This window comes from Intestinimonas sp. RTP31139st1_F5_RTP31139_211217, from assembly GCF_040226735.1.
Lineage (GTDB): Bacteria > Bacillota > Clostridia > Oscillospirales > Oscillospiraceae > Intestinimonas > Intestinimonas butyriciproducens.
The window spans coordinates 103473-159400 of record NZ_JBCOAQ010000004.1 but is presented as its reverse complement, the minus strand read 5'-3'; the positions used below and the strand labels follow the sequence as shown (position 1 = coordinate 159400).

The window sequence follows — 55928 nt, the reverse complement described above, 5'->3', positions numbered from 1 at the left end:
ACGGCTACGCTGCTCTGATGGACGCCATGGGGCTGGCGGCGGCGCCGCTGGACAGCTATCAGAGGACGACGGTGTCCACGGATTTCAACGGCACGACCTTTTCGACCTCCGGTGTGCGCTGGATGAAGCCCGATTCCATCGACATCTATGTGCCGGAGGAGGGAATCACAGCCACGACTTGGTCCGGGACACAGCCCGAGGAGGGCGTGCTTTATGACTGGCCCAAGCTGGAGGAGAAGGACAAATACGCCTTTTTCCTGGGGGGCAACAAGCCCCTGACGGTACTGGAGACCGCCCATACGGACGCGCCGAAGCTGCTGGTGGTCCGGGACTCCTACAGTGACAGTCTGGCCCCCTTCCTCACAGCGGATTTTTCGGAGGTCCATCTCTTTGACCCCAGATACAATAAGACCCCTCTCACCCAGTATATCGCGGAAAACGACATCGACCAGGTGCTGGTCCTGTACAGCGTGGCAAATTTCGTCACCGACAGCAATCTGTTCGTACTGAGCAAGTGAGTAAAAGCGCGGCAGACGCCTTTCAGGGGGCATCCGCCGCGCTTTTTTAAACCGAGTTGAGCCGCTTTTTCACGACCGCAGGGACCCCGGCGGCCAGGCTGTCGGCGGGGATATCCCGGGTGACCACGGAACCGGAGGCGATCACCGCCCGGTCTCCGATGGTGACGCCGGGATTGACGATGACCCCGGCACCCAGCCAGACCTGGTCGCCGATGGTGATGGGGCGCGCGTATTCCCCCTCATAGGGGATGTCATCCCGCCAGCAGCGGCGCTCTGCCTCCACCGGATGGGTGGCGGTGATCAGGCTGACCCGGGGACCGAACATGCACCCGTCGCCGATGGTGATGGGCGCGGAGTCCAGCATGATGCAGTCGTAATTGGCATAAAAGCCCTCGCCCACATGGATGTTGTAGCCGTAGTCGCAGCGGAAATTCGGCTCCACATAGACGTCTGTCCCCGTGGAGCCGAAAAGCTCCTTCAGCAGCGCCGTCCGCGCCGCCGCCTCTCCGAAGGGGTCCAGGCAGATGCGGCGGCACAGGGTCTGTGCCCGGCAACGGTCGGCCGCCAGGGTATGGTCTGCGGGGTCGTAGGGCAGACCGGCCAGCATTTTTTCCTTTTCCGTCATGACCATACCTCCCGGGAACAGGCGGGGAGCGGACACCGGTCCCCGCGGACGTCAACGCCTGCTTTCAAACAGGACCTACGGCTTCTCTCTCTCCTCCCGGCGTTTTTCCCGTCGCTTGTCGATCAGCGAACCCACGGCGATGCCCATGATGCCGCCGAACACGGGGCCCAGGACCGGTTCCTGGACCTTCATGCCGATGAACACACCCAAAACGGCGCCGGGCACGATCAGGATCCAGGTGAAAAAGGGGCGCTTGGCCATCTGGGACTCATCTTCGAATTTCCCAAAATAGGGGTTGTAAGGGCCGGAATGGCTCTCCCGGTCTTTTTTCTTCCGCGCCATACAGAGGACCTCCCGATGTGATTTCAGGAGTAGTGTATCATAGAGCGGGGGAAATTACAACTTGCACAGCTCGGCGGCGGTCTGCGCGGCCAGGCGGGCGTTGTTGAAGACGAGCTGGATGTTGGAGTCGAGACTGTCGCCGCCGGTGATGTCTTTGATGGTGGCCAGAAGGAAGGGGGTGGTCTCCTTGCCGTGGACACCCTGCTCCTTGGCCATGGCCACGGCCTTTTCAATGGCGGAGTTGATGACGTCGGCATCCATGGAGTACGCCTCGGGGATGGGGTTGGTAACCAGCATACCGCTGCGCATGCCCATCTCCTCACCGGCGTGGAAAGCGGCGGCCAATTCGGCGGGGGTATCGATCTCATAGTCCACGGAGAAGCCGCTCTTCCGGGTGTAGAAAGCGGGGAGCTCCTTGGTGCCGTAGCCGATCACGGGTACCCCATGGGTCTCCAGATACTCCAGGGTGAGGCCCAGGTCCAGGATGGATTTGGCGCCGGCGCACACCACCATGACGGGGGTGTTGGCCAGCTCTTCCAGATCGGCAGAGATATCCATGGTGGTCTCGGCGCCGCGGTGTACGCCGCCGATGCCCCCGGTGGCAAAGACCTTGATGCCGGCCATGTGGGCGATGATCATGGTAGTGGTGACGGTGGTGGCGCCGTCCTCGCCGCGGGCCACCAGCACGGCCAGATCCCGGCGGCTGGCCTTATTGACGGCGTGGCCCTTCTTGCCCAGATACTCGATCTCCTCGGGGGACAGACCGGCCTTCAGACGACCGCCCAGAATGGCGATGGTGGCGGGCACGGCGCCGTTCTCGCGGATGATGGCTTCGACCTTGAGAGCGGTCTCCACATTCTGCGGGTAGGGCATGCCGTGGGAGATGATGGTGGATTCCAGGGCGACGACAGGCTTGCCGGCGGCGACGGCGGCGGCCACCTCGGGGGAGACGTCGAGATACTTGTTCATAGACATTTGAATGACCTCCATAAGAAAATGAAAATTAAAATAGAAAAAGCGGAGAGAAGGGGGCGGCTCATAGTCCGGCGCGGGCTCTGACCGCTGCGGCGGTCAGTTCGGGATTGATGGTCTCGGTGCCCTCCATGGCGATAGCGGAGGCGGCAAGGCCCGCGCGGGCGGCCTCTTCCAGGCCCAGGCCCTCCAGCCAGCCCCAGGCCAAGGCGGCCATAAAGGCGTCCCCGCAGCCGGTGGTGTTCACCATCCTGGCCGGGACACAGGGGACCTTTTGGTGCCCGCCCAGGTGGTCGGCGGCATAGACGCCGTCTCCCCCCAGGCTGATGAAGACCCGGTGCAGCCCTGTGGCGAGCAGAGCGTCGGCGCAGGCGGCCAGACTCCTGTCGTCGACGATGGGGACGCCGGAGAGAAGCTCCGCCTCGATGCGGTTGGGCTTGAGCGTGTGGAGCGCGCCCAGGACCGGCGCCACCTTCACCGCCTTGGCGGTGGAGACCGGGTCCACGAAGAGGGGGGCCTTGCAGTTTGCGGCCAGCCATTGAAGGCTCTCGGCGGGGATGTTAGTGTCCGCCACCACCAGCCGGGCGTTGTTGAGGAGCTGCTCCTTGGTGGCGAGGAACCGGGGTGTCAAATGGTCGTAGATCTCCATATCGGATACGGCCAGCTCCATATCCCCCTTGTCGTTGGTGATAAAGAGATAAGTGGAGGTGGTCCCGCCGGGCACCTGCAGAGAGGGGCCCAGGTCAATGCCCAGTTCAATGCAGGAGGTGGTGATCTTCTGGGCGTTCATATCGTCGCCCAGAGCGGTAATCATGCGCACGTCCAGGCCCAGAAGGGCCATGTTATGGGCGATGTTTCGTCCCACACCGCCCAGGGACATGCGCACTCTGCCGGGATTGGAGTCCTGGCCCACCAGCGGAGCGTAGGGCGTGCCGCCGATGTCCATGTTCACCCCGCCCACCACCACGGCGTATGGGGCGGTGCGGATGATGTAGCCTTTGCCGTCGATATAGCCCTTTTTCATCAGGTTGGAGATGTGGACCGCTACCGACGAGCGGGTGATCCCCGCCCGGTCCGCCAGCTCCTGCTGGGAGATGAGGGGATTTTCCTGGATCCATTGCAGGATCTGGGCCTCCCGCTGGGTCATGGTCTCGCCTCCTAAGCAATAATTTATTTTGTAATCATATGCTTAGTTTACTCGCTTCGGACGAAATGTCAAGAGGGAATTTTCCCAGGGCGGAACAAGAGCGGCGATGGCGCCGTCTAAAAGAAAAAAGGAGGTCGATTCTATATGGGGAAAAGAACCTGGATGGCGCTGGCGCTGAGCCTGGCGCTGCTCGCCGGCTGCGGATACCGGACCATGCCGGCGCAGGGGGAGGAGCCCGCGCCGGGGGGCGCCTCTTCCGCTGTGGAGACCGCTCCGGGCGGGGAGACCGCCATGCCCGCCCAGACCCCGGAGGAAGGCGTGCGCGCCGTCTGCCGGGTGGTGGACGGCGGCGCGGAGGGCGCCCTGATCCTGGCGGGGGAAGAGGCCGGTGAGGTGTATACCCTGGACGTCTCCGCTCTGGGACTGGAAGAGCCCCTGGCCGACGGCATGATGGTGGAGATTCTGTATGACGGGATGATCCTGGAGACTTGGCCCGCCCAGTTCGCCAATGTCCTTGCCGTGCGCCCGGCGGAGGGAGCTGCCGCCGACGACCGCTGTGGGCTCTGCCTCCAGGTGCTGGCGGACCTGTGGGAGGTGGACGCGGGCCTCAACGAGGATATCACCCAGCTGGGCGTGGACCTCTCGGGCTTTACCGGCCTGACTGAAGGGGAGAAGGCGGCCGTGGCTTACGCCTTCGGCATGGAGCACGACATCCTGCCGGTCATGGGCACCTGGGAGGAGTTGGCCGAACAGGGCTATATCGACAGGGAAAACCTCTATTGGGAGGACGGGTGCCTCTTCTCCATCACCGGAGAGACCGGAAAGTTCGACGCGCAAAAGTGGCGTTCGGGCCTGGGGGCCTATTTCTTCCTGGACTGCACCGCCTCCATGGAACAGGACGGGACCTGGACCTACACGGTCGGAGGCGAGGCCATCGCCTGAGCCGAATATCACGGCAGAGAGGCCGTCTGTCCCCAAACAGTGGACAGACGGCCTCTTTTTACTTTATACTGGGAAATAGAAAGGGGGAGGGGGCGTTGCGGGTAGAGGTCCATATCGATCCTGATTGCCGGGAGCCGCGGGTGACCATCACGGCCCCCGTCCTCACCGACGAGATCCGTGATCTGGCCGCTCGGCTGGAGGGCGGCGGAGGGCTCACGGGCTGGCGGGGCGAGACCGCCGTGCCTCTGCGGGAGGAGGCGATCCTCCGATGCTTTGCCCAGGATAAGGGGGTGAAGGCCCAGACGGCGGAGGGCGTGTACGATCTGCGGGAACGGCTCTATGAGCTGGAGGCCAGGCTGGACCGCCACACCTTTGTTCGGATCTCCCATTCGGAGATTGTCAATCTGCGGAAGGTCACGGCTCTGGATCTGTCCCTCACGGGCACGATCAAAATGACCCTGGCGGAAGGAGTCGTGTGCTATGTCTCCCGGCGGTATGTCAAGAAGATCAAAGAAGCGTTGGAGCTCTGAAAGGGGGAGGTCTCATGTCTGCCGGACAAAAAAGTTGGATCGTCCGCATTCTGGCGGGCGGTTTGGCAGGGGCGGGCCTGGCAGGGGCCGGCTATCGGCCTCTGTTTATCGGCGGGTTCTCCGCGCCGCCCCTTTGCGGGGCACTGATACAGAGTTGCGGCATCCTGGGGGCTGTCGCCGTCACCCTGGCCCTTTTCTTCGCCTTTGGGGCGGCGGTGGGGGTGGCCACCCTGCCCTTTGAGGGCGAGGGGCGGAGCGTGCTCCTCCGCTCCGGACTCCACTTTTTAGTCACCGCCGGGCTCCTCGGGGCCATACTGCGGGTGTGCCTTGGTGTGGCGTGGAGATACCTCCCCGGGTGGCTGGCTCTGCTGGGGGCCATCTACCTGGTGGTCTGGCTGGGCAGGTGGGTGGGGTGGTACGCCGATGTGCGGCAGCTCCGCTCCGCCCTGGGGCTGGAGGCCGGCCCATCCCCCCTGCGGTGGAGGGAGAGCCTGCCCTATCTGCCTGTCCTGCTGCTGGTCAACGCCGTCCTGCCTGCGGTGCTGGCCCTGCTGGACGCCCCCGACGTGCCAGTGCTGCGGGCACTGCTGATCCCCTGTCTGCTGCTCCCCCTGGGGGGCTTTTTCCCCGCGCTCTCACTGGGCAAGCGGCAGGGTGTGTGCCTGCTCTATCCGGCGGCGAGCCTGCTGATCTTCCTGCCCGCGTCCCTGTGGGTCTACGGGGGACAGCGGATTCCCCTCTTTTGGGGGATCGCGCTGGCGTGCCCCCTGGCGGGAAATTTGGTTGGGGCCGCCTGGCGGCGGCGAAAAGAGAGGAGGCGACCCTAATGGAATGGCTGCTGTTGATTGCGTTTGCACCGCTGCTTCTGATGCTGTCGCTCCAGCTCTTGCTCCTGCGCTTCACCAGAAGACGGGCGAGGTGTCTGCGCTGGGTCCCTCTTCTCCTGCTGTCCGTGCCTCTTTGGGGTGCGGTGGCGTGCTGGCTGGATGGGGGCTGGTTCTGGCAGCTTGGGGTCGCCCTTTTTCTGGGGATCGGCGCCTCGGCACTGACCGGCTGGGGCCTTGCATGGGGGGTGTGCGCACTGCGCCGGAGGAAGGGGGCACCATGAATACGGCCGCAGGAGTGTGCCTCTGGCTGTGCGGCGCGGCGGCCGTCACGGGGCTGACCGTCCTCTGCAACGCGGGAGGTGCCTGGATGGGGGGGCCGGCGGGGCATGGGAGCGCATTGGCCACGGGAGGTTATCTCATTTTCTGGGCGGTTTTTACCTTCCTGAGCGGAACTGAGGGCGGACGGCCCCTCCTGCAGAGGATTCTCTTGATCGCGGGAGTGGTCCATCTGGTTTCCGCCGCCGCAGGGTTGCTGATGAGATGGGGGATACTCAGTATTTTGGCGCTGCCGCTGGCGCTTCCCGCCGCCGTCGTATTTTATGGCCTGCGGGCCTGGATGGGATGGACGGAACTCTACGGGACGGCGGCGCTGCTCTCCCTGCTGTGGGTATGCTGGGGAAGGGCCAGAAGATAGCTGCCCGCGCTGAAAGGCGCTGACGATGTTCAAACAAACCCTAGAAATCCCTTGTAAAATTCCGTTGGAGTCCGTATAATAGAGGGTACTGTGGAAGCCTACAACGACGTAGAGAGAGGAAGTACCCAATGGAACGCACAAAGATCGCGCAGATTTTCGCGGATCAGGAGGCATTCGGCGGCAAGGAAGTCGCCGTGTCCGGCTGGGCCCGCACGATCCGGGACATGAAGACCTTCGGCTTTATTGAGCTCAACGACGGCTCCTGCTTCAAAAATTTGCAGGTCGTTATGGATGCCGCCGCCCTGGAGAATTATAAAGAGATCGCCGGACAAAACGTGGGCGCCGCCCTGTCCGTCACCGGCACCGTGGTTCTGACCCCCGAGGCGAAACAGCCCCTGGAGATCAAGGCCGCCGCCATCTCGGTGGAAGGTGCCTCCACACCGGACTATCCCCTCCAGAAGAAGCGGCACAGCGTGGAGTATCTGAGGACCATACAGCATCTTCGGCCCCGGACCAACCTCTTTTCCGCCGCCTTCCGGGTGCGCTCCATGGCCGCCCACGCCATCCATACCTTCTTCCAGGACCGGGGCTTTGTCTATGTGCACACGCCCATCATCACCGCCTCTGACTGTGAGGGCGCGGGGGAGATGTTCCGGGTCACCACGCTGGACATGGATCACCTCCCCAGAACAGAGGACGGGGCCGTGGATTACAGCCAGGACTTTTTCGGCAAGCCCGCCAATCTCACTGTGTCCGGACAGTTGAACGCGGAAAATTTCGCCATGGCTTTCGGAGACGTATACACCTTCGGCCCCACCTTCCGCGCCGAGAAGTCCAACACCACCCGTCACGCCGCCGAGTTCTGGATGATCGAGCCGGAGATGGCGTTCTGCGACCTGGCGGGAGATATGGATGTGGCGGAGGCCATGATCAAATTTGTCATCCGCACGGTGATGGAGAAATGCCCCGATGAGATGAATTTCTTCCAATCCTTTGTGGATAAGGGCCTGAAGGAGCGGCTGGAGCATGTGGCTTCCTCCGACTTCGGACGGGTGACCTACACCGAGGCGGTGGAGCTCCTGAAGCGGTCCGGCCACAAGTTTGACTACCCTGTGGACTGGGGCTGCGATCTTCAGACCGAGCACGAGCGGTATCTCACCGAGCAGGTGTTCCAAAAGCCGGTCTTTGTAACGGACTACCCCAAGGAGATCAAGGCTTTCTATATGCGCCTCAACGACGACGGGAAGACGGTGGCGGCTGCCGACTGCCTTGTGCCCGGCATCGGCGAGATCATCGGCGGCTCCCAGCGTGAGGAGCGGCTGGATGTGCTGGAGAACCGGATCCGGGAGCTGGGCATGGACCCCAAGGACTACTGGTGGTATCTGGACCTGCGCCGTTATGGCGGCTGCAAGCACGCGGGGTTCGGCCTGGGCTTTGAGCGGATGGTCATGTATCTCACCGGTGTGGGCAATATCCGCGACGTCCTGCCCCATCCCCGCACCGTGGGCAGCGCGGACTTTTAAAGAACGTGAAAATAATCATCCACCGGCAAAGCCGGTGGATGATTATTTTCACCTTTCTCTCGAGCCGTGCCCCGGGAGGGGGTGGCGTTCCCTGTACCCAATATTTTGGGATTCATCGTGTTCTGTCGCGTGATTATGGGTGACAAACGCAGGCATAAAAAACCCTCGCATCCTTTGGGATGCAAGGGTTTTCCTTACTGGTGGAGGAGGATGGATTCGAACCATCGAAGTCGACGACAACAGATTTACAGTCTGCCCCCTTTGGCCACTCGGGAACTCCTCCATATGCAGTTGACGCCTTTCAAACAGACGATGGAGCTGGTGGACGGATTCGAACCCCCGACCTGCTGATTACAAATCAGCTGCTCTACCAGCTGAGCTACACCAGCGTATCGGACACTATAGCTCGTCCGCAGCGACGTTTATTCTATCAGATGGAAGGGAGATTGTCAACAGGGAATCCGGGAAAAGCACCAACTTTTTTATGCGTGCTCAAAAAATTCTACAAGCAAAGATCATGCCAAATTGGAGATAGACGATTGTAATTCTGCATCGAATTGTGTTATACTTTTGAACGGAAGAGAGTGAAGTATAATTGGTAAGGGGGACGGACGATGGAACTGAATATGTCGATGAAACAGACCCAGACCCTGTCGCCTCAAATGATGCAATCGATGGAGATACTCCAGATGGGCTCCCAGGAGCTTCTGGAGTACATCGAAAATCAGGTGCAGGAAAACCCGGTCCTGGAGATGGAGGAAAAATACGCAGGCAAGGATGAGGGCGTAGACTTGCAGCGAAAACTGGAGTGGCTGGAGTCCACGGATGCGCAAAACCGGGTCTATCACCAACAGGACAGTGAGGATGACGGGACGGACCCCGTCTCCAATTACGGGAACGCGGATGAGACGGAGGAAAACCTCTATCTCTACGTGCTCTCTCAACTGGAGCTGCTGGACCTGGAGCCGGAGCTCCTGGAGGCGGGGCGTTTTTTAGTGGAGTCCCTGAACCAGAACGGCTGGCTGGACGAGCCGCTGGAGGACCTGGCAGTACAGATGGAGAAGCCCCTGGATTTGGCGGCACGGGCGCTGGAGATCGTTCAGAGCCTGGAACCGGCGGGGGTGGGGGCGAGGACCCTCTCGGAATGTCTGGTGCTCCAGCTCAACCGCCGCGAGGACAGCGGACTGGCAATCCGGATCGCCCAGGACTATCTGGACCCCCTCAGCAAGAATCGATACGGCTTCATCGCCAAGGCCCTCGGGGCCACGCAGGAACAGGTCTATGCGGCCTGTGAGCTGATCCGGTCGCTGAATCCCAGGCCGGGCGGCGGGTTTGCCGCCCGAGAAAACCTCATTTACATCAATCCGGATATTTTTGTCGTCAACTTTCCGGATCACTTCGAGTTGCTGACCAACGACTACTTTTTCCCCACCCTCAATGTGAGCTCCTATTATTGCAGGATGCTCAGGGACAGCAAAGACGACGAGGTGAAGGATTACCTGGTGAACAAGGTCCGGCAGGCCAAATGGGTGGTGCGGAGCATTGAGCAGCGGCGTTCCACTCTGATGCAGTGCGCGGAGGTTATGCTGGACCTGCAGGAGGACTTTTTCCGCCACGGCCCCGGCCACCTCAAACCTATGTCGCTGGCCGATATCGCGCAGCGGGTGGGGGTGCACGAGTCTACGGTGAGCCGCACGGTAAAGGACAAATACCTCCAGTGCTCCAGCGGCGTCTATCCTCTGAGCTACTTTTTCTCCCGCAGCCTGGGCGGCGGTGTGGTCGGCGGCCCGGGCGACGCCTCTTCTCCCGATACCGCCAAGGCGATGCTCAAAAAGCTTATCACGGAGGAGGACAAACACAAACCTCTCTCCGATCAGAAGCTGTGTGAACTCATGGCGAAGGACGGGTGCGAGATCTCCCGCCGCACGGTGGCCAAATATCGGGATGAGCTGGGGATTCCTAGCACTACGGGCAGAAAGCAATACGAATGAAAAGGACGCCGGGCGGCCCAGCCGAGCCGCCCGCGATTTATGCACCGGAGGAACAGGCATGGATTATAAGGCCGTCATTTTTGACTTTGACTATACACTGGGCGACGCCACCGACGCTATTTTTGCGGGGTTCCGGCACGGATTTTCGGTGATGGGGTACCCGGAGCCGGACCGGGAGACGGTGCGGCACACCGTGGGTATGCTGCTGGAGGACGCCTATACGCAGCTCACAGGGGATGCCACGGAGCAGGGAAGAGCGGCGTTTCGGGCGCAGTTTTCCTCCGTGGCGCGGCCCATGCAGGCGGCGGGCACGCCCCTGTGTGAGGGTGCGGAAGCGCTTTTGCACGCGCTGCGGGCAGCGGGGGTCGCCACCGCCGTGGTGAGCACCAAGCATACGGAGACCCTGGAGAGTATTTTTGCCCAGCACGGGCTGTTGGACGTATTCTCCTTTGTGATCGGCGGGGACAAGGTCCGCCGCCCCAAGCCGGACCCGGAGGGGCTCAACACTGCTGTGGAGCGGCTGGGCCTGGTCCCGGAGCAGGTGCTCTACTGCGGGGATACCGTCATCGACGCCGGGACCGCGGACAACGCCGGGACGGATTTCTGCGCGGTCCTCAACGGGACGACGCCGGCCGCCGCCTTTGCGGCGTTTCCCCACGTCCATATCGCGCCGGACCTGCCCGACCTGAGACGGTTTCTGGGCCTGTAAGAGGACTTTACACAGAATGTAAAATTGTAAAACGCCGCCTCTGTTTCTTACGGAGACGGCGTTTTTTGCTGATTTTCGGGCAAAATAGGCTTTACGAAGAGTTTACACAGAGAAGAAAGCGGACTTTACAAAGGGCCGGTATACTGAAAGCAGTTCCGAGAAACCTATATGGATTGGAGAATGAAAAACAATGAAGAAATCGCTTGCAATGCTGCTCTCCCTGACCCTGTGCGCGGGCCTCTTCGCGGGCTGCTCCAACAGCGACAGCGGCACCCCCTCTGCTGAGCCCACTCAGACCTCTTCCGAGCCGGCCAAGCTCTCCGGCAATGTGGCCACCGACGGCTCGACTTCCATGGAGAAGATCATCGGCTCCCTGGGCGAGGCCTTTACGGAGATGAACCCCGACGTGAACTTTACCTACAACCCCACCGGCTCCGGCACCGGCATCCAGGCCGCCATCGACGGCACCTGTGACATCGGCCTCTCCAGCCGCGCCCTGAAGGACGAGGAGAAGGCCACCCTCACCGAGACCATTGTGGCCCTGGACGGCATCGCCATCATCGTCAATCCCGCCAATCCTGTGAGCGACCTCAGCGTGGAGCAGATCGCCCAGATCTACACCGGCGAGATTACCAACTGGAAGGACGTGGGCGGTGACGACCTGGAGATCTCCCGCATTGGCCGTGAGGCCGGGTCCGGCACCCGGGACGGCTTCGAGACGATCACCGACACCAAGGAAGCCTGCAAGTACAACCAGGAGCTGACCTCCACCGGCGATGTGATCACCACTGTGGCCGGCAACCCCAACGCCATCGGCTACGCCTCCCTCTCCGCTGTGAAGGACAGTGTCAAGGCTCTGACTGTGGGCGGCGTGGCCCCCTCTGAAGAGACCGTGTTGGACGGCACCTACACCATTCAGCGCCCCTTCGTCCTGGCCACCCGCACCGGCGAGGCCCTCAGCGAAGCCGCTCAGGCCTTCTTCGATTTCGCCACCAGCGCCGATGCCAATGAGATCATTGCTGCCGCCGGTGCGGTGCCTGTTGCAAAGTAAGAAAGCCCCCCTCCTCCCCCTCTTCGACAGCACCCAGGAAAAACTCCCGTGCCGATCCGCGGAACACCCGGCCGGGGGTTTTTTCTAAGGGACAATGTAAAGTTTGTAAATGACAGATAAAAACTTCGGGAAAGGTCTGGACGCGATATGAAACACAGCGGCGCCCATAATGCCTTGGAACAGACGATGCACCTGGTCTTCCTGCTCTTCGGCGTCGTCACCATCGGCTTTGTCCTGCTTATCAGTATTTATCTCATCGCCGCGGGCCTGCCCGCCATCCGGGAGATCGGCCTGGTGGACTTCCTCTTCGGCAAAACTTGGGCTTCCACGGCGGCGGAGCCCAAGTTTGGGATTCTCCCCTTCATTCTCACATCGATTTACGGCACTGCGGGAGCCATCCTCATCGGTGTTCCCGTGGGCTTTATGACGGCGGTATTTCTCGCCAAGGTGGCCCCCAGATCGCTGGCAGGGCTGGTCCGCCCCGCCGTGGACCTGCTGGCGGGCATTCCCTCGGTGGTCTACGGCCTGGTGGGCATGATCATTTTGGTGCCTGCCATTCGTACGGCCTTCGGCCTGGCCGACGGCGCCTGTCTCCTGGCGGCCATTGTGGTGCTAGCCATTATGATCCTGCCCTCCATCATCTCTGTCTCCGAGACCGCGCTCAACGCTGTGCCCAAGGAATACGAGGAGGCGTCTCTGGCGCTGGGCGCCGCGGAGATCGAGACCTATTTCCGGGTCTCCGTCCCGGCGGCCAAGAGCGGCATCGCCGCCTCCATCGTCCTGGGCATCGGCCGGGCCATCGGCGAAGCCATGGCCGTCATGATGGTGGCCGGCAACGTGGCCAATATGCCCTCCCTCTTCCAGAGCGTCCGGTTCCTTACCACCGCCGTGGCCAGCGAGATGTCCTACTCCTCGGGGCTTCAGCGGCAGGCGCTCTTTTCCATCGCCCTGGTGCTCTTCCTATTCATTATGCTCATCAATGTCACCCTCAACGCGCTCCTGAAGCGGAACAAGGAGAAGTAAGAACATGGATATGGAAAAGCTCTCCGGCGCACGAAAGCTCTATGACAAGACCCTGCGCTGCCTGCTCTATCTCTGCGCCTTTCTCACCTGTGCCCTGCTGGTGTTCATGATCGGCTATATCTTCTACCGGGGCCTTCCCCATGTGACATGGAACCTCATCTCTACCAAGCCCAGCTACCTGTCGGACAACATCGGCATTCTGCCCGATATCCTCAATACGCTCTATATTGTCATCGCCACGCTGGTGATCGTGCTGCCTCTGGGCGTGGGCGCCGCCATTTACCTCACCGAGTACGCCCGGAACCGAAAGCTGGTGACCGTCATTGAATTTGCCACCGAGACCCTCACCGGCATCCCCTCCATCATCTACGGACTGGTGGGCATGCTCATCTTCACCCCCCTGCTGGGCAAAAGTCTGCTGGCGGGCGCGCTTACGCTGGTCATCATGACCCTGCCCACCATCGTGCGTACCACCCAGGAATCCCTGAAAACCGTGCCCGCCTCCTATCGGGAGGGGGCGCTGGGCCTGGGGAGCGGAAAGTGGCATATGATCCGTACCATCGTGCTGCCCTGCTCCATTGACGGCATCGTTACCGGCTGTATCCTGGCCATCGGACGTATCGTGGGCGAATCCGCCGCCCTTCTCTTTACCGCCGGCTTCGCCCATGCCCTCAACGGCTTCTTCACCGGGCTCACCAGCTCCGGCGCCACACTGACCGTGGCCCTTTACGTCTATGCCAAGGAACAGGGGGAATTTGAGGTGGCTTTTGCCATCGCCGCCATCCTTATGATTCTCACCCTCATCATCAATCTCTCCGCCAATTTTGTGGGCAAAAAGCTCAAGCGGCGGCAGGGATAGGAGGTTACGTTATGGAAGCAATCTTATCGGCCAGGAATCTGGACCTCTATTATGGGCAGACCCAGGCGCTGAAGGGCGTCAGCATCGACATTCCGGCGCGGGAGGTCACTGCCCTCATCGGGCCATCCGGCTGTGGCAAGTCCACCTTCCTCAAGACGCTGGACCGGATGAACGACCTGGTGCCGGGCGTCACGATTACCGGCAGCGTGCAGTACCGGGGCAAGGAGATCTACGCCCCCGACGTGGACGTGACCTGGCTGCGCAAGCAGATCGGCATGGTGTTTCAGAAGCCCAATCCCTTCCCTATGTCCATCTATGACAACATTGCCTACGGGCCCCGGACCCACGGCATCCGGAACAAGGCCAAGCTGGATGAGATCGTGGAGCGCTCCCTGCGGGGCGCGGCCATCTGGGATGAGGTCAAGGACAGGCTCAAAAAGTCCGCGCTGGGCCTCTCCGGCGGCCAGCAGCAGCGCATCTGCATCGCACGCGCGCTGGCCGTGGAGCCGGATATCCTCCTGATGGACGAGGCGACCTCCGCGCTGGACCCAATTTCTACCTCAAAAATCGAAGATTTGATTGCAGATTTGAAAAATTCCTATACAATAGTAATTGTGACCCACAACATGCAGCAGGCCACCCGTATCTCCGACAAGTGCGCCTTCTTCCTGCTGGGCGAGCTTATCGAATATGGAGATACCAGCCAGCTCTTCTCCGTCCCGAAGGACAAGAGGACAGAGGACTACATTACGGGCCGTTTCGGCTAAGGAGGGCATGAGCACATGAGAAAAACATTTGACGCGGAACTGCTGGAGCTCAATGAGGCGCTGACGGCCATGGCGCGTACCGCTCAGGACGCCATCGATGTAGTGACGGAAAGCCTCTCCACGGACGACGAGGCCCATGCCAAGGCGGCCATCGACATGACGGCCTCCATGGACCAGATGGAGCGGGATATTGAGAACCGCTGCCTCCAGCTCCTGCTGCGGCAGCAGCCGGTGGCCCGGGACCTGCGGGCCATTTCAGCGGCCATGAAGATGGTCACTGACCTCCAGCGCATCGGCGACCAGGCGGCGAATATCGCAGAGATTTCCCTGCTGTTCTCCAGGCAGGGGGAGGTCAAGGTGCCTCAGGACATCGGTGTGATGGCCTGCAAGGCAGGGCTCATGGTGCGGCAGGCCATTTCGTCCTATACCGGGCGGGATGTGGAGACCGCCCACGCCGTGGTCAACCTGGACGACGAGGTGGATGAGCTCTTCCGGAAAATCAAGGGGGACCTGATCAACCAGGTGGCGGACAACCTGGACGAGGCGGATCTTTCCATCGACTTTATCATCATTGCAAAGTACTTGGAGAGGATCGCCGATCACGCGGTCAATATTGCCCAGTGGGCGATATTCTGCGTCACCGGAGAGCTCTGAGAAGCGCGAAGGCGAGCGGAGCAGCCAAACAGTGAAGTTTACAGACGGCGCCGGGACAGGTCCGCACCGCGGACCTGTTTTTCCTTTTAGACCGTCAAAATGACGGCGCTCCGGAGGCCGTGGAGCGGCGCAAGAGAAAAGGGAAGCATGAGGAGGACAAGACAATGCCAGAGACCATTGTGATCATTGAGGATGATGAGAGCATCCGGGAGATGCTGCGCTACTATTTTCGTTCCGTGGGGTATGAGGTGGGCTGCTTTGAGTCGGGCGAGGCCTACTTTGAGACGGGCGGGGAGCTGAAGCCATCCCTCTTCATTCTGGATATCATGCTGCCTGGTATGGACGGTCTGGAGATCCTCCGCCGCCTCCAGGCCGACGCGGACCTGGGGGATGTGCCGGTCCTGATGCTCACCGCAAGGACCTCCGAGATGGATAAGGTCAAGGGCCTGGAGGGCGGGGCAGACGACTATGTGGTCAAGCCCTTCGGCATTATGGAGCTTCAGGCCAGGGTCAAGGCGCTGCTCCGCCGCACCGGCCGGCCCAGGAGCGAGGCGGTCATCACCTGCGGCGACCTGGAGATCGATCCGGCCGCCAGAGAGGTGCGGAAAAACGGCGCCCTGGTGGAACTTACGTATAAGGAGTTTGAACTGCTGCGCCTCCTGGCCTCGCGGCGCGGCATGGTACTCACGCGGGACGATATCCTCCAGGCGGTGTGGGACTACGACTTTGCCGGCGAGACCCGCACAGTGGATATGCATGTGAAAACCCTCCGCCAGAAGCTGGGAGACGGTTATATCCAGACTGTTCGTGGCGTGGGTTATAAAATGCCGTGATGAACGGCTATCTCTGATTTGGGATGGGGGCCTTTTCTGTGAAAAGACGTTTGACTACTTATTTCTTACTCATTGCCACCTTGGGGATCGCGCTTTCCAGCGCCTTTGGGGTCTGGGTCTACCGGGACCGGGAGATCTCTTCCGCCCGGCAGACTCTGGTAGAGCTGCTGAACCTGATGGACGCCCAGAACTATTATACGGACGCTGAGGCTTGGTCGCAGCAGCTCCACACCGCCGCGCCGGACAAACGGCTGACCATCATCTCCCCGGAGGGCAAGGTGCTCTCCGACACCTATGGGCAGGTTACGGAGAACCATGCGGACCGGCCCGAGTTCAAGTCCGCACTCGAGACCGGCTGGGGCGAGGCGGAGCGCAAGTCGGACACCACCGGCGAGATGCTCCTCTATGAGGCGAAACAGTTCACCGATGGGAATGTGGGCCGTCTCTCCATGCCCATCTCCTCGGTGAATGCCCTGGTTCTTCAGGGCCTGGTCGGATTCCTGGTGGCTGCGGTCGTGGCGCTGGTCCTCATGCTCGTGCTGGCCCGAAAGCTGGCGGACCGCACGGCCCAGCCTCTGGAGCAGAAGGAGGAAGAGCTGGAGCAGGAGGGCGAGAAGCTCCAGACCGTGCGGAGCGAATTTGCTGCCAATGTGTCCCACGAGCTCAAGACCCCCCTGACCAGCATCAAGGGCTTTACCGATATGATGTCCTCGGGCATGGTGAAGGACCCGGAAGATCAGAAACGCTTCATCACCATGATTGGCGTGGAGGTAGACCGGCTTATTGAACTCATCAACGATGTGCTGAAGATATCCGAGCTGGAATCCGTGGTCATGCCCCAGTCCGACGACCGGGCAAACGTGCTCTCGGTGGCGGAGGAGTGCCGCGCCGCGCTGGGACAGATGGCCGAGGCGGCGAAGATCAGTGTCAACCTCTCCGGTGACAATGCCGAGGTGGCGGTGGCGCCCGGACGCCTGCGCGAACTGCTCACTAACCTGATGGAGAACGGCATCAAATATAACGAGCCCGGCGGACGGGTGGACGTGCAGGCGGCGCAGCGGGACGGAAAGGTGGCCATTACCGTCTCCGATACCGGCATTGGGATCCCCAAGGAGAGCCGGGAGCGGGTCTTTGAGCGGTTTTACCGGGTGGACAAGGGGAGAGCGCGCAAGACCGGCGGCACCGGATTGGGGCTTTCCATCGTCAAGCATATTGTGCTCCTCTACGGGGGAAGCATTTCCCTGAAGAGCGAGCCGGGCAAGGGGACAGAGATCACGGTCCTGTTTCCCGCCGTCCGGTAGAGAAAACGCATGAGAAAGCGGCACAGCTTAAGCTGTGCCGCTTTTGCTCTGCACGGAGAGAGGACAGGCCGCGCATAAAAAACTATGATTTCCGCCAGCGGGCGCCGAGAAAGGTCGCGGCGAGCATCAAAAGAAACGCGGTGCAATAGGCGGGAAATACGGAGTGGCTCCAGGGTGTCAGGGTAAATCCCAGGTTCATCAGCGGCAAATAGTAAAGCTGCGCCCAAAGACCGGCCGGATTACTCCAGTAGGCGCCCAAGACGAGCTCCTGCACGCCGACCAGAATCAGGTCGATCCCTGCCGCGAGGTTGAGACAGACGGCCAGGGTACGGACGCCTGCTACACAGGGCCTGGCAAAGAAAGCGATTGCCCCCCAGATCAGCAGAAACAGGATCGCAATCAAAGAAAAGGGCGGCAAAACGTCCGGGTAAGCCAACATAGCCCAGTTCATCAGTCCGCCGACCGCAAAGGGAAGGAGCCCCAAGAGAAACAATAAGAGCGGCATACCATGCCCACCTTTCCCGATTTCCGGTATCCGTTGTGCCGCCGGCCTCTTGAACGAAAGAAGTGCGGCAGGCGCTGGGAACTGTCCCAAGGTGAGGACATGATATCAAATGCGGGGGAGCCCTGTCAACGGCGCAGGGGGGAAATTCATGCGGTGAATGGAAACCTGCGTAATATTTGCAGCTCCGGCGGAAAATTTTCCGCCGGAGCTATATTTTTTCATCCACCTGCCATACTAACCGCATCAAGGAAAAGGCAGGCAGAAACCATGGAAACCTTTTGGATCAAGCCCAAACTCTATTTTGGACCGGAGCCCATGGCCGCGCTGGACCAGCTGGCCGGGAAGAGGGTCCTCATCGTTACAGACGCGTTCCTGGCCTCTTCCGGTCTCCTGGACCGGGTAAAAAACCGTCTCACCGGGGCAGTGGAGATATTTGACCAGGTAGAGCCGGACCCTTCCCTCCGCCTGGTGGCCCAGGGGGTGCGGATGCTGCGGGACTTCGGGCCCGACGCGGTGGTGGCCTTCGGCGGTGGTTCCCCGATGGACTGCGCCAAGGGAATGTGCTGGTTTTCAGACCGCCACCCGCCCCTGTGGTGTATTCCCACCACGGCGGGGACCGGCAGCGAGGTCACCTCCTTCGCCGTCCTCACAGACACGGACCAGGGCGTCAAATATCCGCTGGTGGAGGAGGACCTTCTGCCGGAGGCGGCCATACTGGACGCCTCTCTGCTGGAGGGGGTGCCGCCCCATGTCACCGCCGACACGGGCATGGACGTGCTCACACACGCGGCGGAGGCTGTCGCGGCCAAAGGCGCCAGTCCCTTCTCCGACGCTCTGGCGGAGAAGGCATTCGCGCTGGCCTACCGCCGCCTGCCGGAAGCCCACGCCGGAAGCCGGGAGGCCAAGCAAGACATGCTGTTGGCCTCCTGTATGGCAGGTATGGCCTTCAATGCCGCCGGGCTGGGGGTCTGTCATTCGATGGCACACGCCTTGGGCGGGCGGTTCCACGTGCCCCATGGGAGGCTCAACGCGCTGTTGCTGCCCGGCGTGATCCAATTCAACGCCGTGGAACAGAGGACGGCGGAGAAATATGCCCGCTTGGCCAAGCTCTGCGGCCTGGCGGCAAACCCCAGGGCCCTGTCGTCGGCGGTGACTCGTCTTCGGTCCGGGCTGAAGATCCCTCTTAAGCTCCCGGTACCGGCACAGGAGTTCAGGGCCGCGCTGCCCGGTCTGGCTGCGGCCGCTCTGCAGGATGTCTGCCTGCCGGGAAACCCGAGACCCGTGACGGCAGGGGAGATAGAGGCAATGCTGAGGGAGATCGGGGGATGACGGAGACACTCAAATCGGTGGGGATCGATATCGGAACCTCCACCACACAACTGGTAGTCTCCAAGCTGACGCTGGAAAACCGGGCCAATCCCTTCTCCGTTCCGCGCATCGCCATTACGGATCGGGAGATCATCTATCGCAGCCGCATCCACTTTACGCCCCTCCTCTCTGAAACGGTCATCGATGCCCCCGGCGTGCGGGAAATCGTGGCGGAGGAGTATCGGCGCGCGGGGTTGCGGCGGGAAGAAGTCCAGACCGGCGCGGTCATCATCACCGGGGAGACGGCCCGAAAAGAAAATGCCAGGGAGGTCTTGAACGCCCTCTCGGAATTCGCGGGAGACTTTGTGGTGGCCACCGCCGGCCCCGATCTGGAATCCATTCTGGCCGCCCGAGGGGCGGGGGCGGACGAATACTCCAAGGAAAAACATTGCCGGGTATTACACTTTGATATCGGAGGCGGGACCTCCAACCTGGCGCTCTACGAAAATGGAGCGCTACGGGATACCGACTGCCTCAATATCGGCGGGCGTTTGGTGAAGCTCACCAGCGATGGGAGCGTCACCTACCTCTCCCCGGCCCTGGCCGAATGGACGGCGGACCCGGGAGTCCGGCTGGGGGAGCGGGCCGAACGAAGGGCGCTGAGGCCCCTCATCTCGGCCATGGTGGACGGCCTGGAGCGGGCGGTGCCGGGAGACGTCAAGGTGCTGTCCTTTTCCGGCGGGGTGGCCGACTGCATGTGGGCTCCGCCGGAGGACTGGCTGGCCTACGGCGACATCGGGCCCCTGCTGGGTCCGGCCATCCGGGAGCGGTTTGAGGAGCAGGGCTATACGCTGGTCCGGGGGGCGGAGACCATCCGGGCCACCGTGGTTGGGGCGGGCGCCCACTCCATGGAGGTGTCCGGCTCCACTATCTTCTACCGGGAGGTGGCGTTTCCGCTCAAGAATTTGCCCGTCCTCCGTCTGAACCGGGAGGAGGAGCAGGGGAATGCAGCCGCCCTGGCGGAGGCCGTCCGCAGGAAGCTGAACTGGTATGCCGATGAGGGAGGACTCACCCAGGTGGCCCTGGCCTTTGCGGGAGAGCTCTCGCCCGCCTACCGGAGGGTGGAGGAGATCGCCCAGGGCATTCGGGAGGGGCTGGCTCCGCTGCTGGAGCGGGGGTATTTCCCTGTGGTGGTGCTGGAACGGGATATGGCCAAGGTCCTGGGACAGGCCATGGGGGGGAGCGGTCCCCTTCTGTGCCTGGACGGCGTGGCGGTGCACAACGGAGACTACATCGACATCGGCGCCCCAGTGGGCGGGGGGAATGTGCTGCCGGTGGTGGTGAAGACCTTGGCATTCCAGAAATTGTAATGCAGCGGACAGGGAGCGCCCTGACCGCGACAGGAGGAACAGGAATGATTTTAAAAACCAAGCTGCTGGGCCATGTCTATGATTTTCCTTCGGTACGGGAGGTCATGGCCAAGGCCAATGAAGAAAAGTCCGGGGACCGGCTGGCGGGCATTGCCGCCGAGAATGCCGAAGAACGGGTGGCCGCCAAGGTGGTGCTGGCAAACCTGACCCTGGGAGACCTGCGGAACAGTCCTGCGGTCCCCTATGAGACCGACGAGGTCACACGCATCATCCAGGATGATGTGAATGAAAAGATCTACGCGCAGATCAGGAACTGGACGGTCTCTGAGCTGCGGGAGTGGATCCTGGACGAGAAGAACGACGGCGCGGCCATCCGGCGCATCTCCCGGGGCCTCACCAGCGAGATGGTGGCCGCCGTGGCAAAGCTCATGAGTAATATGGATCTCATCTACGCCGCCCGGAAGCTGCGGGTCACGGCCACCTGCAACACCACCATCGGCGAACCGGGGACCCTCTCCGCCCGCCTCCAGCCCAACCACCCAACCGACGACCCCGACGGCATCATGGCCTCCCTGCTGGAGGGGCTCACCTTCGGCATCGGAGACGCGGTGCTGGGGCTCAACCCGGTAGACGACTCGGTGGAGAGCGTCACACGGGTGCTGGAACGGTTCCATGAGATCCGCAACCGCTGGGAGATCCCCACCCAGATCTGCGTGCTGGCCCATGTGACCACCCAGATGGAGTGCGTCCGCAGGGGAGCTCCGGCCGATCTGATCTTCCAGTCCATCGCGGGCTCGGAGAAGGGAAACGAGGCTTTCGGCTTTACAGGAGAGACCATCGAGGAGGCCCGACAACTGGCCCTGCGCGAGGGGAACGCCATGGGGCCCAACGTCCTATATTTTGAGACGGGCCAAGGCTCCGAGCTCTCCTCCGAGGCCCACAATGGCTGGGACCAGGTGACCATGGAGGCCAGGTGCTACGGCTTTGCCAAGCGCTATCAGCCTTTCCTGGTGAACACAGTGGTGGGCTTTATCGGCCCGGAATACCTCTACAATTCCAAGCAGGTCATCCGAGCCGGCCTGGAGGACCACTTCATGGGCAAGCTCACCGGCATACCCATGGGCTGCGACGCCTGCTACACCAACCACATGAAGGCCGATCAGAGCGATATCGAGGATCTGGCCGTCCTGCTGACCACCGCCGGATGCAACTATTTCATGGGGATCCCCCACGGGGACGACGTAATGCTCAACTACCAGACCACCGGCTATCATGAGACGGCGGCCCTCCGGGAGATGTTCGGCCTGACGGCCATCAAGCCCTTCCAGCAGTGGCTGGAAAAGATGGGCTTTGTGGAGAACGGCCGGCTCACCGCCCTGGCGGGAGACGGCTCCATTCTGCTGGCATAAGGAGGATTTCAGATTTGAACGAGCTGGAATTGCGCGCCTTGGTGGAGCGCATGGTGGCCGACCTGATGGGTCAGGCGCCTACGCCCCAAGTCAAGGCGGCGGACTATAAGCCCCTGGAACGGGGGCAGGAGAGCGGGAGCGGGGGCGAAATGCTTCCGGACATCACGGAGGTGGACCTGAGAAGGCAGTACCTGATGCCCAATCCGCAGAATGGCCCCGCCTTTCTGGACCTGAAGCTGAAGACGCCCGCACGACTGGGACTGAGCCGGGCGGGTGCCCGGTATAAGACGGAGACCATGCTCCGCATGAGGGCCGACCACGCGGCGGCCCAGGACTCGGTGTTCTCCCATGTGGACGAGGCGTTTGTAAAGCGGAATGACCTTGTTTTTGTGCAGACGCTCTGTCAGGACAAGGACGAGTACCTGACCCGCCCGGACCGCGGACGCCGGTTCGACGAGGAAAACCAGGCCGTGATCCGAAAGACCCTTGGCGCCGAACCCAAGGTGGCCCTGGTGGTGGGGGACGGCCTCTCCTCCGCGGCCATCGAGGCCAATGCCGAGGACTGTATGCAGGCCATCCGCGCGGGCCTGAAGGGCTACGGCATTGATCCCGGTCCAACACTTTTCGTAAAATACTGCCGCGTGGGCGCCTCCGATCACATTGGGGAGCTGACGGGAGCCCAGGTGGTGTGCATGCTGGTGGGAGAGCGCCCGGGCCTGGTGACCGCCGAGTCCATGTCGGCTTATCTCACATACCGGCCTCACATCGGCATTCCCGAATCTAAGCGGACGGTCATCTCCAATATCCACCGCCAGGGCACTACCGCCGTGGAGGCGGGGGCGCACATCGCGGAGCTGATCAAGACCATGCTGGAGAAGAAGGCCAGCGGCATTGACCTGGCCAGGGGGGTGAGTGCATGACAGGCGATCTGCTGAAATGCAATGTTCTGGCCACGCATACCATTGCCAACGTTTCGGAGACCCTGGCGCAAAAGCTGGGCCTGCCGAAGGAATACCGTTCCATCGGTATCCTCACCGCCGACAGCGACGACGTGACCTACTGTGCCCTGGATGAGGCCACCAAGGCGGCGGCCGTGGAGGTGGTATACGGAAGAAGCCTGTATGCGGGCGCCGCAAACGCCAACACGAAGCTGGCCGGAGAGGTCATCGGCATCCTGGCCGGTCCGAATCCGGCGGAGGTAAACAGCGGCCTGCGGGCGGCGGTGGGATTCATGGACAGCGGCGTGGGCTTTCGCTCCGCCAATGAGGACGACTCCATCGTATACTTCGCCCATACGGTGTCCCGGACGGGGAGCTATCTCTCCAAAACGGCGGGCATCAAAGAGGGGGAGGCCCTGGCCTACCTCATCGCTCCCCCGCTGGAGTCCGTGGTGGGGCTGGATGAGGCGATGAAGGCTGCGGACGTGGAACTCATGGCCCTTTTTGAGCCGCCCAGTGAGACTAACTTCGGCGGCGGCCTGCTGACGGGCACCCAGTCGGCGTGCAAAGCCGCCTGTGAGGCGTTTGCCGAGGCGGTCAAGGCGGTGGCCGCCCATCCAGTGGAGGTGTAGAGCATGATGATACAAATGGATCAGGACCTGTGTTCCATCCAGGAGGTGCGCGACCTCGTGCAGCAGGCCCGAAAGGCGCAGCGGGCTATGGAGCGCATGACGCAGGGAGAGCTGGACAAAATAACGGCGGCCATCTCCAGCGCCGCCGCAGCCGAGGCCGGACGTCTGGCGGGGCTGGCGGTGGAAGAGACCGGGTTTGGGCTCAAAGCCGACAAGGAGATCAAGAACCGCTTTGCCGCTGTCACACTGTACGACGCAATCAAGGACGAAAAGACCCATGGCATCCTGGCCCAGGACCGCGAGAAGAGGACCATTGACATCGGGGTGCCGGTGGGGGTCGTGGCCGGGCTGGTACCATCCACCAATCCCACCTCCACGGTGATCTATAAGTCCATGATCTGCATGAAGGCGGGCAATCCCATCATTTTTTCCCCCCACCCCAGCGCAGTGAAGTGTATTCTGGAGACAGTGGAGGTGGTGCGCCGGGCGGCGGAGGCGGCGGGGGCTCCCAAAGGGGCCATCGCCTGCATCACCACCCCCACGCTGGAGGCCACCAACGCGCTGATGAAGCACGATCACACCCGGCTCATTCTGGCCACCGGCGGCGGCGCCATGGTAAAGGCGGCCTACTCCTCCGGGACCCCAGCCATCGGTGTGGGGGCGGGCAACGGTCCGGCCTATATCCACCATACCGCCGACGTTCGTCTGGCCGTCAAGCGCATCCTGGACTCCAAGACCTTTGACAACGGCACCATCTGCGCCAGTGAACAGTCGATCATCGTTACCCGGGAGATGGAGCGGGCCGTGACCGAGGAGCTCCAGCGGCAGGGGGCCTATGTGCTCAGCGACAGCGAACACACCAAGCTCTCCAAATTCATCCTGCGCGCCAACGGTACGATGAATCCGGCCATCGTCGGCAAGAGCGTGGAGACTGTGGCCAAACTGGCCGGACTTGACCAGGTGCCCGCTTCCGCCAGGGTACTGGTGGCCCGGGAGACCGGTGTGGGGCGGGGCTACCCCTATTCCAATGAAAAGCTGGGCCTCATTTTGGCCTATTATGTGGAAAACGATGAGCCGGCGGTGCTGGAGCGCTGTGTGGAGATCCTGGAGTGGGAGGGCGCGGGCCATACCTTCTCCATCCATGCCGAGGACGAGAATGTGGTGAAGAAGTTTGCCGAGCGGGTCCCGGCCAGCCGGGTGCTGGTGAACACGCCCTCCGCCCTGGGAGGGATCGGGGCAACGACCTGCCTGTTCCCGGCGCTCACGCTGGGCTGCGGCGCGGTGGGCGGCTCCTCCAGCTCCAACAACATCGGCCCCCTGGATCTGATCAATATCAAGCGGGTGGCCTGGGGCGTCCGGGAGCTGGAGGATATCCGGGCCGGAAACAGCGCATCTCCCTGGGAGAACAGCCGGAGCGAGGTCAAGGTGGACGATGCGATGCTCCAGGAGCTGGTACGGCAGATCGTGGGGAGGCTGATGTGAGATGAAGGAGGCGGACCGCTCCGGCATCTACTCCAAGAATGCGGCGCTCGCCCCAGGCGGCGTGACGCCGCCCGCCGCGGGAACCAACGTATTTGATGAGGTGAACGACCCCGGCACCCTCATCAACCCCTATGCCAATCTGCTGCGGGAGATGGGCAGGCTGACCGCAGATATGGAGGCGGCCGATCCGGAGACCCCGCCCCCCTCCGGCGACGAGGTAAAGCCCTTTTCGGCGTCCAAGCGTCTGAATGCCGACGGCGGACCCACCGCATGGGCGCAGCCGGACATGGGGGGGACCGGAGCCAAGAAAACACGGGGCCGGAAAAAAGAGACCGGTGCCGACAACAGCAAGTCCGGCGGAAGAACGCCGGAAAAAGCAAAAACGGCCCCGACCGGCGGCGCGGGGCGTGGAGCCCCGGAGCCCAGACCCGAGTCCAAGGACGGCATGGCCGCTCTGGCTGCCTCTGTGATCGGCGGCGGGGCGGCGGCTCGGCCGGAATCAGGGCCAAATTCCAACCATCGGGGAGAAGCTCCCGCAGAGAGACGGGAGACCCCCTCCAACAACGAAAGGAGCGCGAAGAAAATGGCGAATACAAATGCACTGGGTATGGTAGAGACGAGAGGACTGGTGGGCGCCATCGAGGCGGCGGACGCCATGGTGAAGGCCGCCAACGTCCAGCTGGTGGGCAAGGAGCAGGTGGGCGGCGGTCTGGTGACCGTCATGGTCCGGGGCGACGTGGGCGCCGTCAAGGCTGCCACTGACGCCGGCGCCGCCGCCGCGGAGAAGGTGGGAGAGCTCATCTCGGTCCACGTGATCCCCCGGCCCCACGTCGAGGTGGACGGTATCCTCCCCCACAAGAACGGCGAATTCGATCAGGGACAGTAAGCCGTGGCGCTTCTGGATGAGGCCCGGGTCCGCCAGATGTCCAATGGCGGGACCCGGGGCCCTGTGGTGGTGACCCGGGGGGATGTGCTCACCCCTTCCGCCCGGTCCTGGCTCCGGGAGCACCGGGTGGAGGTGGTCTTTCCCCAGGGAGAGCCGGAAAAAACAGACGGCGGGCGGCAGGAAAAGGGCGGCGCTGCGCGCTATCGGACGTTGTTCGGCGCGGAGCTCCACGAGAAGCCGGAGCACATGACCCACCTGAAGGGAAACCTTCTGGTGTTCAAAGACCATCCACGCATCGCCTTTCGGGGATACATCGACCTGCTGGAGGCGGAGATCGTGCTCTGCCAGCAGGCATGTGTCCGGGAGGGATACCGCGTCTTGGCCGTGGAGCTGGAAGAGGTGCTGGGCTTTGTGCGGCGGTTCATCCGGTTCGACGTTCTGGATGAGCCTGTGGGAGAGGTGCGGCTGTGCGGCTACAGCCCTGCAGAGCTGCGGGAGTACTCCCATTACCCGGAGAAGCACTTCGGACAGCCCCATTTTATGCTCAGCTATACCGATTCTCCCGCTGTCGCGGCGGTAAATAAGGTGCGGGCGGTGGTCCGGCAGACCGAACTGGCGGCCTATCAGGCCTTCCGGGACGAGAACGGAGCTGTGGCGCGGGAGGACATCATTTTGGGGCTCAACCGCCTCTCCTCCCTCTTCTGGATTTTCATGATCAAGCTGAAGGCGGGGAAGTATGAACGCACATGAGATAGAACGTCTGGCCGAAGCGGTGGTCCGGCGGGTCACTGTGGAGATAGAGGCCAGTGGGCGCCATGTCCACCTGAGCCGGGCGGGCGTGGATCAGCTCTTCGGCGTGGGCTATCGGCTCAACCGGGTCAAGGACCTCTCCCAGCCGGGACAGTTCGTCTGCGCCGAGCGGGTGAGCCTTGTGGGCCCCAAGGGAGAGTTGAAGAACGTGGTGGTGCTGGGGCCTGAGCGGGGGGAGTGCCAGGCGGAGGTCTCCCTCACCGATGCTGTGGCCCTGGGGTGCAAGCCCCCGGTCCGGCTCTCGGGGGAGATCGAGGGGACGCCGGGCATCACCCTCCGCCACGGCAACCGGGAACTGCGGCTGGAGCGCGGCCTCATCGTGGCCAAACGGCACATCCACATGACCCCGGTGGATGCCGGACAGTTCGGCGTGCGCAATGGCCAGAGCGTCCGCCTGAAAGCGCTCACCGCCCGTCCTCTCACCTTTGGAGAGGTGGAGGTACGGGTCAGCGAAAAATTCTCCACCGTGGTCCACCTGGACTACGATGAGGCGAACGCCTGTGGATTCCAAAAAGGGGATCGGGGGCTGATCCTGTCATGACGATGGAGGAGCGGGAGGGCGCGCTGGTCATTACCCGCCTGCCTATCGAGCAGATGGGACTGCTGACCCTGGGGCTGGCCCTCACGGGAGAAGAGAGACAGGTGCTGGAAGCCCTCTTGGCCGGAAAAAAGGTAAAGGTCCTGGAGACAGGTCTGGAATATAAGCAGTATCGGAAAACAGCCCCTCTGGGGGTGTATCAAAAATTTGTCTCCCTGGAACGGGAGCTGAGGGAGATGGGCGTCTGTGTGGTTAGGGATCGTCATTGGTAACGTGTGGTGCACCAAAAAGGTCTCCGCCCTGACGGGGCAGACTTTCCTTCTGGTGGCGCCGGAGGGTCACCAGGGGCCGGCCCTGGTGTGCGCCGATCAAGCGGGAGCGGGCCCCGGCGACAGAGTGCTGGTGACGCGGGGCAGCGGGGCCAGAGTCGCTGCGGGGGAGTCCATTCCGGTGGATGCCGCCGTGGTGGGGATCGTGGACCGGGTGGAGCAATGACCGCCCCGGAATCATCAAGATAGGGGGCAATATTTTGTCCATTAACGAGATCATCGTCTATATCATGGTCCTGTTTATGGCCCTGGGGGCCTTGGATCGTATCATCGGGAACAAGTTCGGGCTGGGTGAGAAGTTTGAAGAGGGCATCCTCGCCATGGGATCCCTGGCACTGGCCATGATCGGCATCATCTGCCTGGCGCCCGTGCTGGCAAATCTCCTGCGGCCCGTGGTGGTGCCGCTCTATTCCCTCCTGGGGGCCGACCCGGCCATGTTCGCCGGGACCATACTGGCAAACGATATGGGCGGCGCGCCCCTGGCCAGAGAGCTGGCGCTCACCCCGGAGGCGGGGCAGTTCGGCGGACTGATCGTGGGCGCCATGCTGGGGCCCACCGTTGTGTTCACCATCCCTGTGGCGCTGGGTATCATTCAGAAAGAGGACCAGGAATTCCTGGCCAAGGGCGTGTTGGCTGGCGTTATCACCATCCCGCTGGGGGCCCTGGCCGGCGGACTGGCGGCGGGGTTTCCGGTGGCTATGGTGCTCCGCAACCTCATCCCTATCGTGCTCATCGCCGTGCTCATTGCGGTGGGGCTATGGCTCATTCCCGGGGGCATGGTAAAGGGATTTACCGTGTTTGGAAAGATCGTGGTGATCGTCATTACCGTGGGCCTGGCCGCCGCCATTGTGGAGACCCTGACCGGTCTTGTGCTCATTCCGGGGATGAACCCCATCGACGAGGGGTTTTCCACTGTGGGCGCCATCGCCATCGTGCTGGCTGGGGCGTTTCCCCTGGTATTCGTTATTACAAAGGTATTCCGGAAGCCGCTGATGGGGCTGGGGCATCTGCTGGGGATGAACGATATTGCGGCGGCGGGATTGGTGGCTACCCTGGCCAACAATATTCCCATGTTCCAGATGATGGGGGAGATGGACCGGAGAGGCAAGGTGGTCAACGTGGCCTTTGCCGTGTCGGCCGCCTTCGTATTCGGCGACCACCTGGGGTTTACGGCGGGATTTGACTCCACCATGATCTTTCCTATGATCGTGGGAAAGCTGGTGGGCGGTGTTACCGCTGTGGCAGTGGCCATGCTCATCACTGGAAAGGAGAAGACATATGGCTGAGCTGGATAAGGTCGCGCTGGAGGCGCTGGTGCGGCAGGTACTGTTGGAAAAGCTGGGCGCTGCCGCGGGATGCGGCCGCGGACACGGCGTACGAAGTGTGGCGGTCCCCGCCATACAGGTGACCGAACGGGACCGGCTGGACACCGGGCGCAGCGGGGACCGGGTGTGGACAAAGGACCTCTTTTCTCTGGAAGAGGCGCCCCGTCTGGGCTGCGGTCTCATGGTGATGGAGGAGACCACCTTTCCCTGGAAGCTCACATATGACGAGATGGATTATGTGATCGAGGGGCGGCTGGATATCCTGGCAGGAGGGGAGACCATCTCCGCCGGGCCCGGCGAGGTGATCCATATTCCCAAGGGAAGCGAGATCCAGTTCTCCGTCCGGGATCGGGCGCGATTTCTCTACTTTGTCTATCCTGCGGATTGGCAGAAGTAAAAAAGGGGCGCTGCCGAGCATGCTCGGCAGCGCCCCTTTTTCTATTGGTCACGATAGCGATCCAGAAAAGCCTCGTCCTTGATCTCAAGCCCGCGCTCCCCGGCCAGCCCCTCGATATGATGGGTGAACTCATGGGCCAGGGTCTCGTAGAGCTCCTCCTCCCAATTCCGCCGCGTCCAATCCTCCTCTTCGGCCAGCGCTGCAAAGGAGCCGTAATAGAGATTGATATACCGGCCCATCTGATCGTTGCAGTATTCCCCCATGATGTACATTTCACCGGGAGGAAAGTCCGGGTCGGGATGGGCTTCCGGGAGAAGCAGGATCCCGCCGTTCAAGTCGCTGAAAAAGGCTGGCGGAAAGGACTCCGCCATGGCGTCCAGCAGTTCGCCCGCCTCGTCGAAGGACAGCACCATATGGGATACGCCCCCTTTACAGATCGCCTTTGGGCTTTTTCATGGTCAGGGAGATGCGCTTTTTTTTCTCGTCCACCTCCAGCACCCATACCATGACGATATCGCCGACGGCGCAGACCTCGCTGGGGTGACGGACGCGGCGCTCGCAGAGCTGGGAGATGTGCACCAGCCCGTCCTGGTGGACGCCGATGTCCACAAAGACACCGAAGTCGATGACGTTGCGCACGGTGCCGGTGAGCTCCATGCCGGGTTTGAGGTCCTTGATCTCCATTACATCGGTGCGCAGGATGGGCTTGGGCAGTTCGTCTCTGGGGTCCCGGCCCGGCTTCATAAGTTCCCCTATCAGGTCCCGCAGGGTGGGAAGCCCCACGCCGCAGGCCTGGGCGGCCCGCGCCTCGCCAAAGTCGGTCACCCGATCCCGGAGGTCTCCGATGCCGCCCGCCTCCACCGCGTTCAGGTCGTAGCCGCACAGGGCCAGGAGCTGTTCCGCCGCAGCGTAGCTCTCGGGATGGACGGCGGTATGGTCCAATACATTTTTGGACTCCGGGACGCGGAGGAATCCCGCGCACTGTTCAAAGGCTTTGGGGCCCAGCTTGGGGACCTTCAGCACCTGCTTCCGGGAGGTAAAGGCGCCGTTCTCCTCCCGGTACCTGACGATATTTTTGGCCGTGGCGGCGCTGAGGCCGGAGACCCGGGAGAGAAGGGGCGCGGAGGCGGTGTTCAGGTCCACCCCCACGGCGTTGACACAGTCCTCCACCACACCGGAGAGGGTCTCGTCCAGCCTGGCTTGGGGCATATCGTGCTGATACTGGCCCACCCCGATGGCCTTGGGGTCAATCTTCACCAGCTCCGCCAGGGGGTCCTGGAGCCGCCGGGCGATGGAAACGGCCGAGCGGAGGTTTACGTCATAGTCGGGAAACTCTTCGGCGGCCAGCTTGGAGGCGGAGTACACGCTGGCCCCCGCCTCGCTGACGATCATATAGCTCACGCCGCCGCCCACGGCCTGGATGAGCGCTACCGCCATCTGCTCGGTCTCGCGGCTGGCGGTGCCATTGCCGATGGCGATGTGCGCCACGCCGTGCTTTTTGATGAGGCGGGCGAGAACGTCGATGGCCTCCTGCTTTTTGCGTTCGCTGAAGGTGGGGTAGACCACCGCCGTGTCCAGAACCTTTCCTGTGCCGTCCACCACAGCCACCTTGCAGCCGTTGCGGTAGCCGGGGTCCAGCCCCATGGTGACAAAGCCCTTTACCGGCGGCTGCATGAGAAGGGGCTTGAGGTTGAGCCCGAACATCCGGATAGCCCCTTCGTCGGCCTGCTCAGTGAGCATATTTCGGATCTCGCGCTCCACCGAGGAGGCGATGAGGCGGTCATAGGCGTCCTCCGCTGCACTGCGGACAAAGGGCATGGCGGGAGAGCCGGGGATCAGGACGCTCCGGCGGACCGTGATGAGAGCGGTCTCCCGGTCCAGCTCCACCGAAACTTTCAGGAGGTCCTCCCGTTCACCCCGGTTGATGGCCAGCACCTGGTGCCCCTGGGCCCGATTGACGGGAGTCTTAAAGTCGTAATAGAGCCGATAGACCGAGTCCCCCTGGTCCTTTTTTGCGGCGGTGGAGATCAGGACCCCCTTGGACCACCACAGCGCCCGCAGCCGCTTACGCAGGGCGGCGTCGTCAGAGATCTGCTCGGCCACGATGTCGGAGGCGCCCTGGAGCGCCTGCTCCGGAGTCTCCACCCCTTTTTCGGGGTCCACATAGCCGGCGGCCACAAGAAGCGGCTCGGAGCAGTCCCGGCCCTGGGCGAACAGGAGCGCGGCCAAGGGCTCCAGACCCTTTTCACGGGCGACGGTGGCGCGGGTGCGGCGCTTTTGCTTGTAGGGACGGTACAGGTCCTCCACCTCAGCCAGGGTGGCCGCGGCGTCAATGGCGGTGGAGAGAGCCTCAGTGAGCTTTCCCTGCCCGTCGACAGCGGCCTTGACCTCGCCTCGGCGTTTTTCCAGATTGCGCAGGTACTGGAGGCGGTCGGCCAGGGTGCGCAGGGCGGTGTCGTCCATGGCTCCGTGGAGTTCCTTGCGGTAGCGGGCGATAAAGGGGATGGTATTCCCCTCGTCAATGAGCTTGACCACGTTTTCCACGTGGATGGGGTCCTGGCTTAATTCCTTTGCCAGGATTTGGATCATAGCGTCCATGGGGTATGCTCCTTTATCAAAGTACGCGGCGCGGCCGCGGGCGCCGGATCCGGTCCGGCAGGCACTATTTTACCACGGAGCGGGCGGCTCCCGCAAGGGTGGGTACGGCTTGACTATCCCGCGCCGGGAAGGTAGAATAAATTGGATGAAACAGAAGAGGACACGAAGGGGTGCAGGCAGATGAAACAGCTCGGCTTTGACAACCGCAAATACTTGGAGACCCAATCCGCCCATATCAAGGAGCGCATCGCCCAGTTTGGAGACAAGCTCTACCTGGAGTTCGGGGGCAAGCTTTTCGACGACCATCACGCTTCCCGGGTGCTGCCGGGCTTTGCGCCGGACAGCAAGATTCGTATGCTGTGCGAGCTCAAGGAGGACGCCGAGATCGTCATCTCCATCTGCGCCAGCGACATCGAAAAGAACAAAATCCGGGGGGACCTGGGCATCACCTATGATGTGGATGTGCTCCGGCTCATCGACGCTTTCCGGAGCAAGGGGCTCTATGTGGGCAGTGTGGTGGTGACTCAGTACGCCGGGCAGAGCGCCGCCGACGCCTTCAAAAAACGGCTGGAGGATCTGGGGATGCGGGTATTTCTCCACTACCCCATTGCGGGCTACCCCAACAATATCCCCCTGATCGTCAGCGACGATGGGTACGGGAAAAATGAGTATATCGAGACCTCACGCCCCCTGGTGGTGGTCACCGCTCCGGGGCCGGGCAGCGGTAAGATGGCCACCTGCCTCTCCCAGCTCTACCACGAATATAAGCGCGGAGTGAAGGCTGGATACGCCAAGTTCGAGACCTTCCCCATCTGGAATCTGCCGCTCCAACATCCGGTGAACCTGGCCTATGAGGCGGCCACTGCCGACCTCAACGACGTCAATATGATCGACCCCTTCCACCTCCAGGCCTACGGCGTCACCACCGTCAACTACAACCGGGATGTGGAGATCTTCCCGGTCCTCTCCGCCATTTTTGAGAAGATCACCGGCGAGTGCCCCTATAAGTCCCCCACGGATATGGGGGTTAACCTGGCGGGCAGCTGCATTGTGGACGACGCGGCCGTCTGCGCCGCCGCCCGCCAGGAGATCGTCCGGCGGTATTACGCGGCTCTGTGCGACCGGCGCCAGGGCCGCTGTGGGGACGAGACGGTGTACAAACTGGAGCTGCTGATGCAGCAGGCCAAGGTGGACGCCTCCATCCGGCCTGTGGTGGCCGCTGCCGGCGCCGTGGCCGAGGAGACCGGCAACCCCGCTGCTGCCATCGAGCTGCCCGACGGCGAAGTGGTGACAGGAAAGACCACGGATCTCATGGGGGCCTCCTCCTCCACGCTCCTCAACGCCCTCAAGCGCCTGGCCGGGATCGGCCATGAGCACCACCTCATCTCCCGGGAGGCCATCGAGCCCATCCAGACCGTGAAGGTCAAGCATTTGGGAAGCGCGAATCCCAGGCTCCACTCCGATGAGACCCTCATCGCTCTGGCCATCAGCGCCACCACCAATCCCCTGGCCCGGCGGGCGCTGGACAAGCTCTCCGAGCTTCGGGAGTGCGAGGCCCATTCCTCCGTCATCCTCTCCCCGGCGGACTCCGGCACCTATGCAAAGCTCGGCATGCGCCTTACCTGTGAACCTACCTACGAGACCAACAAGCTGTACCACAAATAGAGCGGCGGCAAGAAAAGCGGGCCCAGGGAAATTTTCCATGGGCCCGCTTTGTCTGGACGGCTCACAAGAGGCTATCCTCCGTGTCTCTGGGGGCAATTGCCGGGACTGTGGTCAGCAGAAGCAGCGTCTGGATCAGGGCGGCAAACGGAAAAACAGGAGGTCCGCCCTGGCAGATGAGCTGTGCAGCGGCATAAAGAACCAGGACAGTCAAAAAATCCCCCTTCGATGGATATTCCCGATAGGCAAGCAGGTCTTAAGACGGCTCTATTTTAAGGGAAAACCCCTTAAAATCCAACAAGGAATTTTCTATTATGGAATACTATCTGTGAGGTGACAGAGATGTATGATCGTATCCGGGCGCTCCGTGAGGATGCAGACCTGAAGCAAAAAAATCTGGCCGAGGTCTTGAACATCCGCCAGCCGACCTATTCCGATTATGTACGCGGAAATTTGAACGTGCCTGCGCCGGCTCTGATCGCGCTGGCCCGTTTTTATCACACCAGTGTGGACTACATTCTGGGATTGGCGGATATCCGGGAGCCCTATCCCAGGCACGAGGAGAAGGGAGAGCGGCAGTGGATGGAAATCACGCCATAAAACGTTGACTTTTGGCTTGACGCGGCCCCGGATTCGGGCGTAGAATAAATAGGATTTTTTTGTAAGGAAAAGGCAGGGGACAACGGGGTCCCGGGACAAAGGCGTCCCATGCGAAATGGGAGGAATGAACGATGGCGGTCAAGTACATTTTTGTCACCGGCGGCGTGGTATCCGGGCTGGGTAAGGGGATCACGGCGGCGTCGCTGGGGAGGCTCCTCAAACAGAGAGGGCTCAAAGTGGCCCTTCAGAAGTTTGACCCCTATCTCAACGTGGACCCTGGCACGATGAACCCCTACCAGCACGGCGAAGTATTCGTCACCGACGACGGGGCCGAGACCGATCTCGACCTGGGACACTATGAGCGATTTACCGATGAAAATCTGACGGTGGACTCCTCCGTCACCTCCGGCAAGGTATACTGGACCGTCCTCAACCGGGAGCGGGAGGGGGGCTATCTGGGCGGTACGGTCCAGGTTATCCCTCATATCACGGATGAGATCAAGGAGCGCATCTACCGGGTGGGCCGCCGGGGCGATGTGGATGTGGTCATCACTGAGATCGGGGGCACCGTGGGCGATATCGAGTCCCAGCCCTTTTTGGAGGCCATCCGACAGGTGAGCGCGGAGGTGGGACGGCAGGACGTGATGTACATCCACGTCTCCCTCATCGTGGCCATCCCCGGTTCCAATGAGCTCAAATCCAAACCCACGCAGCACTCTGCCAAAGAGCTGCTGGCCCTGGGTATCCAGCCGGACGTCATTGTGTGCCGCTCGGAGCATGAGGTGCCTGAGGACATCCGAAATAAGATATCCCTCTTTTGCAACATCCCGCCCGAAAACGTCATCCCCAACCTCACCGCCCCCTCTCTCTACGAGGTGCCGTTGATGCTGGAGAAGGAGGGGCTGGCCGCCGTGGTGTGCCGGCGTCTGGGGCTTACCGCCGCGCCGCCGGATCTGGCGGAGTGGACCGCCATGGTGGAGCGGGAGAAGGCGGCCGTCCGCCGTGTGGAGATCGCCCTGGTGGGCAAGTACGTGGGACTCCACGACGCCTACCTCTCCGTGGTGGAGGCCCTGGCCCACGGCGGCATTGAAAACGACGTGAAGGTGGATATCCGGTGGGTGGATTCCGAGGAGGTCACCGATGAGAACGTCGGGCGGCGGCTGGACGGCTGTGACGGCGTGCTGGTGCCCGGAGGCTTCGGGAGCAGGGGCATTGACGGTATGCTCTCCGCCGTACGGTACGCCCGGGAAACCGGCGTGCCCTATTTTGGCATCTGCCTGGGGATGCAGATGGCGGTGGTGGAGTTCGCCCGAAATGTGGCGGGGTTGACAGGAGCCCACTCCAGTGAGCTCGCGCCGGAGACGCCCTATCCCGTCATCGATCTGATGCCCGACCAGGTGGGGGTCACCGCAAAGGGCGGTACCATGCGTCTGGGCGCCTACCCCTGCCGTTTGACCGGACACGGAGGCCCCTGCTACGCCGCCTATGGCGCCGATGCCATCTCCGAACGGCACCGCCACCGCTATGAGTTCAACAACCCCTACCGGGAGGTGCTGACGGCGAAAGGGCTCCGCCTGGCAGGACTTTCCCCGGACGGGCGGCTGGTGGAGATGGTGGAGCTGCCCGACCATCCCTGGTTCGTGGGGGTCCAGTTCCACCCGGAGCTCAAGTCCAGACCCAACAAGGCCCACCCGCTCTTCCGGGCCTTTGTGGGGGCGGCGAAAGCGCATCAGAGCTGAAAACGCAATGGAAGCGGCAATGGGGCCGGGATGGGAAAAGCCGTCCCGGCCCCTCCATATGTTGCATCCCGGCGAAATTTCTGATATGCTGTTTACCGGTACGAAATGATTTTGGAGGTGTTACATTTGAAGCGAATTTTCAGCGTGTTCTTAAGCCTGGCGCTGGCGGTCTCGCTGTTCCCGGCGGCCTTGGCGGAGGAGTCTGCGGGTATGGACCGCGGAGCACTGGCCCAGCGCCTGGCAGAGCTGTGCGGCTATGCCGACGAGCTGGAAGGCTATGCAGCCCAGCCAAGCGCCTTTTCGGATGTGGCGGAGGAGGACGAGTGCAGGGCAGCCGTTAACCTGCTCCGGGACAAGGGCCTGATGCAGGGCGACGGTTCCGGCGCTTTCCGCCCTTCCGTTCCTGCCACCCGGGCGGATGCCGTCACAGTGCTGCTGCGCTGGGCGGGGCTCACCGAGGCGCAGATCGGCGCGTACGGCTCCTATGACAGCGCCTGTCTGATGGCCAGCCTGGGCCTGTCCGGCGATCTTGCCGGCGGGATCAAGGATGAGGGCGAGCTGACAGATCTGTACGAGACCGTAAAGCCTCTCTACGATGCCCTGCACGCCGAGGTCCCCGCCCCCTATTTTGTGGACGGCGCGGCACTGCCCATCTTCCCCTATGATACCGTGATCCGCGAAGTGGTCTACGTGGAGACCGATGTGGATACCGATGGGGACGGCAAGGCGGACAAGGTGCAGGTGCTCGTCCAGCGTCCCGCCGCCACAGACAGGGGCATGAAGGCCGCCTCCATCTTTGAGGCCCGGCCCTATTCCGCCGGGTGTACCGACGCCTATGATCTGGATACCTGGAATGCGCACATCGTGGACGCCCGGCTCACCGAAGCCACGGCATCCACCTCCACCGGCAAGGAGGACTGGGACTGGCACGCCTCCAGCGAGCCGGGACCCGCCACGCTGGAGGTGCAGACCGCTGGCGGCGCCGGCGCGGCCGGAGACGGCGGAGATGTGTGGAGCAATACAGAGAATGTGGACGCTTACGACTACTGGCTGGTCCGCGGCTATGCCTACGTCTCCTGTTCCGGTCTGGGTACCTTGGGCTCCGACGGCTTTGAGACCTGCGCCAGCGCCGACGAGACGGCCGCCTTTGCCTCCGTGGTCCGGTGGCTTGCCGGGGATGAGGGTGTCAAGGCGTACAGCGATAAAAACTCCGGCGTGGAGGTGAAGGCCGATTGGTCCAACGGGAATGTGGCAATGTCCGGCCAGTCCTATGCCGGGTCCACCGCCTTCGCCGTGGCCTCTACCGGTGTGGAGGGGCTCAAGACCATTGTGCCCCGGGCCGGCATCGCAAGCTGGTATGACTATTACCGCTCCCAAGGTATCGCTGCCGGCGGGCTCTACTATCCAGGCGACGACTGCAACATCCTGGCCGACTACTGCATGTCCCGGCAGCTGGACGAGACGGACTATGCCTCCATCCAGGCAGACTATGAGGCCTATCTGGAAGAAATGATCGCCGAGCAGGACGCACTCTCCGGCGACTACAATCGGTTTTGGGACGAGCGCAACTATACAAACGGCGCGGAGAATCTGAAGTGCAGCGCGCTGATCATCCACGGGCTCAACGACTTCAACGTCCGTCCCAAGCAGTTCGACCTGATGTACGACGCCTTCCGGACCGCCAAACAGGAGGTAAAGCTTCTCCTCCACCAGGGTGCCCACTATACCCCGGAGCAGATAGAGGGGCTGGACCTCAACGGCATTTTGGGACGCTGGTACGCCCACTATCTCTATGGTGTGGACAACGGCGCCGAGCGGGAAGCCGAGGTGCGTGTGCAGAGCAATACGGATCTCTCCTGGAACATCTACGATGCCTGGGGAGACGCCGTGGAGAGCATTGTCCTCTCCGCAGGAGAAGGGGAGAGCCGCTTTACCAGTGATCTGGGAGTCACCAGCTTCGATACCTCTCTGGCCGATGTGGAGGAGGGGTGGATCGAGTACTGCTCCGACATGGATTATACCTGGGAGCAGGAGATGATCGCCGGCGCTACCGGTGCCAGCGCGGTCTACACTTTTGACATAGAGAAGGATATGCACATCAGCGGCACGCCCACCGTCACTGTGCGGGCCAGCGCGGACCGTCCCACCGGCATCCTCAGCGCAATGTTGGTGGACCTGGCGCCCGAGGGAGGCATGGAGGCGGTCATGCTCGAGCAGTATGGCGAGGGCGTGGCCACCGAGACAGTGGAGGCAAACGGACTGTGGTACGGCGGCGGTCTCGCCGCGAAAGATTTGACCCAGTTCTCCATGACATCCACTGACAATAAGATCGTCACCCGGGGGTGGATGGATATCCAGAACCGCACCTCGATCTACAGGGTAGACATGGTGGAGCCCGGCATGTTCTATGCGTTCACGCTGGAGCTCCAGCCCATGGATTACACCGTGAAGGCCGGACACAAACTGGCTTTGGTGCTCTACTCCGTCGATCCTGAGGTCACTTACTGGCCGGAGGCGGTGACCAACTTCACCGTGGACAACACCGGGACCTATGTGACCATCCCCGTGCGGTAAAGAGGGTAAAAAGCCCCCCGGCGGGGCGGATGCGCCGCCGGGGGGCTTTTTCAGTAGGGAAGAATCAGTGCGGAGAGATTGGAAAAGTCGTTGTCGCCCATGGAATAGAGGCCGTCGTCATCGGGGGCCACCAACACCAGGATGGGGACGACATCCAGTTGGTTCAAAAGTCCCAGGGTGTCCCGGCAGAGGGATACAATGCCCATGGCCCAGTCGTTTTCATAGTCCGTGCGGAATTGTTCCTGTTCGTCCTGCGGGAGCGCGTCGAGGTCAGTATCGGCGTATTTCCGGGCGAACGCCTCCTGATAATCCGCCAAACTGTCCTCACGGACCTGAAGGAAGAGGTCCAGGGGACGGACGGAGACTTCCACGGCGTATCGGGTGTCGTCCAGGGGCACGGCCTCCTGGACGCTGTACTGTGCCTTGGCGCAGACCTCCGCGAGAAGATCCAACACCGCCTGTCGGGTCTCCTCCGTAAGGGCGCTCTCGTCCAGGTCAAACTGGTAGGCAAACCGCCGGTACTCCTGCTCCAGGGACGCCTCGTAGGCGTCCTGGGCCTCCCCGTCGGTGAGCTCCACCAGATCCAGAAAGGCATTGTTCCAGGTCCCCTTGTAGGTCTCGTCCAGCACGCCCTTCACGTAAGCGGTGGCGTCGAAGACGGTCATCTTTGTCTCCCCGCAGGCCGTGAGGCTCAGACAGAGAAGGGCCGCGGCGGCCAGGGCGGCGGCGCGCCCGCGCAGCCTTCCCATCACCGGCACAGCTCCGCGATAGCCTGGGTGAAGATCTTGCAGGAGAGAAGGAGGTTCGGGATGCTGGCCTGCTCGTCGGCAGCGTGCATCTTGGGGTCAAAGCCGGGGAAGTCACAGCCGAAGGCCACGCCGCCGGGGATGTCGTGGACATAGGTGCCGCCGCCGATGGCGATAGGCTGGGGGTTTTCCACGCCGGTATAATCGGCATAGCACCGCAGCAGAGTCTGGACCAGCTCGGAATCACGGGGGACGCAGTGAACGGTGGTCATATCCGGGTCGCCGGTGACCGAGATGCCATAGCCCGCGAAAGCGGCCTCACAGGCCTTTTTGCAGGTTTCCTCCGTGGCACAGATGGGGAAACGCACGTCAAATTTGGCGGTAAAGCCGGTCTCGGTGAGGGTGAGAAGAGCAAAATTCAGAGTAAGGGGGCCGGATTCGGCGTCCTCCTGGGCGATGCCGAGGGCCTTGCCGCGATTGTCCCCAAAGGGGAAGAGGGTGTGCAGGGCCCGGACAGCCTTTGTGCTGCCGCAGTCGGCCAAGGGGAGGCGTTCCAATACCTCCAGGAGGGCGGCGATGGCATTGATACCGTCGTCGGGGGAGGCGGCATGGGCATTTTTGCCCTCACAGTGGATGTGGCAGCCGCTGGCGGAGCCGTTTACCAGGAAGGCTGCGCCGGTGGTCTGGGCCACTTCGTCACAGACGGACCGGACATCCCGGTCAAAGAGGCCCAGGATCATGCACTCGGCTTCGGGGGGGACCACATTCTGACGGAAACCGCCGGTCATGGCGGCCACCCGTGGGAGCGCGCCGGAGCGCTCCCACTGCGCGCCGAAATCGGGATGGTAATGTCCCTTCTCGATGTTGATGACAGGGAAGTCGGCATCCGGGGTAAAGGCATAGGGGGCGTAGGGCTCCCGGGCGTAGTAATAGGCGATGTCGGCGGAGCCGCTCTCCTCATCGGTACCCAGGATCAGCCGGGCGTTGGCGCTCACGGGGAATCCCAGCTCCCGGACCGCCTTCATGGCCAGGAGGGCGCAGACCACGGGGCCCTTGTCGTCGGAGACTCCTCGGCCATAGAGCATCCCGTCCCGCTCCACGCAGGTATAGGGATCGGTGGACCAGCCGGAGCCCTCGCCCACCACGTCCAAGTGGCCCAGGATGTGCAGCCGGGTCTCCTTGTCGTTGAGGTCGGCAAGGCCGACATAGTGGTCATAGTCGGTGACGGCAAACCCCAACTCCTTGCAGAGGGACAGGGCCTCCGTAAGCGCGGCGGCGGGGCCAGGGCCAAAGGGCTTGCCGGGTTCGGCCTCGCCCTTCACGCTCTTAACGCCCACCAGCCGGGAGATGGCGGCGACCAGCTCCTGCTCCCGAGCAGGGTCGTTCCAATATGCCTCGATCTCTTTTTGATACATAATCGATTCTTCCTTTCCTGAAAAGACGGGCCGGATACCCATGCTCTGCATTACGCGCGGGAGGCGCCCTCCCGCTGGGCCAGCTCATCGAGATATTTGTATACCGTGTAACGGCTCACACCCAGCCGCCGGGCGGCAAAGGGCACCGATTTCCGGTAGGAAAACGCGTTTTTCTGGTCCATCATGGCCACGATCTTCAACCGGTCCGCCTTGCTCAGGGCATCCACGGGCTTCCCCACGGCGGAGAGACACTCGTCGAAAAGATCGGCCAGGGCGGAGTCGCCGCCCTGCCACAGGGCGGTCTTGAGGTCGGCCTCCGCACTCATCAGGTCCACCAGAATGCGATTGGCGTAGACAAGGGAGGTGTAGTCAAAGTTGATGCCCAGGGCCAGATTGTAGTCCTCTCCGATGAGATGAAAGGTGGAGGATTTGATCTGCTGGCCGGAGGGGGTGGTGGCATACAGGTTCACCTGATCGCTGCTCCGGGCCTCGGGGTCCAGCTCCCGGGCGGTGCCCAGGATATCCAGGGTGGAGCCCACCTCCCGGCCGGAGACATGCCCGTTATAAATGGACAGAATGGGGTGGGTGGGCACGCCCATATCGTGGACCAGAGTCTCACAGGAGGAGCCGAACATTTCCGCGATGCCGCGGGCGGCGCGGTCCAGAAATTCAAAGGCTTCGTCACGGGTCATTTACATCGGACCTCCTTCTGACAGTGCCATTATTTTACCCGGAAACGAAAAAAAAAGCAAGAGGCGGACGGCGCCTCTTGCCTCGTACTACCCCAGCGCGAATTGGCTGAGCTGCTTCTCCTGGCCGGGACGGATCTTGATGGAACGGACCTGGTTCCCGGCGGGAACACAGAGCCGCAGGCCGGCCATTTCGGGCGCGCGCTCCAGCTCTCCCACCACAAAGAGCAGGACCTTCTTGCCACTGAAGCGGAGCGAGGAGAGGTAATTTTTCAGGGGGCGTCCCACCTCGCCCATATAGGCGCTGCCTCCGAAGATCAGAAGGTCATATTCCATGGGGTCATATTGGAGGACGGGGGAGGGGTAGTTCACCGTCACCGTATGGCCCGCCCTGGCCAGGGCCCGGGCCAGCGCCCAGGCGATGGCGTTGTTCCGCCCCCGGTTGGAGGGCTGATAGATGAGCAAGGCCCGCTTGAAGCCGTAGCCCACCTGACGCTCCACGGGGCGGCGGACCAGATCCCGCCGCCGGACAGTCCAGTAGAAGATCAGGTACAGGGCCGCCGCCAGGGCGGCCAGGGTCAGCGGGGGAATGAGCCACAGGTTCATGGCGGACCTCCTTTCTACCGGGGCCGCGGGCCGCGCGTACAGACTGCGTTAGGCCCTGCTGAAAATGGCTGGCCCGCAGGCCTTCGGCCCATGTCCAATCTGCAGGCAAGTCCTAATTGAACTTATAGATGCGCCGGGCCAGGCGGTAGAGACGCACGGAGAGCTTCCGGCCCTGGTAACCGGGAAAGTTGCCCACGGCGCTGATGGAGCGGTATTTCATCTTGTGGTAGATGCCGCTGTCCACCGTCCGCAGATATTCCCACAGCTCCGTCTTTTTGCCCAGCGCCTCGGGAGAGCCGTCAATGATGAGGAAAACGGAGGAGATGGTCATCATCATGGAGAGGTAGTTGAACATATACCGGCTCAGCCGGCGGTGCTGCGCGGCGACGCTCCTCAGGTTGTGGGAGTCGATCATGATCCGGGTCACCCGGAGCTGCTGGTCCACCCGCTTCACCATCACCTGCTCGTTCACGCTCTGATCGGCCCGGCCGATGAAGTAGCGGTAAAAGTCCAGATCCATATAGTAAAGAGTCTTGACAAAGGGAAGGGGCTGGTAGACAAAGATGTTGTCCACATAGAAGGTGTGCTTGGGAAGCTCTAGGCCGCAGCCTCGGAGCAGTTGGGTACGGTAGAAAACCGAGTGCATCAGCAGATACTGGGAGGGGCGGAACCGTCCGATCTCATCCCAGGTGAAGACCCGATTCTGGGGGAAGACGTTGGTGTACCGCATGACCTTCTGCGTCTGGTCTTCCACATGCTCGTAGACGTAGTTGCACACCAGCATGTCCACGGGATGCTCCATCTGGGAGAACTCCCGCAGCTTGGCAATGACCTTGCGGAGGGCGTCCACGTCGGCCCAGTCATCGGAGTCCACCACTTTGTAGTAGAGCCCCTGGGCCCGGCGGAGCCCCTGATTGACCCCCTCGCCGTGGCCCCCGTTTTCCTGGTGCACCACCCGGACGATATCGGGGTATTGGGCGGCATATCGGTCGGCGATGGCGCCGGTATCGTCCTTGGAGCCGTCATCCACAAGGATGATCTCCACGTCGTCGCCGCCTTCCAGAAGCGTCTCGACACAGTGCTCCATGTAAGCCTGAGAATTATAGCAGGGGACCGCGAATGTCAGCAATTTCACAAAATCCGCTCCTATTGCTCCAGGATACCGTCGCACAGGGTCAGGGCCCGCAGCGCGATGGCGTCCATATTATAATATTTATACTCGGCCAGCCGGCCCAGTAGGTGAAGGTTGGAAAAGCCGCCGGCCAGGTCCCGGTACCGACCGTAGAGGGCGTTGTTTTCCGGGCTGATGACAGCGTAGTAAGGGATCTCGCCGGGAGAACCGGTATAGGCCCGGGAGTACTCCTCCATGATGGTGGTCCTCCCGGGCACCACCTGCCCGGTGAGCTGCTTATACTCGGTGATGCGGGTATAGTCCTCACTCACCGTATAGTTCACCGTGGCCGTGGGCTGGAACCGGTCCACTTCCAGCGTCTCAAAATCAAAGTCCAGTGTGCGGTAGGGCAGATGGCCGAAACGGAAGGAAAAGAGCTCGTCCACCTCGCCGGTGTAGATGACCGGGCCGGCAAAGGGCTCGCCGTCCAGGCGGATGACGCCGTCCTCCAGCGCCATCCGTTCACGGGCGTCCACCCCCAGCTCCACGGTGATGCGGGGATGATCCAGCATACGCTGGAACAGCGGGGTATAGCCCTCCAGGGGCATTCCCTGATAGGGGTCCTGGAAATACCGGTCGTCCCGGCTGAGAAGGATGGGGACCCGGGCCGTGGTGGCCGGGTCAATCTCCTCGGGGAGCTGCCCCCACTGCTTCATGGTGTAGTGAACGAATACATTTTCGTAGACATAATCCGCCACCTCCCTTAGCTCGGGATCGGTATTTTCCCGCAGCGACAGGATGGTGACTCTGGCGTTGGCGCTATAGGCGGAGAGAAGCTTGTCCTCCAGCCGGGCGGCCTTCTCTTCGGGAAAGGCCATATGGAGGGAGGTGAGATTGAAGGGGACCGGCAGAAAACGGCCGTGGACGTTAGCCACCACCCGGTGCTGGTAATCCCGCCAGCCGGTGAAGCGGGAGAGGTAATCAAAGACCCTACGCTCAGAGGTGTGGAAGATATGCGGGCCGTATTTATGAATGAGAATCCCGTGCTCGTCAAGGCAGTCATAGGCGTTGCCGCCCACATGGCCGCGGCGCTCCAGCACCAGGACCCGCCGGCCGCCCCGCTCTGCCATCTCCCGGGCGGCCACCGAACCGGCGTAGCCTGAGCCGATGACCAGGCAGTCAAAATGTGTGTCCATCAGGTTCCCGCCTTTTCTGAATTTTTCCATCGATATGTGCTTATTCTATCATACCGAGGGAGAGAAGAAAACGAAAAAAGTATTAAAGTTTGCTTAAAGAAAACGCCCTTGTAGATCAAAGGGAGGGGAGTGCCCGTATGGTCAACGGGAGGAGTGCCGCTCCGGAGTGTGGTCGGAGGAGCCCAGGAAGGTCTCATTGTAGTGATCCATCGCCTTGCAGATGACCTGAATGGCGGCCTTGCGGTCGTTCACGTCGCCCGCGACGGCCTCTTTTCCCTCCAGCGCCTTATACACGGAGAAAAAGTGCGCCATCTCGTCAAAGATATGGCCAGGCAGCTCCCAGATATCCTGATAGGTGTTGTAGGTGGGGTCGGAGAAGGGGATGGCGATGATCTTCTCATCATTTTTGCCGCCGTCCAGCATGCTGATGTAGCCGATGGGATAGACCCGCACCAGCGTCAGGGGGTCCATGGCCTCGGAACAGAGTACCAGCACATCCAGCGGGTCGCCGTCGTCGCCATAGGTCCGGGGGATGAAGCCGTAGTTGGCGGGATAATGAGTGGAGGTATGAAGGACCCGGTCGAGGATGATGAGGCCGGTCTCTTTATCCAGCTCATATTTTTTCTTACTGCCTTGGGGGATCTCGATGACTGCGATGAAGTCCTCCGGCTGGATGCGGGCAGGGTTGATGTCGTGCCAGATGTTGGACATAAGGGCACGCTCCTTTCCAAAGTGGTCGTGACGGTTCATTATATCCGATTTAGAAGGAAAATACAATGGCGGACCCTTACTCGGGCCCGCCATTGCGGATGTCAGAACGTACAGCGCACGATACACTCCAGCGTCTGGCCGTCCACCTTGCAGGTGATGGTGGTGGTGCCGCGGCCCACAGGCTTGACAAGGCCGCCCTCCGTGATGGTGGCCACCGAGGTGTTGCCGATGGACCACACGGGGGTGGAGGAGGTGCCGGACACCTTCATCTGTACCGCCGGCTCGGAGAGAGAACCGAAGGTGAAGTCCGTCTTGTTCAGGCTGAGGGAGGCGGAGGAGGCCGAGCCGGACGAGGAGGCGCTGGTGACACTGTTGCGCACGGTGCACTCCTGCTGGTAGCCGCCCGCCATGGCTGCGGTGATGGTGGCAGAGCCGGTCTTGGAGCCCGGGCGCACCAGACCGGTGGCGTCCACCGTGGCCACATCGGGATTGCTGCTGGTCCAGGTGATCTCGCCCGTGGTCCCGGCCGGAGTGAAGGTGACCGTCAGTTGGACCGGGTCCGGGTACTGATCGTTCATGGTGAAGTCGCTCTTATTCAGCGTGAAGCCGGTGGCGGTCTGCCCCACCGGTACGGTGGGAGTGGCCTCCGGCTCCGGCGTGAGACTGGGAGGCGTGGTGTCGTCCGGCGCATCGGTGGCGTCGGGGTCCTGAGAGGGGCCTTCGCTCTGCGTGACCGGGGGCGTCGGCGTGGCGTCGGGGTCGATCTCGCTGCGCTTTACCAGCGGGACAATCTGAGTGGCCACGATCCAGATCGCGGCGGCGATGATGGCCAGTGAGATCACAGTGCCGGCGAGACGCAGGGGCGTCCAGCTTCCGCCGCCCTGCCCGCGCCGCGGGGAACCGCCCGCCAGACGCTTGCCGCCGCTCCGGCGGGAGGTGGATTCCTCGTCGCCCTCATATTCGATCTCGAAGTCCCCGCCGTCGTCTTCATAGCGCTCCCGCTTTTTGGCGGATGCCTTCTCTTCGCAAAACGGACAGCGCTTATAGGTGACAGAGTAATCTTCCCCGCAGTTGGGGCAGCGGATCACGGTGGAGCGGCTGCCGGTGGCGCGCTTGTTGGGCATGGATAATCCCCCTCTGCTCGATTTTACTTCAATTATGTATATAGTACATGGTTCGATGGAAATCGTCAACCGGGCAGTGAAATAAATAATGAATTGTTTACAATTTTATGTCTACTGGTGCGAGACTTGACCTGGAAGGGCCATTGCAATATAATGAAAGACGTTTCGGGCAAGGTAAAAATAGGAAAAGGAGTGGGGCCGATGAAGGGGGCAATGACCGCCGCGGCGATGCACAAACAGTACAGCGATGGGGTGGCCGCCTTCCGGCAGCACATCGCCAATCCCGCCATGCGGCAGAAATTCAACGCCGATGCGGACGAGTTCATGCGCTTGTGCGCACTGGGAGTGTGGCAGGCGGATGGAGGCAACGTGACGCCGCAGCATGTGGAATACTACAACGCCATTTACTGCAAGGGAAACCCGGCGCCGGCGGCCCTCTTCTGGGAGCTCTCCACAGCGGTGGCCGACTACTCCGGATTTGAAGCCCCCGGTTTCTTCCAAAAAATGCGGGAGTATGACAAAGCATATGGGCAAAAGACCTCCCGCAGGTTCGTGGATCTGCTGACCTTGATGCTGCTCCTGTTCGCGGCAGTGGACGGCGCGGTGAGCGACAGGGAGGCCGGGTTTGTGAACGCCTGTGCGGACAAGCTCTCCGCTCTGTGCGACCGGGACGGACTGCCGGACGATAAGCCGAAGCTGGATGCGGACGATTTCGTCACCCGCAGGGGAGGGCAAAGTTCACAGCCAGAGGGGGATGCTCCAGCGATGTCGAAGGAGGACCCGGCCCCGGTCGGGAACCAGGCCGAGCCGGAGGTGAGCCTGGAGGAGCTGCTGGCCCAGTTGGATGAACTCTGCGGCTTGGAACAGGTCAAGAAGGACGTAAAAAGCCTCATCAACCTGGTCAAGGTGCGCCGGCTCCGGGAAAAAGAGGGACTTCCCGTGCCTCCTATGTCTCTTCATCTGGTGTTTATGGGGAATCCCGGCACAGGAAAGACCACGGTGGCCCGGTTGCTGGCCAGGATCTACCACGCGATAGGCGTCCTTTCCAAGGGACAGTTGGTGGAGGTGGACCGCTCCGGGCTGGTGGCCGGCTTTGTGGGACAGACCGCCATCAAGACCAACGAGGTCATTCAAAAAGCCCTGGGCGGGGTCCTCTTTATCGATGAGGCATACGCGCTGGCCAGCCACGACAATGCCAACGACTTTGGGCGGGAGGCCATCGAGACGCTGCTGAAGGGGATGGAGGATCACAGGGCCGACCTCATTGTGATCGTGGCGGGATATACCGAGCTGATGGGGGAGTTCATCCACGCCAACCCCGGTCTGGAGAGCCGGTTCAATAAGTATTTCTATTTTGAGGATTACAATGGCGGCCAGCTTCTGGAGATTTTTCAGTCCATGTGCAAAAAGAACGGCTACACTTTGGACGACGAGGCGGAGCGATACGCCGAAACGCTGTTTCAGACGCTTTATGAACAGCGGGACGAAAATTTCGGAAATGCCAGAGATGTGCGGAATCTCTTCGAGCGGGCGGTCTCCCGTCAGTCGGATCGGGTGGCTGCATTGGAAGCACCCACCAAGGAACAGCTTATGGAGCTTGCCGCAGGGGACCTGAGAGAAGAAGAGTCACCGGGAGAAGAGCGGAACGGAGCGGAAGCATGAGGTTGGGCCCGCCGATGTTTTCGGCGGGCCCAACCTTTTTCCGGGGGAAGCTCCCCTTTGGACCCATAGGCTGAACGGGGAAAATAAAATTCTTCTAAAAATTTCTTCAAACCTCTTTACAAAAGTGGATAGCTGTGGTATACTATGGATAGTTAATCAATAACAATTCTTGTTAGCAAATATAAAATGTTTTTGGAGGTAGCGATTATGAAAAAGTTTATCTGCACCATTTGTGGCTATGTTTACGAGGGGGAGACCGCTCCGGAGTTCTGCCCGCAGTGCAAGGCGCCCCGGGAGAAGTTCCAGGAGCAGACTGGTGAGAAGACCTGGGCGGCTGAGCATGTGGTCGGCGTGGCCAAGGGCGCGCCTGAGGAGATCATCGAGGGCCTGCGCATGAACTTCAACGGCGAGTGCTCCGAGGTCGGCATGTATCTGGCCATGGCCCGTGTGGCCCATCGGGAGGGCTATCCTGAGATCGGTCTCTACTGGGAGAAGGCCGCCTACGAGGAGGCTGAGCACGCCGCCAAGTTTGCCGAGCTGCTGGGCGAGGTCATCACGGATTCCACCAAGAAGAACCTGGAGATGCGTGTAGAGGCTGAGAACGGCGCCACCGCCGGTAAGATGGAGATCGCCAAGAAGGCCAAGGAGCTGGGCCTCGATGCCATTCACGATACCGTACATGAAATGGCAAGGGATGAGGCCCGGCATGGAAAGGCCTTCGAGGGCCTGCTGAAGCGTTACTTCGGCTAAGAGAAAGGAAGATATATACGATGAAATACCTCTGCCCCTGCGGCTATGAATATGACCCTGCGGTAGGCGACCCCGACAATGGAATCGCGCCCGGCACAGCTTGGGAGGATCTCCCTGAAGACTGGGTGTGCCCCGTCTGCGGGCTGGGCAAGGACGCCTTCGAAAAGGAATAAAGTTCTGAAAGAAGATGGGAAGCGGCACAGCCGCTTCCCATCTTCTTTCAGAACAGATTTATTGGATCCGGAGGGAAGGCGAGGCCTGTACGGGCACGGAATCGGGGGGATGCCGTTTTTGTCTACTGGCAAGTTATCTAAAAATGAAGGGTAAAATTCGGCACGGGTTCTCCTTGACGGCTTGTCCCAGATACGGTATCATGTAGATGCGTTTTTAGTAGCAAATACAAGATATTGTGTTACATATTTATTTGAGCACAACGATGACGCCCTTGCAGAGGGCGTTTTTCCTGTGACACAGAGGAGGATGTTCCCTATGACCATGACCAGCATCCGCAAGCGGGACGGAAGGGTGGCGCCCTTTGACGAGGAGAAGATTGCAGGCGCGATCGGCAAGGCCTTTGACGCCACCTACAAGCCGGGCTATGGAGAGACCGCTCACAAGCTGGCCGACGAGGTGGTCTCTATCCTGGAGCTGGAGGGAGACCGGCAGCCGGATGTGGAGCACATCCAGGACCTGGTGGAGCGGGTGCTGATGGATAACGGATATGTCCAGACCGCCAAGGCCTACATCCTGTACCGGGACCAGCGTAGCAAGGCCCGGGAGATGAACACGAGGCTGATGAAGATTTACGAGGACATCACCTTTACCGCCGCCAGGGAGTCTGATCTGAAGCGGGAAAACGCCAACATCGACGGCGATACCGCCATGGGCTCCATGCTCAAGTTTGGGTCCGAGGGGGCCAAACAGTTCTACGATATGTTTGTGCTCAAGCCTGAGCACGCCCGGGCCCATCGAGAGGGCGACATCCACATCCATGATCTGGACTTCCTCACGCTGACCACCACCTGCTGCCAGATCGACATCCGCAAGCTCTTCAAGGGCGGTTTTTCCACAGGGCACGGTACCCTGCGGGAGCCCAACGACATCTCCTCTTACGCCGCCCTTGCGTGCATTGCCATCCAGTCCAATCAGAACGACCAGCACGGCGGACAGGCGATTGCCGACTTTGACTACGGGATGGCCGATGGTGTGCGCAAGACCTTTGTGCGCATGTACCGGCAAAATCTGGCCCGGGCGGTGCTGCTGCTGGAGGGCGGTGAGGACCCGGAGGGCGTGCTCAAAGACATCATCGCCGAGGTGGAGGCTGAGACGGGCCTGCGCCCCACACTGGAAGACAACGAGGCCTATGCCGCAGCGGAGCTCCCCAAGCTTACGCCCAGATTCGGGAATGAGGAGGAGCTCCGGAAGGCCCAGCGATTTGCCCACTACCGCGCCGTGAAGGAGACGGATCGGGCCACTTATCAGGCCATGGAGGCGCTCATCCACAATCTCAACACCATGCACTCCCGGGCGGGCGCCCAGACGCCTTTCTCCTCCATCAACTACGGTACGGATACCTCGCCGGAAGGGCGCATGGTCATGAAGAATATTCTCCTCTCCACCGAGGCCGGCCTGGGCGGGGGGGAGACCCCCATCTTTCCCATCCAGATCTTCCGCGTGAAGGAGGGGATCAACTATAATCCGGGCGAGCCGAACTATGACCTCTTCCAACTGGCGATCCGCTGCTCGGCCAAACGGCTCTTCCCCAATTTCTCCTTTATCGATGCCCCCTTCAACCTGCAATATTACAAGCCCGGACATCCGGAGACGGAGATCGCCTACATGGGGTGCCGGACCCGGGTCATCGGGAACGTCTATGACCCCGAACGGGAGATCTGTAACGGGCGGGGCAACCTGAGCTTCACCACCATCAACCTGCCCCGGCTGGCGATCAAGGCCAAAGGGGACGTGGACACCTTTTTTGAGGGATTGGACCGGATGCTGGATCTGTGTGTGGACCAGCTTCTGGAGCGGTTTGAGATCCAGTGCCGCAAGCATGTCTACAATTTCCCCTTCCTCATGGGGCAGGGCGTGTGGCTGGATTCAGACCGTCTGGACTGGAACGACGAGGTGCGGGAAGTGCTGAAGCACGGCACGCTGTCCGTGGGCTTTATCGGCCTGGCGGAGACCCTCAAGTGCCTTGTAGGCGAGCATCACGGGGAGAGCGAGAAGGCCCGGGTGCTGGGCCTGGAGATTGTCTCTCACATGCGTGCCAGAATGGACGCCGAAAGCGCCAGGCGCGGGCTCAACTTCTCCCTGCTGGCCACGCCGGCGGAGGGACTGTCCGGGCGCTTTGTGCGCATAGACAAGGAGAAATACGGCGAGATCCCCGGCGTGACCGACCGGGACTACTATACAAACTCCTTCCATGTGCCGGTGTATTATCCCATCACGGCCCATGACAAGATTCGGATCGAGGCCCCCTATCACGCCCTCACCAACGCGGGCCATATCAGCTACATTGAGATGGACGGGGACCCCACCGAGAACCTGGAGGCGTTCGAGCGGGTGATTCGGGATATGAAGGAGGCGGGGATCGGATACGGCTCCGTCAACCACCCGGTGGACCGGGACCCGGTGTGCGGTTTCTCAGGGATCATCGGCGATCAGTGTCCGGGCTGCGGCCGCACGGAGGAGGACGGCGTTCCCTTCGAGCGCATCCGGCGGATCACCGGTTATCTGGTGGGAACGCTGGACCGCTTCAATAACGCCAAGCGGGCCGAGGAGCATGACCGTGTGAAGCACGGCGTCTGAATGGAGTGGAAAAGGGCGCGCCGCGGAAGAGAAGGTTCCGCGGCGCGCTCTGCGCGCTTGTGTTTGCCGCTGCAGATGGGTATAATAGCTTTAAACGGCCAATCGGCTGATGGGGAGGGGAGCCCTGTGCGCATTGCCAATCTGATTTCAGACTCCATTGTGGATGGCCCCGGTCTGCGCCTGACGGTATTTACCCAGGGCTGTCCCCACCGCTGTCCCGGCTGCCAGAATCCCGAGACCCATGATCCCTCCGGCGGCTGGGAGGTGAGTGTGGCGGAGCTGGCGGCGGAGCTGGATAAAAATCCGCTGCTCCAGGGGCTGACCCTCTCCGGCGGCGATCCGTTTTTCCAGGCGGAGGAATGCGCGGCGCTGGCTCGGGAGGCCAAGGCCCGTGGGCTGGATGTCTGGACCTATACGGGGTATACCTATGAGGCGCTGCGGGCAGAGGACCGGCCGGACTTTCGCGCGCTGCTCTCCGCTACCGATGTGCTGGTGGACGGGCCGTTCCTCGTGGCGAGAAAGTCCTACGCGGCTCTCTTCCGGGGCAGTGACAACCAGCGCCTCATCGACCTGGGCCGCACCCGGGCGTCCGGCCGGATGACGCTCTGGACCCGGCCGGATGCTCTGGGGCACTTTGTGATTCCGGAATCCTGAGGAGGGCAGCGCTGTGACGATTTCAGAGTTTGAACAGGAATTCATGGGGCATGTCCCTGAGATCATGGGGACCAAGGCCCACTATGCCGTGCTGGTCCCCCTGGTGGAGTGGCGGGGAGAGGTCCAAGTCCTCTTTGAGGTCCGGGCCGACACCCTGGAGCGGCAGCCCGGGGAGGTCTGCTTCCCGGGCGGACACATGGAGCCCGGCGAGAGCCCTACGGAATGTGCCTTTCGTGAGACCTGGGAAGAACTGGGGATCCCGGCGTCGGCCATTCGCCCCATTGCCCGGTTGGACGATGTGTATATGCCCAGGGGGGACCTGATGCATCCCGTAATGGCGCAGGTAGAGACGGGGGCGGTGGTCCATATGACCGCCAGCGCGGACGAGGTAAAGGAGACCTTTCTGGTGCCGGCGGACTTCTTTCGGCGGGAGGAGCCGCTGGTGTACACATATCCCCTGGAGCCCAAGGTGGGGGAGGACTTTCCCTATGCCCTTATCGGCTTTCCGCAGGGCTACCGCTGGCGGGGAGGCAAGGTGGAGGTCCCCATTTGGACCTATAAGGGACATGTGATCTGGGGACTCACCGCCCGCATCCTGCGATGGAATTTCAAAGACCGGGGAGAAGCTCATCGGCCCTATGGCGCTCGGTGAAGCTGCGGGCGAGGCAGATCGCCGCGGCGTTCCGGCTGGCGCCTGTCCGCCTTCGGTACACGACATGGGGATGGGGAATACCGCAAAGGGGCTGTGGACGATGGAACGGGTGGAACGACTGGGGCGCTATGTGCTGCTTCAGGCGGAGGGGGTGTTCCCTCTGGGAGCGGACACTTTGGATCTGAGCCGGTTCGCCACCGTGCGGCGGGGGTTTCGGGTCTGTGATCTGGGCTGCGGCTCCGGGGCGCTGGGACTCCTCCTGCTGGAGCGGGAGGAGAAGCTGGAACTCACGGGGGTGGAAGTGGAGCCGGCGGCGGCAGAACTGGCGCGGCGGAACTTGGCTCTCAACGGGCTCTGCGGACAGGTGCTCACCGGCGATCTGCGGGACAGGGCCCTGCTCCCGTCCGGATATTTTGATCTGGTGGTCTCCAACCCGCCTTGGTTTCGAGAAGGGGGCGGGTATTCCGGCGGCCCGGCGCGGTGTGAGGAGCGCTGTTCGATGGAGCAGCTCTGCGCAGCCGCGGGGCGGCTGGTCAAAAACGGCGGGCGGGCGGCACTGGTCCATCGGCCCGAACGGCTGCCAGAGCTTTTTGCGCAGCTGCGGGCGGTATCCTTAGAGCCCAAACGGATGCGCCTGGTCCAGCACAGTCCGGATGCGCCGCCTTCCGCCGTTTTGGTGGAGGCGGTCCGCCAGGGGCGTCCCGGGCTGGAGGTCCTGCCCGTGCTCTTGCGCACGGAGCGAGTAAAATAAGAAGGAATTAAGAAGGAATAGGGAGGTCCCACCATGCCAGGAACCCTTTATCTGGTCCCCACCCCCATTGGAAATCTGGGCGATATCTCATCCCGCATGGCAGAGACGCTGGAGACTGTGGACTTTATCGCGGCGGAGGATACGCGAGTCACGGTAAAGCTGCTCAACCATCTGGGAATCAAAAAGCCTATGGTGAGCTACTACCGGCACAACACCGATACCAGCGGCGCGGCGGTGCTGGAGCGGCTCCTGGCTGGAGAGAACTGCGCTCTGGTCACCGACGCAGGGACGCCGGCGGTCAGCGACCCCGGCGAGGATCTGGTGGCCCAGTGCGCCGCTGCGGGGGTGCCGGTGGTGGCCATTCCGGGGCCGTGCGCCCTGGTCACGGCTCTGGCCGTCTCGGGGCTTCCTACCGGACGCTTTACCTTTGAGGGATTTCTGGCCATGAACAAAAAGAACCGGCGGGCCCATCTGGAAGAGCTCAAGAGTGAGCAGCGGACGATGATCTTTTATGAGGCGCCTCACAAACTCACGGCCACGCTCAGGGACTTGCGGGAGGCATTCGGGGCGGAACGGCGGATCTCCCTGTGCCGGGAGCTGAGCAAGCTCCATGAAGAGATCCGCAGGACGACCCTGGGCGAGGCGGAGAGCTGGTATGGGCAAAATCCGCCGAAGGGGGAATTCGTTCTGGTCGTGGAGGGGGGCTGTCCGGGGCAGAAGGAAAAGCCGACGCTGGAACAGGGGCTGGCGCGTGTCAGACAGCTTTTGGGGCAGGGGAACACCCGACGGGATGCAGTGCGGCAGGCAGCTGAAGAGCTGGCGCTTTCCAGGAATGCTCTTTATGAGGCATCTATGGCGGAAAAGTCATAAAAGTTTTTCGAAGCGAACCCTTATTTGTTATTTTATTACACCCATTTATACATATAGTATAGGAATAAAAAAATATCACGCTTATATAATCACTCGCCTGTACAAAGAGTAAATCCACAAAAAACCGGGGCCGTTGATACGGCCCCGGTTTTTTGCAGCCTCAAAAGAGGAGTTACTTTTCCATCAGCTCGCGAATGCAGTTGGGACATACGTTTTTGCCCTTGAAGTTGATCACATCTTTTGCGTCATCGCAAAAAATGCAGGCGGGCTGGTACTTTTTCAGCACAATGGAGGCGCCGTCCACATAAATCTCCAGGGAGTCCTTTTCCGCGATGTCCAATGTGCGGCGAAGCTCGATCGGAAGAACGATCCGTCCGAGCTCGTCGACTTTACGTACAATACCAGTGGATTTCATAATGAATTCATGCTCCTTCCCAGATATTGGAAACAGTAATCTTGCAAATAGACCAATATCTGACAGTATTATAACATGGGGTATAGATTTGTCAATCGAAATCTGGAAACTCATGAGAATTTTTGTAACACGGTGAAAGGTTTTCCCCGGAGGTATTTTTGAAGTGGGACATGCGTATAGATGAGTGTTGAAAGTGAGGGCGGCGCTATGGCAATGACAATCATCTGGACCGGCATGGTGGTGTTATCCGTGCTGTGTGGGCTGGCGACGGGGCGGGGGCCCGCAGTGGCTGCGGCGGCCATGGAGGGGGCGGCGGCAGGGGTGGAGCTGTGTCTGTCCATGGCCGGCGTGCTCTGTCTTTGGATGGGCGTGATGGAGGTCATGAAGCGGTCCGGATTGTCGGATAAGCTCTCACGGCTCCTGATGCCGGTGCTCAGAAGGCTTTATCCGGCCTTTGCCCGGGACAGAGAGGTGATGGACACCATCTCCGCCAATGTATCGGCGAACCTGCTGGGACTGGGCAATGCGGCCACGCCCCTGGGCCTGGAAGCGGCCCGGAAGATGAGCAGGAAGACGCCGGGTGTGGCCTCTGACGGCCTGTGCATGCTGGTGGTGTGCAACACGGCCTCCATCCAACTCATTCCCACCACCGTGGCGGCGGTACGGGCCGGGGCGGGATGTGCGGCGCCCTTCGATATTCTGCCCGCCGTCTGGCTGGCCTCCGCCATCTCGGTCTCGGTGGGGATCCTGGCCGCCAAGCTATTTTCCAAAGTTTGGAGGTAGGGGGTGAGCGGAGTGGAATTGATGCTCAACATGATGGTGCCCTTTATCATTGCAGTGGTGGCCCTGTACGGGATGCTGCGCAGGGTGGATGTGTATGACGCGCTGGTCTGCGGGGCAGGGGATGGGCTGGGGGTGCTGATCCGGATCGTGCCGCCTCTCATCGGTCTGCTGACGGCGGTTTATATGCTCCGTGCCTCCGGGGCGCTGGAACTGGCGGCGGGACTGCTGGGCCCCATCCTGGAGCGACTGGGGATTCCGGCCGAGACCATCGCGCTGCTGCTGGTACGGCCGGTGAGCGGCAGCGCGGCCCTGGGGGTGGGGGCCGACCTCATCCAGACCTACGGCCCGGACTCGCTGGTGGGGCGCACAGCTGCGGTGATGCTGGGGTCCACGGAGACGACCTTCTATACCATCGCCGTCTACTTTGGCGCGGCGGGGATCGTAAAGACCCGCTATGCGGTACCGGCGGCGCTGTGTGCCGACTTGGCGGGGTTTATAGGCGCGTCCTGGGCCGTGCGGGTCCTGTTCTATGGATAGAGAAGCGGGGGGGGGGGGGGGGGGGGGGGGGGGGG

The 55928-nt window shown here is 61.7% G+C and carries 60 protein-coding genes and 2 tRNA genes (1 of these 62 only partly in view); 43 read left to right on the top strand and 19 right to left on the bottom strand.

All coding sequences use genetic code 11. The annotated features are described in order from the left end of the window. A protein-coding gene (locus ABUA09_RS05410; protein WP_033117310.1) for a DHHW family protein crosses the window boundary here: on the top strand, window positions 1-518 show its final stretch. Its footprint begins 637 nt before the window's first position; only the last 518 of its 1155 coding nucleotides appear in the window; its start codon lies beyond the left edge, outside the window; its stop codon occupies window positions 516-518. 46 nt (window positions 519-564) lie between these two features. On the opposite strand, the gene ABUA09_RS05405 is transcribed toward ABUA09_RS05410, so the two are convergent. The 4 genes from ABUA09_RS05405 to ABUA09_RS05390 all read right to left on the bottom strand — a co-directional run bounded on the left by ABUA09_RS05405 (window position 565) and on the right by ABUA09_RS05390 (window position 3604). Beyond that, window positions 565-1149: a sugar O-acetyltransferase gene (locus ABUA09_RS05405; protein ID WP_033117311.1), complete on the bottom strand. Its 585-nt coding sequence runs from the start codon at window positions 1147-1149 to the stop codon at window positions 565-567. Between the two features lie 69 nt (window positions 1150-1218). Next, on the bottom strand, window positions 1219-1485 hold the full coding sequence (locus ABUA09_RS05400) for a hypothetical protein (protein WP_033117312.1): 267 nt from the start codon (window positions 1483-1485) through the stop codon (window positions 1219-1221). 54 nt (window positions 1486-1539) lie between these two features. Continuing rightward, complete coding sequence (locus ABUA09_RS05395; RefSeq protein ID WP_033117313.1) at window positions 1540-2460, bottom strand: pseudouridine-5'-phosphate glycosidase; 921 nt, start codon at window positions 2458-2460, stop codon at window positions 1540-1542. A 61-nt stretch (window positions 2461-2521) separates the two neighbouring features. Continuing rightward, the gene (locus tag ABUA09_RS05390; RefSeq protein WP_033117314.1) at window positions 2522-3604 is read right to left on the bottom strand and encodes a PfkB family carbohydrate kinase; all 1083 of its coding nucleotides are present in this window, start codon (window positions 3602-3604) and stop codon (window positions 2522-2524) included. Between the two features lie 144 nt (window positions 3605-3748). Between ABUA09_RS05390 and ABUA09_RS05385 the strand changes: the two genes are divergently transcribed. The 6 genes from ABUA09_RS05385 to asnS all read left to right on the top strand — a co-directional run bounded on the left by ABUA09_RS05385 (window position 3749) and on the right by asnS (window position 8120). Next, complete coding sequence (locus ABUA09_RS05385; protein ID WP_033117315.1) at window positions 3749-4546, top strand: hypothetical protein; 798 nt, start codon at window positions 3749-3751, stop codon at window positions 4544-4546. A gap of 95 nt (window positions 4547-4641) precedes the next feature. Further along, window positions 4642-5076 (top strand): LytTR family DNA-binding domain-containing protein, encoded by a 435-nt coding sequence (locus ABUA09_RS05380; protein ID WP_033117316.1) that lies wholly within the window; start codon window positions 4642-4644, stop codon window positions 5074-5076. A 14-nt stretch (window positions 5077-5090) separates the two neighbouring features. Next, a complete protein-coding gene (locus ABUA09_RS05375) occupies window positions 5091-5903 on the top strand; it encodes a DUF3021 family protein (protein ID WP_195614765.1) in 813 nt (270 codons plus the stop codon). Continuing rightward, window positions 5903-6184 carry a hypothetical protein gene (locus ABUA09_RS05370; RefSeq protein ID WP_033117318.1) on the top strand — a complete coding sequence of 94 codons (282 nt, stop codon included), beginning with the start codon at window positions 5903-5905 and terminating at the stop codon, window positions 6182-6184. The genes ABUA09_RS05375 and ABUA09_RS05370 overlap by 1 nt, the downstream gene beginning before the upstream one ends. Further along, window positions 6181-6597 carry a hypothetical protein gene (locus ABUA09_RS05365; protein WP_033117319.1) on the top strand — a complete coding sequence of 139 codons (417 nt, stop codon included), beginning with the start codon at window positions 6181-6183 and terminating at the stop codon, window positions 6595-6597. Before ABUA09_RS05370 ends, ABUA09_RS05365 begins: the two co-directional genes overlap by 4 nt. Window positions 6598-6725: 128 nt before the next feature. Next, window positions 6726-8120: an asparagine--tRNA ligase gene (gene asnS / locus ABUA09_RS05360; protein ID WP_208319397.1), complete on the top strand. Its 1395-nt coding sequence runs from the start codon at window positions 6726-6728 to the stop codon at window positions 8118-8120. Between the two features lie 198 nt (window positions 8121-8318). Here the strand turns inward: asnS and ABUA09_RS05355 are convergent. Both ABUA09_RS05355 and ABUA09_RS05350 read right to left on the bottom strand, forming a co-directional pair. Next, window positions 8319-8403: transfer RNA gene (locus ABUA09_RS05355), tRNA-Tyr, on the bottom strand. Between the two features lie 30 nt (window positions 8404-8433). Continuing rightward, window positions 8434-8509: transfer RNA gene (locus ABUA09_RS05350), tRNA-Thr, on the bottom strand. Between the two features lie 225 nt (window positions 8510-8734). Here ABUA09_RS05350 and rpoN point away from each other — a divergent pair. The 9 genes from rpoN (at window position 8735) to ABUA09_RS05305 (ending at window position 17308) form a co-directional block, all read left to right on the top strand. After that, window positions 8735-10111: an RNA polymerase factor sigma-54 gene (rpoN, locus tag ABUA09_RS05345; protein WP_227151839.1), complete on the top strand. Its 1377-nt coding sequence runs from the start codon at window positions 8735-8737 to the stop codon at window positions 10109-10111. Between the two features lie 58 nt (window positions 10112-10169). Beyond that, entirely contained in the window at window positions 10170-10820 is a 651-nt protein-coding gene (locus ABUA09_RS05340) for an HAD family hydrolase (protein WP_349949194.1), read from the top strand. Between the two features lie 190 nt (window positions 10821-11010). Next, window positions 11011-11871, top strand: a complete 861-nt coding sequence (locus ABUA09_RS05335; RefSeq protein WP_033117323.1) for a phosphate ABC transporter substrate-binding protein — start codon at window positions 11011-11013, stop codon at window positions 11869-11871. A 186-nt stretch (window positions 11872-12057) separates the two neighbouring features. Further along, window positions 12058-12894, top strand: coding sequence for a phosphate ABC transporter permease subunit PstC (gene pstC / locus ABUA09_RS05330; protein ID WP_438268279.1), 837 nt, complete (start codon window positions 12058-12060; stop codon window positions 12892-12894). Window positions 12895-12898: 4 nt separating this feature from the next. Continuing rightward, window positions 12899-13753: a phosphate ABC transporter permease PstA gene (gene pstA, locus ABUA09_RS05325; RefSeq protein WP_033117325.1), complete on the top strand. Its 855-nt coding sequence runs from the start codon at window positions 12899-12901 to the stop codon at window positions 13751-13753. An 11-nt stretch (window positions 13754-13764) separates the two neighbouring features. Continuing rightward, window positions 13765-14520 (top strand): phosphate ABC transporter ATP-binding protein PstB, encoded by a 756-nt coding sequence (gene pstB / locus ABUA09_RS05320; protein ID WP_033117326.1) that lies wholly within the window; start codon window positions 13765-13767, stop codon window positions 14518-14520. A gap of 15 nt (window positions 14521-14535) precedes the next feature. Further along, a complete protein-coding gene (gene phoU, locus ABUA09_RS05315) occupies window positions 14536-15174 on the top strand; it encodes a phosphate signaling complex protein PhoU (protein WP_033117327.1) in 639 nt (212 codons plus the stop codon). A 164-nt stretch (window positions 15175-15338) separates the two neighbouring features. Further along, window positions 15339-16007, top strand: coding sequence for a response regulator transcription factor (locus ABUA09_RS05310; protein WP_058118295.1), 669 nt, complete (start codon window positions 15339-15341; stop codon window positions 16005-16007). 38 nt (window positions 16008-16045) lie between these two features. Then, window positions 16046-17308, top strand: a complete 1263-nt coding sequence (locus tag ABUA09_RS05305; RefSeq protein ID WP_033117329.1) for a sensor histidine kinase — start codon at window positions 16046-16048, stop codon at window positions 17306-17308. A gap of 82 nt (window positions 17309-17390) precedes the next feature. On the opposite strand, the gene ABUA09_RS05300 is transcribed toward ABUA09_RS05305, so the two are convergent. Continuing rightward, complete coding sequence (locus ABUA09_RS05300) at window positions 17391-17813, bottom strand: hypothetical protein (protein ID WP_033117330.1); 423 nt, start codon at window positions 17811-17813, stop codon at window positions 17391-17393. Window positions 17814-18080: 267 nt separating this feature from the next. Here ABUA09_RS05300 and ABUA09_RS05295 point away from each other — a divergent pair, with 267 nt between their 5' ends. The 13 genes from ABUA09_RS05295 to ABUA09_RS05235 all read left to right on the top strand — a co-directional run bounded on the left by ABUA09_RS05295 (window position 18081) and on the right by ABUA09_RS05235 (window position 29237). Further along, on the top strand, window positions 18081-19142 hold the full coding sequence (locus tag ABUA09_RS05295; RefSeq protein WP_279203599.1) for an iron-containing alcohol dehydrogenase: 1062 nt from the start codon (window positions 18081-18083) through the stop codon (window positions 19140-19142). Next, window positions 19139-20491, top strand: a complete 1353-nt coding sequence (locus ABUA09_RS05290; protein ID WP_033117332.1) for an ethanolamine ammonia-lyase reactivating factor EutA — start codon at window positions 19139-19141, stop codon at window positions 20489-20491. The genes ABUA09_RS05295 and ABUA09_RS05290 overlap by 4 nt, the downstream gene beginning before the upstream one ends. A gap of 44 nt (window positions 20492-20535) precedes the next feature. Further along, window positions 20536-21900: an ethanolamine ammonia-lyase subunit EutB gene (locus tag ABUA09_RS05285; RefSeq protein WP_058118292.1), complete on the top strand. Its 1365-nt coding sequence runs from the start codon at window positions 20536-20538 to the stop codon at window positions 21898-21900. A 14-nt stretch (window positions 21901-21914) separates the two neighbouring features. Further along, the gene (eutC, locus tag ABUA09_RS05280; RefSeq protein WP_033117334.1) at window positions 21915-22820 is read left to right on the top strand and encodes an ethanolamine ammonia-lyase subunit EutC; all 906 of its coding nucleotides are present in this window, start codon (window positions 21915-21917) and stop codon (window positions 22818-22820) included. Continuing rightward, complete coding sequence (eutL, locus tag ABUA09_RS05275) at window positions 22817-23470, top strand: ethanolamine utilization microcompartment protein EutL (RefSeq protein ID WP_058118291.1); 654 nt, start codon at window positions 22817-22819, stop codon at window positions 23468-23470. The genes eutC and eutL overlap by 4 nt, the downstream gene beginning before the upstream one ends. A 6-nt stretch (window positions 23471-23476) precedes the next feature. Next, window positions 23477-24952: an acetaldehyde dehydrogenase (acetylating) gene (locus tag ABUA09_RS05270; RefSeq protein WP_279203607.1), complete on the top strand. Its 1476-nt coding sequence runs from the start codon at window positions 23477-23479 to the stop codon at window positions 24950-24952. 583 nt (window positions 24953-25535) lie between these two features. Then, entirely contained in the window at window positions 25536-25838 is a 303-nt protein-coding gene (locus tag ABUA09_RS05265; protein WP_033117401.1) for a BMC domain-containing protein, read from the top strand. 3 nt (window positions 25839-25841) lie between these two features. Continuing rightward, window positions 25842-26588: a cobalamin adenosyltransferase family protein gene (locus ABUA09_RS05260; RefSeq protein ID WP_033117336.1), complete on the top strand. Its 747-nt coding sequence runs from the start codon at window positions 25842-25844 to the stop codon at window positions 26586-26588. Next, the gene (pduL, locus tag ABUA09_RS05255) at window positions 26575-27189 is read left to right on the top strand and encodes a phosphate propanoyltransferase (RefSeq protein ID WP_058118289.1); all 615 of its coding nucleotides are present in this window, start codon (window positions 26575-26577) and stop codon (window positions 27187-27189) included. Before ABUA09_RS05260 ends, pduL begins: the two co-directional genes overlap by 14 nt. Further along, a complete protein-coding gene (locus ABUA09_RS05250; RefSeq protein WP_033117338.1) occupies window positions 27186-27458 on the top strand; it encodes a hypothetical protein in 273 nt (90 codons plus the stop codon). Before pduL ends, ABUA09_RS05250 begins: the two co-directional genes overlap by 4 nt. Next, window positions 27433-27681 carry a EutN/CcmL family microcompartment protein gene (locus tag ABUA09_RS05245; RefSeq protein WP_033117339.1) on the top strand — a complete coding sequence of 83 codons (249 nt, stop codon included), beginning with the start codon at window positions 27433-27435 and terminating at the stop codon, window positions 27679-27681. The genes ABUA09_RS05250 and ABUA09_RS05245 overlap by 26 nt, the downstream gene beginning before the upstream one ends. A gap of 34 nt (window positions 27682-27715) precedes the next feature. Next, complete coding sequence (gene eutH, locus ABUA09_RS05240; RefSeq protein WP_116722160.1) at window positions 27716-28801, top strand: ethanolamine utilization protein EutH; 1086 nt, start codon at window positions 27716-27718, stop codon at window positions 28799-28801. Then, the gene (locus ABUA09_RS05235; protein ID WP_058118287.1) at window positions 28794-29237 is read left to right on the top strand and encodes a EutQ-related cupin domain-containing protein; all 444 of its coding nucleotides are present in this window, start codon (window positions 28794-28796) and stop codon (window positions 29235-29237) included. Before eutH ends, ABUA09_RS05235 begins: the two co-directional genes overlap by 8 nt. Window positions 29238-29278: 41 nt before the next feature. Here ABUA09_RS05235 and ABUA09_RS05230 read toward each other — a convergent pair whose 3' ends face one another. Beyond that, entirely contained in the window at window positions 29279-29650 is a 372-nt protein-coding gene (locus ABUA09_RS05230; protein ID WP_058118286.1) for a metallopeptidase family protein, read from the bottom strand. A gap of 16 nt (window positions 29651-29666) precedes the next feature. Then, window positions 29667-31835, bottom strand: a complete 2169-nt coding sequence (locus ABUA09_RS05225; RefSeq protein ID WP_279202142.1) for a Tex family protein — start codon at window positions 31833-31835, stop codon at window positions 29667-29669. Between the two features lie 180 nt (window positions 31836-32015). Here ABUA09_RS05225 and ABUA09_RS05220 point away from each other — a divergent pair, with 180 nt between their 5' ends. Next, on the top strand, window positions 32016-33500 hold the full coding sequence (locus tag ABUA09_RS05220; RefSeq protein WP_033117344.1) for a DUF1846 domain-containing protein: 1485 nt from the start codon (window positions 32016-32018) through the stop codon (window positions 33498-33500). A 61-nt stretch (window positions 33501-33561) separates the two neighbouring features. Here the strand turns inward: ABUA09_RS05220 and ABUA09_RS05215 are convergent, their stop codons facing one another. After that, a complete protein-coding gene (locus ABUA09_RS05215; RefSeq protein WP_158453388.1) occupies window positions 33562-33711 on the bottom strand; it encodes a hypothetical protein in 150 nt (49 codons plus the stop codon). Between the two features lie 128 nt (window positions 33712-33839). On the opposite strand from ABUA09_RS05215, the gene ABUA09_RS05210 reads away from it, so the two are divergent. The 3 genes from ABUA09_RS05210 to ABUA09_RS05200 all read left to right on the top strand — a co-directional run bounded on the left by ABUA09_RS05210 (window position 33840) and on the right by ABUA09_RS05200 (window position 38410). Then, the gene (locus ABUA09_RS05210; protein WP_033117346.1) at window positions 33840-34097 is read left to right on the top strand and encodes a helix-turn-helix domain-containing protein; all 258 of its coding nucleotides are present in this window, start codon (window positions 33840-33842) and stop codon (window positions 34095-34097) included. A 131-nt stretch (window positions 34098-34228) separates the two neighbouring features. Beyond that, window positions 34229-35836 (top strand): CTP synthase, encoded by a 1608-nt coding sequence (gene pyrG / locus ABUA09_RS05205; protein ID WP_033117347.1) that lies wholly within the window; start codon window positions 34229-34231, stop codon window positions 35834-35836. 126 nt (window positions 35837-35962) lie between these two features. Next, the gene (locus tag ABUA09_RS05200; RefSeq protein WP_279202138.1) at window positions 35963-38410 is read left to right on the top strand and encodes a CocE/NonD family hydrolase; all 2448 of its coding nucleotides are present in this window, start codon (window positions 35963-35965) and stop codon (window positions 38408-38410) included. 50 nt (window positions 38411-38460) lie between these two features. Here the strand turns inward: ABUA09_RS05200 and ABUA09_RS05195 are convergent, their stop codons facing one another. From ABUA09_RS05195 to ABUA09_RS05160, 8 genes are all read right to left on the bottom strand, one after another. After that, window positions 38461-39159 (bottom strand): hypothetical protein, encoded by a 699-nt coding sequence (locus ABUA09_RS05195; protein WP_033117349.1) that lies wholly within the window; start codon window positions 39157-39159, stop codon window positions 38461-38463. Next, entirely contained in the window at window positions 39159-40571 is a 1413-nt protein-coding gene (locus tag ABUA09_RS05190) for a Sapep family Mn(2+)-dependent dipeptidase (RefSeq protein ID WP_033117350.1), read from the bottom strand. The genes ABUA09_RS05195 and ABUA09_RS05190 overlap by 1 nt, the downstream gene beginning before the upstream one ends. Window positions 40572-40621: 50 nt before the next feature. Beyond that, window positions 40622-41263, bottom strand: coding sequence for a helix-turn-helix transcriptional regulator (locus ABUA09_RS05185; RefSeq protein ID WP_033117351.1), 642 nt, complete (start codon window positions 41261-41263; stop codon window positions 40622-40624). A gap of 87 nt (window positions 41264-41350) precedes the next feature. After that, a complete protein-coding gene (locus tag ABUA09_RS05180) occupies window positions 41351-41866 on the bottom strand; it encodes a flavodoxin family protein (protein ID WP_058118282.1) in 516 nt (171 codons plus the stop codon). A gap of 112 nt (window positions 41867-41978) precedes the next feature. After that, the gene (locus tag ABUA09_RS05175) at window positions 41979-43001 is read right to left on the bottom strand and encodes a glycosyltransferase family 2 protein (protein WP_033117353.1); all 1023 of its coding nucleotides are present in this window, start codon (window positions 42999-43001) and stop codon (window positions 41979-41981) included. Between the two features lie 11 nt (window positions 43002-43012). After that, window positions 43013-44173, bottom strand: a complete 1161-nt coding sequence (gene glf / locus ABUA09_RS05170) for a UDP-galactopyranose mutase (protein ID WP_349949192.1) — start codon at window positions 44171-44173, stop codon at window positions 43013-43015. Window positions 44174-44314: 141 nt separating this feature from the next. Continuing rightward, window positions 44315-44884, bottom strand: coding sequence for an inorganic diphosphatase (locus ABUA09_RS05165; protein WP_033117354.1), 570 nt, complete (start codon window positions 44882-44884; stop codon window positions 44315-44317). Window positions 44885-44985: 101 nt separating this feature from the next. Beyond that, window positions 44986-46008, bottom strand: coding sequence for an Ig-like domain-containing protein (locus ABUA09_RS05160; protein ID WP_033117355.1), 1023 nt, complete (start codon window positions 46006-46008; stop codon window positions 44986-44988). Window positions 46009-46209: 201 nt separating this feature from the next. On the opposite strand from ABUA09_RS05160, the gene ABUA09_RS05155 reads away from it, so the two are divergent. From ABUA09_RS05155 to rsmI, 8 genes are all read left to right on the top strand, one after another. Then, window positions 46210-47670 (top strand): AAA family ATPase, encoded by a 1461-nt coding sequence (locus ABUA09_RS05155; protein ID WP_279204924.1) that lies wholly within the window; start codon window positions 46210-46212, stop codon window positions 47668-47670. 207 nt (window positions 47671-47877) lie between these two features. After that, window positions 47878-48420, top strand: coding sequence for a ferritin family protein (locus ABUA09_RS05150; protein ID WP_033117356.1), 543 nt, complete (start codon window positions 47878-47880; stop codon window positions 48418-48420). Between the two features lie 20 nt (window positions 48421-48440). After that, window positions 48441-48593 carry a rubredoxin gene (locus ABUA09_RS05145; protein WP_075704457.1) on the top strand — a complete coding sequence of 51 codons (153 nt, stop codon included), beginning with the start codon at window positions 48441-48443 and terminating at the stop codon, window positions 48591-48593. A 316-nt stretch (window positions 48594-48909) separates the two neighbouring features. Further along, a complete protein-coding gene (locus ABUA09_RS05140) occupies window positions 48910-51231 on the top strand; it encodes an anaerobic ribonucleoside triphosphate reductase (RefSeq protein WP_033117357.1) in 2322 nt (773 codons plus the stop codon). Between the two features lie 126 nt (window positions 51232-51357). After that, the gene (nrdG, locus tag ABUA09_RS05135; RefSeq protein WP_227151832.1) at window positions 51358-51885 is read left to right on the top strand and encodes an anaerobic ribonucleoside-triphosphate reductase activating protein; all 528 of its coding nucleotides are present in this window, start codon (window positions 51358-51360) and stop codon (window positions 51883-51885) included. Between the two features lie 13 nt (window positions 51886-51898). Then, on the top strand, window positions 51899-52537 hold the full coding sequence (locus tag ABUA09_RS05130) for an NUDIX hydrolase (RefSeq protein WP_279204928.1): 639 nt from the start codon (window positions 51899-51901) through the stop codon (window positions 52535-52537). After that, a complete protein-coding gene (locus ABUA09_RS05125) occupies window positions 52524-53288 on the top strand; it encodes a tRNA1(Val) (adenine(37)-N6)-methyltransferase (RefSeq protein WP_253284599.1) in 765 nt (254 codons plus the stop codon). The genes ABUA09_RS05130 and ABUA09_RS05125 overlap by 14 nt, the downstream gene beginning before the upstream one ends. 33 nt (window positions 53289-53321) lie before the next feature. After that, window positions 53322-54158: a 16S rRNA (cytidine(1402)-2'-O)-methyltransferase gene (gene rsmI, locus ABUA09_RS05120; protein ID WP_033117361.1), complete on the top strand. Its 837-nt coding sequence runs from the start codon at window positions 53322-53324 to the stop codon at window positions 54156-54158. A gap of 172 nt (window positions 54159-54330) precedes the next feature. On the opposite strand, the gene ABUA09_RS05115 is transcribed toward rsmI, so the two are convergent. Continuing rightward, on the bottom strand, window positions 54331-54573 hold the full coding sequence (locus ABUA09_RS05115) for an AbrB/MazE/SpoVT family DNA-binding domain-containing protein (RefSeq protein ID WP_033117362.1): 243 nt from the start codon (window positions 54571-54573) through the stop codon (window positions 54331-54333). A 207-nt stretch (window positions 54574-54780) separates the two neighbouring features. Here ABUA09_RS05115 and ABUA09_RS05110 point away from each other — a divergent pair, with 207 nt between their 5' ends. Both ABUA09_RS05110 and ABUA09_RS05105 read left to right on the top strand, forming a co-directional pair. Then, window positions 54781-55356, top strand: a complete 576-nt coding sequence (locus ABUA09_RS05110; protein WP_033117363.1) for a spore maturation protein A — start codon at window positions 54781-54783, stop codon at window positions 55354-55356. Window positions 55357-55368: 12 nt separating this feature from the next. Beyond that, a complete protein-coding gene (locus ABUA09_RS05105) occupies window positions 55369-55893 on the top strand; it encodes a spore maturation protein (RefSeq protein WP_227151858.1) in 525 nt (174 codons plus the stop codon). Window positions 55894-55928 lie beyond the last annotated feature (35 nt).

Coding starts and splice junctions, on each gene's coding strand:
- asnS (WP_208319397.1), top strand. CDS start 6,726: ATGGAACGCACAAAGATCGCGCAGATTTTCGCGGATCAGGAGGCATTC.
- pduL (WP_058118289.1), top strand. CDS start 26,575: ATGAACGCACATGAGATAGAACGTCTGGCCGAAGCGGTGGTCCGGCGG.
- ABUA09_RS05390 (WP_033117314.1), bottom strand. CDS start 3,604: ATGACCCAGCGGGAGGCCCAGATCCTGCAATGGATCCAGGAAAATCCC.
- ABUA09_RS05155 (WP_279204924.1), top strand. CDS start 46,210: ATGAAGGGGGCAATGACCGCCGCGGCGATGCACAAACAGTACAGCGAT.
- ABUA09_RS05375 (WP_195614765.1), top strand. CDS start 5,091: ATGTCTGCCGGACAAAAAAGTTGGATCGTCCGCATTCTGGCGGGCGGT.
- pstB (WP_033117326.1), top strand. CDS start 13,765: ATGGAAGCAATCTTATCGGCCAGGAATCTGGACCTCTATTATGGGCAG.
- ABUA09_RS05190 (WP_033117350.1), bottom strand. CDS start 40,571: ATGTATCAAAAAGAGATCGAGGCATATTGGAACGACCCTGCTCGGGAG.
- pstA (WP_033117325.1), top strand. CDS start 12,899: ATGGATATGGAAAAGCTCTCCGGCGCACGAAAGCTCTATGACAAGACC.
- ABUA09_RS05145 (WP_075704457.1), top strand. CDS start 48,441: ATGAAATACCTCTGCCCCTGCGGCTATGAATATGACCCTGCGGTAGGC.
- ABUA09_RS05295 (WP_279203599.1), top strand. CDS start 18,081: ATGGAAACCTTTTGGATCAAGCCCAAACTCTATTTTGGACCGGAGCCC.
- eutL (WP_058118291.1), top strand. CDS start 22,817: ATGACAGGCGATCTGCTGAAATGCAATGTTCTGGCCACGCATACCATT.
- ABUA09_RS05225 (WP_279202142.1), bottom strand. CDS start 31,835: ATGGACGCTATGATCCAAATCCTGGCAAAGGAATTAAGCCAGGACCCC.
- ABUA09_RS05335 (WP_033117323.1), top strand. CDS start 11,011: ATGAAGAAATCGCTTGCAATGCTGCTCTCCCTGACCCTGTGCGCGGGC.
- ABUA09_RS05125 (WP_253284599.1), top strand. CDS start 52,524: ATGGCGCTCGGTGAAGCTGCGGGCGAGGCAGATCGCCGCGGCGTTCCG.
- phoU (WP_033117327.1), top strand. CDS start 14,536: ATGAGAAAAACATTTGACGCGGAACTGCTGGAGCTCAATGAGGCGCTG.
- ABUA09_RS05290 (WP_033117332.1), top strand. CDS start 19,139: ATGACGGAGACACTCAAATCGGTGGGGATCGATATCGGAACCTCCACC.
- rpoN (WP_227151839.1), top strand. CDS start 8,735: ATGGAACTGAATATGTCGATGAAACAGACCCAGACCCTGTCGCCTCAA.
- ABUA09_RS05365 (WP_033117319.1), top strand. CDS start 6,181: ATGAATACGGCCGCAGGAGTGTGCCTCTGGCTGTGCGGCGCGGCGGCC.
- ABUA09_RS05180 (WP_058118282.1), bottom strand. CDS start 41,866: ATGAACCTGTGGCTCATTCCCCCGCTGACCCTGGCCGCCCTGGCGGCG.
- ABUA09_RS05160 (WP_033117355.1), bottom strand. CDS start 46,008: ATGCCCAACAAGCGCGCCACCGGCAGCCGCTCCACCGTGATCCGCTGC.
- ABUA09_RS05220 (WP_033117344.1), top strand. CDS start 32,016: ATGAAACAGCTCGGCTTTGACAACCGCAAATACTTGGAGACCCAATCC.
- ABUA09_RS05340 (WP_349949194.1), top strand. CDS start 10,170: ATGGATTATAAGGCCGTCATTTTTGACTTTGACTATACACTGGGCGAC.
- pstC (WP_438268279.1), top strand. CDS start 12,058: ATGCACCTGGTCTTCCTGCTCTTCGGCGTCGTCACCATCGGCTTTGTC.
- rsmI (WP_033117361.1), top strand. CDS start 53,322: ATGCCAGGAACCCTTTATCTGGTCCCCACCCCCATTGGAAATCTGGGC.
- ABUA09_RS05115 (WP_033117362.1), bottom strand. CDS start 54,573: ATGAAATCCACTGGTATTGTACGTAAAGTCGACGAGCTCGGACGGATC.
- pyrG (WP_033117347.1), top strand. CDS start 34,229: ATGGCGGTCAAGTACATTTTTGTCACCGGCGGCGTGGTATCCGGGCTG.
- ABUA09_RS05185 (WP_033117351.1), bottom strand. CDS start 41,263: ATGACCCGTGACGAAGCCTTTGAATTTCTGGACCGCGCCGCCCGCGGC.
- glf (WP_349949192.1), bottom strand. CDS start 44,173: ATGGACACACATTTTGACTGCCTGGTCATCGGCTCAGGCTACGCCGGT.
- ABUA09_RS05195 (WP_033117349.1), bottom strand. CDS start 39,159: ATGGGAAGGCTGCGCGGGCGCGCCGCCGCCCTGGCCGCCGCGGCCCTT.
- ABUA09_RS05370 (WP_033117318.1), top strand. CDS start 5,903: ATGGAATGGCTGCTGTTGATTGCGTTTGCACCGCTGCTTCTGATGCTG.
- ABUA09_RS05235 (WP_058118287.1), top strand. CDS start 28,794: ATGGCTGAGCTGGATAAGGTCGCGCTGGAGGCGCTGGTGCGGCAGGTA.
- ABUA09_RS05210 (WP_033117346.1), top strand. CDS start 33,840: ATGTATGATCGTATCCGGGCGCTCCGTGAGGATGCAGACCTGAAGCAA.
- ABUA09_RS05250 (WP_033117338.1), top strand. CDS start 27,186: ATGACGATGGAGGAGCGGGAGGGCGCGCTGGTCATTACCCGCCTGCCT.
- ABUA09_RS05285 (WP_058118292.1), top strand. CDS start 20,536: ATGATTTTAAAAACCAAGCTGCTGGGCCATGTCTATGATTTTCCTTCG.
- ABUA09_RS05140 (WP_033117357.1), top strand. CDS start 48,910: ATGACCATGACCAGCATCCGCAAGCGGGACGGAAGGGTGGCGCCCTTT.
- ABUA09_RS05405 (WP_033117311.1), bottom strand. CDS start 1,149: ATGGTCATGACGGAAAAGGAAAAAATGCTGGCCGGTCTGCCCTACGAC.
- ABUA09_RS05270 (WP_279203607.1), top strand. CDS start 23,477: ATGATACAAATGGATCAGGACCTGTGTTCCATCCAGGAGGTGCGCGAC.
- ABUA09_RS05400 (WP_033117312.1), bottom strand. CDS start 1,485: ATGGCGCGGAAGAAAAAAGACCGGGAGAGCCATTCCGGCCCTTACAAC.
- ABUA09_RS05395 (WP_033117313.1), bottom strand. CDS start 2,460: ATGTCTATGAACAAGTATCTCGACGTCTCCCCCGAGGTGGCCGCCGCC.
- ABUA09_RS05150 (WP_033117356.1), top strand. CDS start 47,878: ATGAAAAAGTTTATCTGCACCATTTGTGGCTATGTTTACGAGGGGGAG.
- ABUA09_RS05230 (WP_058118286.1), bottom strand. CDS start 29,650: ATGGTGCTGTCCTTCGACGAGGCGGGCGAACTGCTGGACGCCATGGCG.
- ABUA09_RS05165 (WP_033117354.1), bottom strand. CDS start 44,884: ATGTCCAACATCTGGCACGACATCAACCCTGCCCGCATCCAGCCGGAG.
- ABUA09_RS05385 (WP_033117315.1), top strand. CDS start 3,749: ATGGGGAAAAGAACCTGGATGGCGCTGGCGCTGAGCCTGGCGCTGCTC.
- ABUA09_RS05265 (WP_033117401.1), top strand. CDS start 25,536: ATGGCGAATACAAATGCACTGGGTATGGTAGAGACGAGAGGACTGGTG.
- ABUA09_RS05300 (WP_033117330.1), bottom strand. CDS start 17,813: ATGCCGCTCTTATTGTTTCTCTTGGGGCTCCTTCCCTTTGCGGTCGGC.
- ABUA09_RS05110 (WP_033117363.1), top strand. CDS start 54,781: ATGGCAATGACAATCATCTGGACCGGCATGGTGGTGTTATCCGTGCTG.
- ABUA09_RS05310 (WP_058118295.1), top strand. CDS start 15,339: ATGCCAGAGACCATTGTGATCATTGAGGATGATGAGAGCATCCGGGAG.